This is a genomic window from Pseudomonas sp. 22085, assembly GCF_052045815.1.
GTDB lineage: Bacteria > Pseudomonadota > Gammaproteobacteria > Pseudomonadales > Pseudomonadaceae > Aquipseudomonas > Aquipseudomonas glycinae.
In genome coordinates this window covers 57672-103345 of sequence record NZ_JBQEQA010000024.1, presented here as the reverse complement: position 1 = coordinate 103345, position 45674 = coordinate 57672, and the positions used below count along the sequence as shown (strand labels likewise).

Sequence of the window (45674 nt, the reverse complement as noted above, 5' to 3'; positions counted from 1 at the left end):
GATCAGGCCTTGTTTTTCGCCGGTAACCGACATGTACGCTGGTGTTGCCATGGGAGGTGCTCCTTGCGGATAAAGTTAGGGTGCCCGGGAGGCGAAATCGCCCGGTGGGTACCTGACTGTTATCAAAGAGCGTGCCAGTTTTTCAGAAGCCTTGTAGATCAGGGATATGGCACGGAGAGAGCTGTTTCTTGGGCGAAAAACCCTGCATTTCAGGCAAAAAGTGCGCAAGAAGTTGCGCAGTACTGCGCAACTTCTTGCGCACTTGGCTGCAGGCGTTGTGGCGTGTGGGCTGCAGCGATTTTAAAGGCAAAATATTATGACCATGTGCGCAACTTCTTGCGCACTTTCAAAAAGGATCACTCAACACATCAATGACTGATTTTTTTCATAGCACGAAGTCAGAACAGCATTTTTAGATGGACAAACATTAGAAGCACACCTTTGCACAAACCATAACAAACCGTAAGCCAATGGCTATTCTCAACACTCCTCCAATTCAACGCCAAAATCATCACTTGAGACTTGGGCAATTTCATTAAGCCGCTGGCGCAATGCAGCGGTCAGCTGCCGCTCCACTTCCCATGGATCCGACAAGGCAGCGAGTTGCGGTGCCAATTGAGGCGACATACTCATCAGCGAATGATTGAGCGAACGTGCCGTTTCAAAAGCGGCCTTCTGCACGAAGCTGATCTCGACCAATTCACCCTGCGCCTTGCGAAACTCTATCTCAGCCATTTGCGCCAGGTAGTGCTCTCGATGCGCTCGTGCTTTCTGAAAGTCCGGAATCTGCCCTTGCGCAGGGTCAACGGGCGGCGGCGCAGCCATTTTGGTCGGCTCGGATTGAGCTGCGACGTGGCTGTACACATCACGCTGAAGCCGATCCTGTTGGTGGCGAGCAGCGACGGCAGCCTTGCTCGGATCAGCGGTATCGCGGATCAATGCTTCGGTGGCCAGCACATCGACCTGCTTGCCATTGGGCGACAGCACCAACCGGCCATTCTCTTTCAGCCAGGTGATGTAGCTCGGTGATCGGCCGATGTGCGCAGCGAAGGCGCTCTTTGACAGGTACGTGACTGCGTTCATAAGCCCTCCTTTTCAGCGGCTTTTCAATGAATCCTTTCAAGATTTCAGTGGATTGAAATTTCAGTAAGCTGGCGGGCCTCCCACTAACAAGATCCCGCGGGTTTCCGACCCCGTGTCCTTCGAAAGTCCTCAGGGTCCCCGGCGACTTTTCGGTGGCCAGGGCTGCAGATCCGCTTCGCTCGACTAGCATCAGTGGACGATCCGTCAGAGGGAAAGATGTCATGGAAATGATTGCCGTGCGTTCCAGTGCGATGACCGCCGTTGGCTACGACCCAGCAACAAGACGAATGAGGATCCGCTTTGAACAGGGTCACTCTTACGATTTCTGCGGCGTCCCATCAGCCATCCACAATGGCTTGATGGCCGCGGTGTCCAAAGGCGCCTATTACAACCAGCACATCCGTGATCGTTATCAGTGCTGAGCCCCGTCTTCTACTTGGAAAGACGGACATCCCTGCAAAGGTTTCAGCTAGAGAGAATCCGCGAGTTCGCTAACCCGTGTAGGGGGCGGCCCTCGGGGAGGACCCGTGAAATCTGCGCCCTACCCGGCCTGCCCGGCTCATGCCTTCGGTTCCGCCTCGCTCAGGTCCAGGCGCTTGGCCACCCAGCGTTCGTACAAGCCGATGGCGACGTCCGCGCCGGCCATCGCGGTCAGGCAACCCAGGGCGCCCGCTGTCCAGATCGACAGGCCCGCACCGAACAGCAACATCATCGCTGACACGCCGCAGACGATGCAGGCACCGGACCGGAGTGCGAGGCGCCGCAGTAATGCCCAACCCCGCGCGCCATCCTTGTCAGCGCGCCACATCTCGCCCGACACACCGCCAACCAGGGACAGGGCAATCACCAACCAGATCGGCATCTCTGCCAGTGCCTGTTGCTCGTTCGTCATTGCCCTGCCCCTTAAACAAAAAGACCCGGCGCTATGGCCGGGTCGGGTGGTGGGTGGCCTGCCGCGCTTTGCGGTCGCACCCATCGAAGATGGCCCCTTTTTACAGCTCGATTCTGGTGGCAGCAAGACCGTTTTAATGCCATCCGGTGAATGTGTGGCTTACGTCTGGTGAACGGCTGGCGAATGTCGGTGAATATCTCAACCCGGCTGGCTTTTGCTTCTGTTGTTTTAGCAGCGTCCCATACGTCCCACTTCTCTAAAACAAGGTGGGACGTCTGAAAGCCCCGCAGATTGGGGCGTTGCCCCACCGTCCTACTTTTCTTTCTCTTTTCTCGTGTATAGAGAGAAATTTAAAAAGCACGCGTGCGCGTGAACGCGCGTACCTGTGCCCGCTACGCATACACGGGTGGGAGGCAAAAAAAGGTGGGACGGTGGGACAACCCAACAACGACGGGGCCTGCGCCCGTCCCATGACTGCAAAAGCAGTAGGACGGACGCAGGTCGGTGGGACGGCGTGAGCCAGAGGGATGCCCACGATCAAGCCGCTTCCCCCAGGAGGAAGTGCTCGACCACGATGTGGGCGTCATGCAGGCGCTGGTAGTAAACGTTGCGTGTGCAGCCACTGCGCGTCAGACGTGCCGCCAAGGGCGCATCAGGCTGGAAGTAATGCACCTGCACCACGGTCATCAGCTCGGGGTCGAGGCGTTTCTTGACGATGCGCTCAATGTCCAAAGACGCCTCGAGCGGCACCCTGCTCCCGCGTCTACCGCGCACAAGCTGGCCACCGCTCTCCATCATCATGGCGACCATGTTGCCGCCCGAGTAACCGGCAGCCACCTCATCACTGTGCAGTTCCTGCGCCCATTGTTTGAGGGCCATATCGATTGCCTTAATCATCGAAGCACGGCTCCTCGAACTCGTCCCGCTGCAGCGCAGATGCCCTGCCCCAGTGCTCGGGTTTCTTGTATGCCCATGGCCGCTGACCGCTCTTGTTCAACGCCCCCAGACGGAAGCGTCGCCAGCCGAGCCGGTGCAGGATTGCGCCGACGCGCATCTGCTCAGGCTTGCCCCAATGCCCTGGGTCGAGCTTGAGCGCCTGACTCATCACTTCACTGCCGGTGGTGGTCTCGCCGATCTGCGACTCTTCGAGCCAGGTCAGAATGGGCGTCTCCCATTCGTCCACCACAAAGCGTTCGTCCTGCTCCTCGCTGAACATCGGCGCTTCCTCTCGCGTGACCCACCAAAGGTCGCCGGCCTCGAAGCAGAACACCGCTTCGGCCCACAGCTGGTCGCGGATCTCGCGCAGCAACGGCACGTCGACCTTGGTACAGGCCACCGGCCAATAGCGTCGGTTGCCGGTGGCGTCCTTGAGGTATTCGTCCTGGTTAGTCGTGCCGACGAAAACACACTGGCGTGGCACGTCCAGCGTTCTGCGGCCATAGCTTTCGCGGTAGGTGTCGGTCGAGGCCGAGAAGAACTGCTTGGCCTTGGTGCTCTCTGCCTTGTTGAAGCTGTCCAGTTCGCCGAGCTCGACAATCCACTTGCCACGAATTGCCTGGAAGCCGTCCTTGTCGCCGAGGGCAAACGGCGTGTCCATGAACCACTCACCGCCGAGCACACTCATGGCGGTCGACTTACCGGCGCCCTGAACGCCTTCGAGGATCATCACCGAGTCTGCCTTGCAGCCGGGTTTCATCACCCGTGCCACGGCCGAGATCAGCCAGCGTTTGCCGACCTTGGAGGTGTAGTCGGTTTCTTTCACCCCCATGACATCCGTCAGCCAACGCTCCAGGCGCGGCACGCGATCCCACTCGAGTTTTTTCAGGTACTCGCGCACCGGGTGAAACGCGTGGTCGTGAGCCACGACGCTGACCGCCTCGATGACGTGCGAGGACTTCACGCGCAGGTTGTACTGCTGCGCGAGCCACTTCATCACGCGCACGTCATCGATGTCGGCCCACTCACCGGTGCCACCGCCATAGGGCGCTGCACGCAGCTTGACGATCTTCGAGCTGAACGCGCAGTAGCTGATCACCCCGGCCCAGCGTTCGTCGTGAGCGAGGATCAATTCGACGTTCTGCATGTGCGCGATCAAGGCGCCGCTTTCACTGCGGGCCAGTTGATCTTTCCAGCCACCGGCGGCCGGCGGGCGGACTACGGCCAGCACCTGACGGCGAACCGCGTCGAGGCCTTCAGCAACGTGCAGGTCGTTGAAGTCGGTCCACTTGTCATGACGCTCGACAGAGAAGATCGGCGCAACGACCTGGGCACCGACGATCAACGCAGCATTGCTCGCCTTCTCTTCGCCCGGATTCCAGGCGTCGCCGTTGGGTTTGGTGGTCTTCCAGTCGTCATCGCGGCAGATGATCAGCGGGCAGCCGGCAAAGCGCTCACGCATGACCTTGCACACGGCCAACAGGTTGCCCGCATCGAAGGCCACGGCCACAGCGAGCGACGTTGCCATGTGCAGGCTGGCGCCGGTGGCGTAACCCTCACAAACCAGCACCGGTTCGCCCGGTACCGGATGCGGACCGAGCAGGTGGAACGTGCCCTCCTTCGCCATGCCGTAAGGCCAGTAGGATTTGTCGCGACCGGTGTCTTCCTGTTTGTTCGGGAAGATCACCTGCAGGCCCATGATCTGATCACGGGCGTTCTTCATTGGGACCAACACGGCACCGGTGCGCGGCGCGTATCGCACGTTGATGCCAACAATCTGCTTGCGGTCCAGTTAATCGCTGCGCCCTGTGGTCGGCATGCGCTCGAACAACCCCTGCGCCCTTTTCGCGGCCCGCCGCGCAGCGTTGTTCGCGATTTCCGCGGCGCGGCGCTTGGCTTCTTCCTGGCGAGCACGCATCACTTCGCGTTCTTCCGGCGACATGCGCCCGGCCTTGACCTTGATCTTCTGCGTCTCGCCCGAACGCCAGTCACCGAAAGCGCCGAAGATCAGGGTGTCGCCCTTCTCCGTGCGCTGCTCGTGGACCACGTACCAGCCGTTCTTTTCCTTGCCCTTGTCCTGCGCTGTCTTGCAGCGGGTCAGCTTGCCGAACACCAGCGGCTGCGCTGGCTCCAGACCGTAATCGGCGAATTGGCCCAATACCTCATCGAGCATGCTGAATCCCCCGCTCAGAGAGAGACTGACAGCTGATGCACTGCGAGCAACCCGGCTGGGCCAGGCGGCGTGCTTCCGGAATCGGATCGTCACAGGCTTCACAGAACAGCAAAGAATGGGCAGCGCTTTCGGCTTTGGCAGCGCTGCGCGCGGCCATGGCCTGATCGATGCGTTCCTGCACCAGATCGTTGGCAAAATCGGCGATGTCAGCCACGGTCAGCACCTCGCGTCGTCTGGTTGACGTAGGTGGCGCGGTTGAACAAACCCAGCAGCCCTTGAATACCGCGGAACACCTGCAGGCGAATCGCCGCGAGTTCCTGATCAGTCACCACACCGTCGCCGATGCTCTTGGCCCAGGTCTCGGCCAGATCGGCGACCTGGCGGAAGTATTCGGCGATGCCCGTCGTGAGCGTTTCGGGCATGTCGTGGGTGTAGGTGTCGGCCAGCTCCTGCCAGACCGTGTCACCGACCAGCGCATGCACCGCATCGAGAATGCGGCGATCCTTGGTCAGTTCGAGGATCTCGCCGAACTCCTGAATGTTGATGGAGTGGCTCGGATGGGTTGGCGACAGTTTGTGTTGCAGCGTGGTCGGGTTACGACCGGTCGTGGCAGCGATGGCAGCAGCGCCGCCCGGGTAATCGCGAGCGGCGTGGTACAGCGCTAAATCGAGCGGCAGGATTTCCCGCTGCGCCCGTTCCAGAGAACTGAGAGCGATTCGGCTCATGGCATTAATCCTAAAAGTTGCCAGTGCCGCGCGACAGAAGTTGGTGATACATTTGCCGCGTGGTCTGGAGAGGCCCAAAGCCGGCTAGGTTCGCAAGACCAACACCGGCACCGTGCCGGGGCGAACAATCCGTTGTTCACCCCTGGCGCAACAGCTGCCAGCTCTGTGGTAAGAACGGCAGCAACACCAAGGCTTCCGAGCCTTGGAAACGCGATGAAAGTCGGCGGCATGTGGTGTGCTCGCCTTCCGACATCGCGACCCGATAGCATTGTGGTGATGCTGTCGGGAGAAAACAGGCGACCTTTGGGTCGCCTTTTTTCTAGTTTTTTTGGCTGTTGATGAAGTTGATCGGAGCGGGAAAGACTTCTGGTAGATCCGGCCTTAGCTCATGTGCGGATAACGCTCCTCGACAAGCTTTTACAATCAACGGCACCTGCTTAACGGGGACACCTCGGCGCATCCAGTTGAACAGTCGCTGAGGACTAACTCCGATAATTCGAGCGAAAGCCGTAGGAGAGCCAGCAGTGCAACCTATCGCTCTCTCAAGAGCGGAAACGGGTACAGGCCCCACTTGGGGTGAATTGAACGAGCTCATAGATTTACCTCGACACACCAAACACGAAACAAACAATACGTTTGTTATCGGAATACTGCAAGCGGGGTAACATACTGTTTATGAAAACACGGCTGATATCCAACAACGCTGAGCGCTTTGTGAAAGCGCTGGAGCTGACCAACACAGGTGGTACAGAGCTGGCTCGCGTACTCGGGTTAGAAAACGACCAAAATATTACGAACTGGAAAAAACGAGGGGTACCGGCCAATAAAATAAGCGCAGTAGCACTTGCGCTCGGGCTGAGGAGAGAGTGGCTCGAATACGGTGATCTGCCGATGTTTACGGATGATGCCGAGATCGTTTACGGGGTCACGGATGATGGAGAGCCCTATGAAATGACCTCCATTGTTCCATGGAACTCTGATCACTCAATTGAAAAAGATGATCTAGTGTTCTTGCTGACAGACCAGAGCGGAGCGCCTATAGAATCGAGCCAGGTTGACATACACAGCGCTCACAAACGTCATGTCACGCTTGACGTAGCAACTCTTAGAGAATGCGGGGTCAACGCGAATAATGCTGTGTTCATGCTGAACGTTGGGAATAGTAATCAACCCCTTCTTCCTCATGGCGCAGTGCTCGGCATTGACAAAGCTTTTACACGAATTGTCGATAGTGAATTGTATGCACTGACGCACAACGGCACCTTGAGGGTGAGGTTCTTACAGCGGTTATCCAGCGGAGCAATCAGGCAAAAATGCTTCAATCGTGAAGAGTATCCCGACAAAGAATACTCAATGGATCAGGTTCTCGAACAACGGATTGTCATCCTCGGACGCGTGTTTTGGTGGTCAGTAAGCAGACCTTTAGGCTCAGCCTAATCTCAAGAAACCAAACAAACCGTGTTGACCAAGCAGCAAACATATTGTTTACTCGCCTCACTCTTTACCACAGAGCGAGGCAATACCTATGCGCACCACCGCTACCTTACATGTCCATCCGACATGCGTAAGCAATCGCAACCTGATCGAACAACTACAGCTCACAACAGGCTGTCTGGTCGTCATTCATAACAGCAAACCTAAGCTTGTTGCCAAGTCCTGCCAGCCCTCTCCTATCGATCCGAACGGTGGAGGGCACGCGGCATGATCAAGTACAAGATCGACAATCGCACCCTGCAGTTGCTCAATGCCCAGGTCAATCTGACCGAGACCTTCAACCACATCCTGCGCACAGCACCGAAGCGTGATGGCCTGGCGTTTCGCCTCAAGGCTGAGCGCGGCACAGTGGAAAGCACTTTTGTCGTCGAACTGGGCAGCGAACGCCACACGCTGACCCTGCACAACGACAAGAAGATGCACCTCAAACTCGCCGACTTCATCGAAGAGATTGCCAACGGTCCGTTCGACGCGAGCAACTCCAGCGACCTGGTACATCGCCCGCATGCCGATCGTCAATACGGCCGTTTTGATGTCCAGGACAAGCAGCGCGTGTTCGAACTGGTGCACACCGGCGGTGTGCTGAGCCTCGACATGGGTTTCGAGCTTCCCCTGCATGTGGCGCTGCATCGCACCCATTCACGCCGGGGCGTCACCGCCATCTTGAGCATCGGCAACAAGAGCCCACATACGCGTTGCTTCACCCTGTACGACCCCGATGCCGAGATCTACGCAAAGCTCATTGAGTCCATCAACCACCTTGCTGCAGCCGCCACTCCTGCTGCGCATGCTGCTTGAGGAGCCGTTTATGGAACGCACCCTCGCCCAAGCAGCCACTCAACTCGGCCTCACTCGCCCCAAACTGATCGCTCTCATGCGGGAAAAAGGTCTGCTCAAGGGAAACCTGCCGGCGAACCCGAAGCGAGACAAAGCGTACCTGCGGGTCAAGGACAGTCCTTGGTATGACGAGAAACACGGAATGCAGTACAGCCAGTCGACTCGGGTGAAGCAGGCCGGTATCCGTTGGCTGGCCGAGCAGTTGGACATTGATCTTCCTGCCATCCCGGCAGATCGCCGTGACGTGGCCTAGGGAGTACGCCCGCCAGATCATTGCCATGCGCACACGTGAGGAGCGCAACGCCGCGCTCCTCGAAGTGCCCGAACATCTGCGCGAGCTGACCAGACGCCACTGCCTGAACGCCTGGAACCACCTGGCACGACAACAACGCAAGGAGGCTCGACAAGGCCATGAGTAACGCTGCACAGAACCCGCTCCGCCTGCATCCGGCGCCCGAATCGGCCACCGTCGAACTGCTCTATCGCATCTTCGGTGACGTCCTGATCCCGCTGGAAAAAGTCCGCGAGCAGTACTTTCGCAATCTCAACGAGCAGTCGTTCGTGACGGAGATCAACAGCGGCCGGATCCAGCTTCCGATCACCACGCTGGACACCAGCCGCAAGGCGCTGAAGTACGCGCACATCCGCCACGTCGCCTCGCTGATCGACATCCGCGCCTACAAAGCGGATGAAGACATGCAGCGACAGCAGGACGGCCAACACCCTGTTGCCCCCACACCACTGACGGCCGTCACCACCGGCCAACGACAATCCCAGGAGCACACCACATGATGACCCCAATACAAATCGGTGCACTCGTCACCCTGATAGTTCTGGCCGCCCTTCTGCTCTGGGGCGGTTACATCATGGGCCGCAGCGATGGCCTGGAGACAGGCCTGCGCGAGGGTGAAGACATCCAGCGCGCCGCAAGCGCCAAAACCATCCGCGAGCTCCAGGCATCCCTGCAGTTCATCCGGGCCGATCACACGCGCTTGGCACACTCCTGCAAACGATTTGAAGCAGGTCCACTCTTCGGCCCGGCCGAGCACCAGGCGCTGGTCGATATCGGCGAGCTGCTGCGGATCGCCGCTGAGACCTTCAGCGCCTTTCGTACCGGCAAGAAGCTTGAGCGTGACGCCCGCTCACTGCGCGAACAGGTGCTTGCGATGGCTGCGCAGCTGCAACCAGGAATTCAGGACAACAAGGTCGGACAACCGCTCTCCGGCGCCGCGCAAGTCACTGTGGAGGCTGCGTGAATGAGTTGGCTCTTTTCGCAGGCGCTGGTGGCGGAATACTCGGCGGACACCTCCTCGGCTGGCGCACCGTCTGCGCCGTTGAGCGTGATGCCTACGCCGCACAGGTTCTGGCGCAACGACAAGCCGATGGACTGCTCCCGCCTTTCCCGATTTGGTCAGACGTGTGCAGTTTTGACGGACGACCATGGAGAGGCCTTGTTGACGTGGTTTCGGGAGGATTTCCTTGTCAGGACATCTCGGTTGCAGGCAACGGCCTTGGTATCGCCGGCGCCCGCTCCGGACTGTGGCAGCAAATGGCACGAATTACCGATGAGGTACGACCGCGCTACGTCGAACTGGAGAACTCACCATTGCTTGTGGGAAGAGGACTTGCCGTGGTGCTCGGTGACCTTGCCGAAATCGGGTATGACGCGCGATGGGGTGTTATTGGAGCGACTGACCTCGGCGCCCCTCATCAGCGGGACAGGATCTGGCTCATCGCAGAAGACACCCGTCAGACGATGGCCAACACCGGTGGCGAGCATGGCAAAGGGATCCTCCCCTGCCGCACTAACTCGCCGATCGGGAGCCGACCGCTCGAACGATCGCCTGGATCACGCCGTGATGGCACTGGATGGTGGTCATCTGAACCCGGAATGGGCCGAGTGGCTGATGGGTTGGCCCATCGGGTGGACCGACTTAAGGCCATTGGCAACGGACAAGTTCCAGTCGTGGCAGCAACAGCATTCGAACACTTGTCAGGATTTGAAAATGGGTGAAGGCGCATGAAAACCTTATTTCTGCTAATGGCTCAATACAACGGGCAAACAATCATTTCAATTAATCAAGTTTGTAAAGACTATTTCACACACCTAACAACCGATATGTTTCAGCGCAAAGTAATGGCTGGTCAAATTCGAATACCTATCACGAGACTCGAATCCAGCCAGAAAAGTGCTAAAGGAATTCACATAACAGATTTAGCAGCGTATTTAGACTTGCAGCGGGAGGCCGCGGTAAAGGAATGCAACCAGCTCAACGGAATTCGCCGAGCCAGCTAATTCACTGCTTACCCCAGGCGCCCAGCTTCACGGGCGCTTGAATGATCCTCTCTAACCATGGCCATTCGGCATAGTGGTCACCCTTCCCGCGAAGATGGGTATACCTACGCAACGAGTTCCAGTCACGGTGCCCGGACACGCTGGCCACCCGCGGGATATCCCAATCCATCTCAAACAACCGACTAACTCCGTCGTGTCTCAGATCGTGGAAGTGAAGATCTTCAATCTCCAGAAACTTGCACGCCTTCGCCCAGGCTGTAGAGATCGACGAAGAGTTGTAGGGGAAAATTTCCGCACGCTCTTTTGGCATGCTTTGCAGAATTCTCCAGGCTTCGTCGGGTAGGTGGCACCAAACATCATTGCCAATTTTCTGCCCAGGGTTTTTCATATCTCTCACCAGCACCCGCTGATTCGACTCATCGACGTCGTCCCACACAATTCGGCTTATCTCATCCTGCCGACGCGTGGAAAAAATCGCGAAGCCAATCACCTTCAGCATGTTGATCGAACTAGGTCGACGCTGCTGCATACTGACGAAGTGCTCCAAAAGTTTATCTAGCTCGTCTTTGGCTGGACGGCGATCGCGCTCCCGGCTCTTCATGTTGTAGCCGAGCTTCCTTAACACCTTCCGAGCGTCCGGCATCGCGTGAGGGTCCACCTCATACCCCCAAGCGGGACGCGCAATCGAAAGGACAGCCCCAAGGTGCGCCAAATCGTTACCAGCCGTTTGCGGCTGGACGCCGCCGCCCTCTTTACTCATTCGCCAGAGTGCAAAATCCACCAAGCGCTGACTGTTGATAGCCGAATCAACGTTCTGGCCAAACTCCGTCGCCGCGATAGAATTTAGAGTGGCTTCCTTGGTTTTACCCAACGGCCGGACTTTCTCCATTTCATCCAGGTACTGCTTGATCATGTCCTGTACGGTGACGCCCTTGCGGTTCGCCCGCTCGATCGCACCAGGCTGATCTAGCTCTGCCTCACGTCGCCGCACCCACGCTTGTGCCGCCTGTTTCCGGGCGAAGGTCTGGCTCTCTTGGTAGACTTGCGCTCCATCGCGAAACAGGCGTATCTGTGCCGTGTAACTGACTGAGCCATCGGTGCGTTTTCGTGCTCTGATCGTTGCCATAGTCGACTGGTACAATTCCGAAAGTGATTGGTACATTGTACCAGCGACATCGAAAAAACGCCTGAAAACGCCTAAAAACACGCTATAAATACGTTGAGCCAAATGGTACCAAATACCCACTCCAGCCCAGTAAACTCAAGCCCTGCGCTGTCTCGGCGGTTCTCCGTTGCGCCCATGATGGATTGGACTGACCGCCATTGCCGGTACTTCCTACGCATCCTGTCGAAAAACGCTCTGCTCTACACCGAAATGGTCACCACTGGCGCGCTGCTCAACGGCGATCACGAGCGTTTCCTCCGCCACAACGAAGCCGAGCATCCGCTGGCGTTGCAGTTGGGCGGTAGTGTTCCGCTGGACCTAGCCGCTTGCGCGCGTATGGCGCAGGAGCACGGTTACGACGAGGTGAATCTGAACGTTGGCTGCCCGAGTGATCGGGTGCAGAACAATATGATCGGGGCGTGCCTGATGGGGCATCCGCAGTTGGTGGCGGATTGTGTGAAGGCGATGCGTGATGCGGTGTCGATTCCGGTGACGGTGAAGCATCGGATCGGGATCAATGGGCGGGACAGTTATGAAGAGCTGTGTGATTTCGTCGGCACGGTGCGGGATGCCGGGTGCACCAGTTTTACGGTGCATGCGCGGATTGCGATTCTGGAGGGGTTGTCGCCGAAGGAGAACCGTGACATTCCGCCGTTGCGTTATGACGTGGCGGCGCGGTTGAAGGCGGATTTTCCGGAGCTGGAGTTCATTCTGAACGGCGGGATCAAGACGATGGAGGCCTGCCATGAGCATTTGCAGACCTTTGACGGGGTGATGCTGGGTCGCGAGGCGTATCACAATCCTTATCTGCTGGCCGAGGTGGATCAGCAGTTGTTCGGCAGTACCGCACCGGTAATCAGCCGGGCCGAGGCGCTGGCGCAGTTGCGGCCTTATATAGCCGAGCATTTGCTGGCCGGCGGCGCGATGCATCACATCACCCGGCATGTGCTGGGCCTGGGCACCGGTTTCCCGGGGGCGCGCAAGTTTCGTCAGTTGTTGTCGGTGGATATCCACAAGGCCAAGGATCCGCTGGCGTTGCTGGATCAGGCGGCGGAGTTGCTGGCCGGGCGTTGATCGACGCTTGGAGCGTGTGGGCAACGAATGAGCGTTGCCCGGTGTTTTGCTGTACTGACAGGATGTCTTTTGGTTATGCCCACGTTCAGCTGTGTTTTATTCAAGCGTTTCACCCTCCTCGCTTTACTCTCGACTCTCTCTGCAAGCGCCTATGCATCCTGTGATTTTGCGAAGGGGTGCGGCAACGGGGAAAATGGCCCTTTTCAATCTACCCAGATGTCTGGTTTTCTGGTTTTCACGACGACGATGGTCACAGTCGACGGGATGTCGGACATTTCCGGACTGAAAAAACGTGTGTATTCGGTAGAGGAAATTGAAGCGGCACGTTATTTCCTCGCCAGTGACGGCGTGCTGCAAGCCGCGTATTTCACCTCGGCGTTGCAGCGGTTTCGTCAGGATTCGCCCGACTCTGAATTGAATGACCTCGCCGTCGCTGCGCTGCTCAGCAGTCAGTAATCAGCTTGCCGCCGCAGCCGTCCAGTTGACCCAACCAAATTGCCAGGTGGCGAGGATCAGCAAGCCGAAGCCGATCCGATACCAGGCGAAAGTGGCGTAGCTGTGGTTTGCAATGAACTTCAGCAGGCCGCGCACGGCGATCATCGCGAAGATGAACGCTACGACGAAGCCCAGGGCGAAGACCGGCAGGTCGCTGCTCTGGAACAGTTCGCGGTACTTGTAGCCGGAATACACCGCAGCACCGACCATGGTCGGCATTGCCAGGAAGAACGAGAACTCCGTGGCGGCCTTGCGTGACAGGCCGAACAACAAACCGCCGATGATGGTGGAACCGGAGCGCGACGTGCCCGGAATCATCGCCAGGCACTGTACGCAACCGATCTTCAGCGCGTCGGCCCACTTCATGTCGTCCACATGGTCGACACTCACTACATGATCGCGCTGCTCGGCCCACAACATCACGATGCCGCCCACCACCAATGCAACCGCTACGGTGATCGGATTGAACAGGTATTCATGAATCGTGTCGGCGAATAACACGCCAAGTATGACCGCCGGGAAAAAGGCGATCAGCAGATTACGGGTAAAACGCTGGGCATTACTCTGGGTCGGCAGGCCTTTGAGGATCTCGAAGATCTTCGGGCGAAACTCCCAGACCACGGCCAGAATGGCGCCCAGTTGAATGATGATATTGAACGCCATGGCGCGTTCGCCGCCGAACTCTAGCAAGTCGGCAACAATAATCTGGTGGCCCGTACTGGAAATGGGCAGGAACTCGGTCAGGCCTTCTACCGCCCCAAGAATCAGCACCTTGAACAAGGTCAGTAAATCCATTAATCCTCCGTCAGAGCGCTCTTTGCGGGCGCCCTGTTAAATGCATTCAGGCATTGAGTATCTGAAGTAAAACAATTGGCAGATGCGCACCCATTGCCCGACTCGGGGACGGAGAATATGTCTTATCAAAAGCCACACTCAAGGCATGTTAATAAACGTCCGCATGTGAACTTGTCGACGTTATAGCCAAAACACAGGCCTCACCATAAAATGTGACCCACCTCACACTGCTCTGATACGTATGCAGTTGAGTGATGGCCAAGGGACATTAAAACAGGTCGCGATAATTACAAAATAGTGGCACCATTCCATATTGCCACCATCTAACGACCTCAATTCCGTTAGTTCACAGCCCCGAAAAAATCAACTAAAAGCTTGAAAAGCTTAATTATTGTTAGAAAACTCGGGAGCCACGTCTAAAATCCGCGCAAATGTTACCAATTGTCAGTCACAGATGAGAACCGGTGCTTTAACATCCCGATGTCAGCACCTTTTCGAGTCAATGCATGATGCTCACAGGTAACTTAGCGACTAGAAGTCCGCGCCGCACAAGCGACGAACCAGGTGTTCTCACTCTGGGTCGTACCCGTGGCGTGGCTGAACACTTTAGCGCGCTAATCACGAAGCATGTGCAGACTGATCTGGCCATTGAAACTGGCTCTTACGCTAGTTCATATCAGCCAAATGAATATCACGGTTTGTATCGAGCCATATTCATTGTCATCGACAGCCCTCAGGCTCTTGAAGACAACCTGGCACTGGTGGAAAACCTGCGCAGCGACAACTTGAAGCCGATCATTTGTGCCGTAATCACCGGCCGCGGCGCTTTCAACAAGATCAAGTACTTCCTGGCCGGTGCCGACTTCTGTATCAAACTCAATACCTTGTCCGATGAAAGCGCCGAACTGCTGGGCGAGTTCTTCAACAGTGAAGAATGGCAACGCGATATCAGCCTGGTGCTGGATCCCACCCGCATCTGCCTCTCGGACACCAGCAAGAAACTCGATATCTCCTTTGCCGAAATGAAGATCCTGCAAGCCTTTGCGCAGACCGGCAATCACATTCTCAGCCATGATGAAATCGCCGGCATCATGGGGCTCAACACCCATTTCTACGACCCTCGGGCGCTGGAAAAATCCATCAGCCGCTTGCGTGGGAAAATCAAGGACGTGTACGGTACGAACGCCATACAGAGCATTCGCGGGTATGGCTATCGTCTGATGAGGGGGTTGATCTCAACTCCTTGATTCAGGGAAAACACTCTTTTGCAGCATACGAGGGAACGTCTGATGCAACGCTTCAAATATCCGCTTTCTCATAGTTTTAACCGCGTCACATATCTAATAAAAAGCTGTCAATTGCATGAGCGCTGCAACACTTAAACATAACAATAAACCATTACTCTAACGCAGACCGAGTGGAACTTATCGAGGCCATCTTTGGGCCCAGACCCTGCCTGATCGATTAATTCCGAGGAAAACATTGCTCGCCTGCCATTATTTTTTCGCCAAATTTGGTGTGTACTTTAGGAGAGAGACATGGAAACCAGCACGACCCTCCCAAGAAAATACTTTGTTGTCGTGACTAACAGCTCAGCGTCGCAGCGCGAACTCGAGAGCATTCTCTCCAGTGAGCGTTTCAATTCGTTTGGCACGTCTCAGGCACAAATGTTTATTGAAGGTGTTGCTTCGCCCTCTTCCACTCCGATGCTGATGGAGTTCACTTACCCACGCGGCACAAGGAAGCATGTCGCACCCAGCATTGAACATGATACCCAGCGCATATTGGCCACCCTCGAATCGGAATGGCTGGCAGCACAATCGGCGCATTCATTCCACAATTCCACGGCCATGTCCGAAAATCCCACTGACACTTCCCGAACGATCGAATCCGACTCGCCCTGCACTGAAGCCTGGCATCTGGACAATGATCAGGGTGCATTGACGAAAGAGGGTGTCGAGATCAGTCTCACCGGGCTCGAAACCGCACTGGTGCGCAAGATGCTGCACCATGAAGATCGTGTTGTCAGTCGCGACGATCTGATCCTCAGCATCGGCCGCGAGCCGGAGCAATACCGGGGACTGGAAATGTGCCTGAGCCGTCTTCAAGACAAATTCAAGAACGCCAGCAACGGTGAACGATTGTTTCGTGCCGTACGCAACCGCGGATATTGCCTGATCCAGGAAGTTGTTGCCTAAACAACATCCCTCACTACAAGACAAACAGATACAAGTGCGATTACAAAAATAAAAAAGCACTCTGTTTGGTTTCACCCCTCCCTGGTTATACCCGCCTCCTGACCCCACCTACGATAGCAAACACAATATTGATTATTCACCCCCTGCCTTTCGACCTTTTCTAACGTTTGAATATTGGAAATTTAAATAAGTTGGCACTGTGCCATCTTGTTAAAACTCGTCAGACAGCATCCCCGGCAATAACTTAGTCTATTGACTGACGACAGTTCCGCATTCCGGCGTTGTTACCTCAGGACACTGGCTCAAACAACAATAACAAGTCTGCTTAACAACTCGGTTTTCTACTGTCGAAACCTGAATGGACGTCTTTTGGGGATATCGTATGGATCTTTCTCTTCGTATCAATCGAAACACCGGCCTCAAGGGACTGACCTTTTGGGGCCAATGGGCGCTGGCACAGAGTTTCATTGTTTCCCTGTTGTTCATACTGGCCGAACAGCACACGGGCACCGTCGAGTTCTACTATCGGATGTGCACGATCCTGGCGGTACTGGCCTCGGTGCCGGCTTATACCTTCAGCGGCGCGTATCGAAAGCGAGACAATTACCTGACCGGGCTGGGTCGACTGTTCATGGGCTGGTTCATGACCATGGCCGGGCTGGCGTTCATCGCCTTCATCTGCAAGGCCGATGCGCTGTTCTCCCGCCAGGTCATCCTTGAGTGGGCGGTGTACGGTTTCCTCGGTCAGGCGCTGCTGTACGCACCGCTGCATGCGTTCTCGAAGTTCTACCAGCGGTCGCGCAAAAGCGAACACAAGACCCTGATCGTCGGCACCGGCGAACTGGCACTGGGCCTGGCGAAGAAATTGAGCCAGCACGAAAACCTGCCGCTGGTCGGCCTGGTCAGCAACGGCGATACCCCGTCGCTGGAAGCGGACGCCCCGCGCGTTGTCGGCGCTCAGGACGAACTGCTCGAGCTGATCCAGACCCACGACATCCGCCGCTTGTACATCACCCTGCCGCTGTCGGAAGCCGCCAAGATCGAAGCCATGTATGTGGACTTGCTGGATGCCAACGTTGACGTGGTCTGGGTGCCGGACCTGAACAGCCTGACGCTGCTCAACCACTCGGTGAAGGTCGTGGATGGCCTGCCGGCGATCTACCTCAATGAAAGCCCGCTGACCAGCCGCCCGACCGCAGCGCTGAGCAAGAGCCTTGTTGAAAAAGCCGTCGCCCTGTTGGCGATCATCCTGTTGAGCCCGGTGCTGCTGGCCGTGGCGTTGGCGGTGAAGCTCACCTCGCCGGGTCCGGTGTTTTTCAAGCAGGATCGCCACGGCTGGAACGGCAAGGTGATCAAGGTCTGGAAATTCCGCTCGATGCGCGTGCACGATGACCGTGAGGTCAAACAGGCCAGCCGCAACGATTCGCGCATCACGCCAGTCGGTCGCTTCATCCGTCGCACTTCGCTGGACGAGCTGCCGCAACTGTTCAACGTGCTGCAAGGGCACATGGCGCTGGTCGGCCCACGTCCGCACGCCGTGGCGCACAACAACTACTACTCGGGCAAGATCCTCGCCTACATGGCCCGTCACCGAATCAAACCGGGCATCACTGGCCTGGCGCAGATCAGCGGTTGCCGGGGCGAGACAGACACCCTCGACAAGATGGAAAAGCGCGTCGAGATCGACCTGAAGTACATCAACAACTGGTCGCTGTGGCTGGATGTGAAGATCCTGGTGAAGACGCCGTTTACCCTGCTGTCGAAGGATATTTACTGAGACGCAGGGCTTGAGAAGGCAACACCGCAAGGGGACGAAAGTCCCCTTTTTTGTGGGCGGGATTTGGGGGTTGGCGGAGGGCTCTGCGGCCGAGGAAAGTCTGATGATTTGATGTCGGCTGAGCGGACGCCTTCGCGGGCAAGCCCGCTCCCACAGGTTTTTAGGTGATGCCGTAATCTTCGCCACTCCTCGAAACTTGTGGGAGCGGGCTTGGTCCGGGCGGCGATCCGACGAAGGCGCCGGATCATTCAACATCAGGTTTGAACCTGGAACACACCGACTCCCACAGCAATCACGGCTGCATCAAGATCCCCCTTCACCACAAACCAAAACGGGAGCCCACAGGCTCCCGCTTTAACTCCCCGCTCCCCCGAACCTACTCGGTAATCTTCCCGAAGTTGCGGTAGAACATGTCCCCTTCACGGCTGTCCGTCATCGAATGCAGCTGGAAGCTGCGGTTGAGCCGCGCGCCACCGTCACGGGTCAGCGGCGCCCACACCAGGTTGGCGCGGCGCATGGTCGACATGCTCATCATTTCGTCGAACGGAATCGACAGGTACAGCCCCTTGTCGAAACTACCCTCGCCATACTCGGCGCTGCCGGCAGTGGTGATCGTCGCCCAGGCGCCAAAGCGTACGCCGTTGAAGAACTCGCGAGAGATATCCACCGTGCCGCCAAAGTCGCCCGCCAGGTAACGCCCGACACTGACCGCGGCCAGCGTGTCGAACGGCAGATCGGTGTAGCCGGTGATGTGACCGGTCCAGACCGAGTAATCCTGCAGGCCGAAACCCTGGTCGAACTCACGCTGACGCACGTAGTTCAGGTCCGCACCGATCGACCAGCGCTTGCCGGTAGGGCGAAACAGCACCTCGCCCCCGACCCCGGCGAACATCGATTCCAGATAACCGCCGTAGACCATGCCGTACAAATCCTTGTCCAATTGCTCGGCGTGGCTGACCTGGAACAGCGGCATGGTGGTGTCCGACGTGGTCAGGTACTGACGCAAGTCGGTGCGCACGCGCGGCAGGCCACTGGGCGCATCGTAGGTGAATTTGTCGAAGTTGTTGATCAGGTTCTGACTCAGCAGACCGTTCCACCAGGTGTTGCGGTTGAAGCGGTATTCGGCGTCCAGATCGGCCGTGAACTGATAGAGCAAGCCATCGGGGCCGCCGACGTTCTGTTTGAAGCCCAGGCCGACGCCGTAATTGAAGTGCTGCGGCGCCTCGGTGTAGAGGGTTTTCTCGTTTCGCGGCATCGCCGGGTTGATCTCGGTGGTGCGGTGCAGCGACTCCAGCGGCTCTTCGTTGTTGATCACTTCGCGGAAGGTCTGCCGGGGCACACTGGTTTCTTCCAGCGGCAGGTCGTAGCGCTTGTTGACCACGGTGAACCAGTCGATGTCGTCGTTGACGCTGTTGTCGAGGATCCGGCTCGCGCGGCCGACAGCCTTCGGCGAATGGAAATAGCGCTGCTGCTCGCCGTACACGATCAGTTCGGAATCGCGCTGGGTGATGCGCTCGACCTTGTAGCCGGCGTTCTGCTGCAAGCGGCGCGACACGTCGGCCCAATTGACCTCCTCCATCGTCGTGCTCGGCGCCTTCGCCGGCAGCGGTTCGGCCGGTGGGTCGAAGGTCTTGGCCGGGGCCTTGCGGCTGACGAAATTGGTGTGGAACGTGATGCCGAACATCGCCGTGTTGCCGCGCTCCCAGGCCGCACTCACATCGACGGAATCTGTCACCTTGAACACCGCGCCGAGGTTGATCGGCGAGTCCTGCTTGATGATGTTGTCCTTGGGCTCGTGCTTGTAGTCGTTGCCTTCGTATTCGAGTTTCAGGCTGAGGCGGTCCCAGGGCGTCTGGTAACTCACGCCGCCGAAAAACGACGGTTTGCCGCGAAAGTACGAGCCGGCGTTGACGTCACCGGTGCCTTCCAGGTCAGGGCGAGTGTTGAAGCGGTCACTGATCGAACCCAACGGGTTGTCGACATCGCCGCGATTACCGATGTAACCCCAGGCGATGCCGGCACTGAAATCAAAGTTGTCATAACGCTTGTTGGCCACGAAGAATTCACTGGCAAACAAACCGGTACCGCCGATGTCTCGAAAGCCCAGCGCCACTTCCGGCGCCCAGTGGCTTTCCTGCCACAGCCGGACCTTGGCGTCGACCGCCTTGTCCTTATAGCTCTGGCTGCCGCTCAGCGCTTCGGAACCGTACGGACGGTTGGTGATGGCGGTGTAGCGAAACGAACCTTCCAGCCAGTCGAGCGGCTGCAACGAAACGCTGTATCGGCTGTAAGGTTCGGTGCGGTTGGCGTTGACGCTCAACTCACCGGCGGGCGACATGCGCGCGGTCGGGGTCTGCAACAGACCGACGCCGCCGAAGTCATTCTGGGTAATGCGTGGCTCGGCATGCACCAGGCCACACGGCAATAACAGCACAGCTGCAAAACGCAAATTCAACGAACCACCTCAGCCAACTGCGTGGCAATCAATTCGGCCAACTGCTGATTCAGTTCAGGGACAGGCGGATCCAGATCGTCGTTTTTCACCGGCACCAGAATCTTGCTGCCGGCCACGGGCATCTGCCCGCTCTCGCGGTTCCAGTGGGCGATGCCGACCCGCCGCGATTCGCCGTTGGGCTGGATCAGCCACAGATAATCGGCATCGGCGTCCGCCGTCAGCAATGTGCAGCCCTGCAGGTATTCGCGGGCCTCCTGCAACGGCTGATAAGGCAAACGGCACGGCTCGGCGACCGCGCCCAGCACTTCGACTTCGTCGACCCGTTTCGGGTAGATCAGTTGATCGCCATCGTCGAGACGGATGTTGCGGGCGAAGCCGACTTCCACCGCCACCGGATCGAGATCGGCGATCTGCCGCCCGGTCACCGGCATCTGCCGGACCTGCTCGGCCAGTCGTTGTGCCAGCGCCGCACGACTCGGCTTGTCGAACAGCATCGCCATGCGCTGCAGCACATCCAGATCGAATAGCACGCCGACCTTGAGCCGCGTCTGTTCTTCCAGCAGCGACTGACGCAACAGGACGCCCGCCAGCCAGTAGCCTTCGGCATTCGGCACGGCTTCGCCTATCACATCGCGCAAACGTCCGCCCGCCGGCAATTCGATCGGGCCCGGGTTGGCGACATCACCGCTGACGATGACTGCTGCCTCGCTGATCCCAGTGAGTAACATCAAGCACGCCGAGAGCGCTCTGAGCCGCTTCACGGCAGATGCCTGCGGTCAGGGGTCAGTTGCACGATCCTGACCCGCAACTGAGAGGTCAGTTGCTGTTCACTCTGCACAATGAAACCGTCCACCGGATCGACCCAGTAACGGTTGGTCGCGCGCAGGCCGATGGCCGGCGCGTCAATCTGCTCGTCGACACGCAGCACGGAGTATTCCTTGTCGAGAATGTCGAGGGTTTCCAGGGACTTTCGGGAGAAGCGGCTGTTGACGATGATCCCGACTTCCTGGCCCTTGTAGAGGTCGATCCAGCGGCGGCTGGTGTAGCCGTCGGTGATGCGATGCAGGCCCTGTTTGAATGGCGAGTCATCGGACAGGCGCGTGCCGTCCAGATCGCCGTCCACGCCGAGGCCCACAGTGCGCATGGCCAGGCCGTCGCGCATCAGCAGCACCTGCTTGCCGGAGGCGACCCAGAACTGCAGGTCCTCGCGCTCGCGCACCAGCGCCAACACCCCGGAACCGGACGGCGTGGTCAGTTTGAGCTGGGGATACTTGACCCCCGCGACCTGCTCCGCCGACACGTCCAGTTCATCCGGCCCGATGACGGCGGACTTGAGGTTGTTCAACGAAGCGCTCATCAGCGGATTGCAGCCACTGAGCAACACGGCCGCCATCAGGCACACGCCCACTTTCAACGTTTTCACAGTCGGCGGCCTTATTTGCTGTTGTTACTGTATTCGCTCCAGTTCTTCGCAGCGGAAGCCCCCGTCCCGACAATCGATGCCGATGGCACCAACTGGCTGATCAGGCGATTCCAGCGAGTCACGTTGGCAGGCCCGACGTAGACCACGTCCTGGGGCCGGACTTCGAAGTGCGAGGCGAGCGCCATGGCGGTCGGCGATTCGGCTTCCAGCTGATAGATTTTCGCCGGCTCGACGTCGAGGTTTTCCACCCCGCGAATCACGTACACAGCGTTGCCGTTGGAGGTGGTCTGGCTCAAGCCGCCGACCGAGCCGAGTACGTCGGACAGGTTCATGGTGGCAGTCTTGAAGCTCAGCGCACGGGGCTGGTTGACCTCGCCCATCACGTAGATGCGCTTGTTGTCGTTGTACGGCAGATACAGCTGATCGCCCCCCTTGAGGTAGACGTTCTGCAATTCGGAATCCTGCTGATTGAGCGCATCGAGATTGAGCGGATAGACCCGCCCGTTGCGCGTCAGCATCAGCCCGGACAAGTCGGCATTGTTGGTATCGACACCGGCCGACCCTAGGGCTTCGACCACGCTCAGCGGGTTGGTCGAAATCGCCTGGGGGCCGGCCTTGGCCACGGCGCCCGAGACCACGACTTTCTGACTGGCGAAACGCAGCACCGCGACATCCACTTGTGGCTCGGCAATGAACGCCGAGAGGCGTTGCTCGATGTCCGAGCGCAGTTGCTGGATGGTTTTGCCGGCGGCCTGGACTTCCTTGATGTACGGGTAGTACAAGGTGCCGTCGGAACGCACCAGACGACCGTTGGCGTCGATCTGCTGCTGCGCACCCGAAGGGGCGGTCAGCTCGGGATGATCCCAGACCGTGATGTACAGGACATCGTTGCTGCCGATGCGGTATTCGGCCGGGGTCGCCAACAACTCCGCCGGCACCGACTCACGCTTGTAGGTGGCGCGGTTCATGGCGATGAGCTTGGGGGTGATCGGAATGAGCTCGACCCGGCTGCTTTCGCTGGCGCCCTGGCGCGTGATGCTACTGGTGCTCAGGTACTGGCCGGGGGAGAACATGCAACCTTGCAAAGCGATACTTGCCAACAATAAAAGAGAAAAACGACGGGTCATAATGGCACTACGCTATTCAAGGGCGAATCCAAAAACAAAGTCACCCGACTTTCGTCGGGCGACCCTGTACTGCACCAACAGATACTTCAGTTAGTTGTGCGTGCCGGTTGTACCCGTGGTACCGGTGGTACCCGTTGTACCGCCGTTGGCACTTCCACCACTGTTGGACGCCGCTACAGCACTGGCGACCATGGCAGTACTGGCAGCAGGCGCTGTAGAAGCCGCGACACTGCCAGATACATTGGTCACTGCTGTAAGCGGCGCTTCAGCTGCGGAGGCCCAGTTGCTCAACATCGTCAACAGGGCGATCGCCATCACTTTCTTCATATCAACTCCTTTCTAACATCGCACCTGAACATCGGGTGTTGGTTAGAGGTGGTAGAGTTCAAGTCGCAAAAAGCGCGAACAAGATCCGTTGTTCTTTCACAGTCTTACCCAACTGATAAAAGTCGAACGGCAGGTTTATATCTACGGACTTGCAAAAGGCATTGCCAGTCTAATTTCCCGACGATATCTAACAACCTGACTGAAACTAACATTGCACTAAAACGCCATCATCCCTGGTAACCCCGGGGATGATTCGATTGCCAGCGCCAGGTGTCGGTGACCATGTCCTGCAAGTTGCGCGTGGCTTTCCAGCCGAGTTCCTTCGCCGCCTTCGAAGCGTCGGCCCAGCTCTCGGCAATATCCCCGGAACGCCGTGGCATTACCCGGTAAGGCACCGGCTGCCCGCAGGCCTGCTCGAAGGCCCGCAGCACCTGCAACACGCTGTAGCCGTCGCCGGTGCCGAGGTTCCAGGTATGAATGCCAGTGCGGTCGGCGATGGTTTGCAGGGCTTTCAAGTGCCCGTCCGCCAGGTCGACGACGTGGATGTAATCACGCACGCCGGTGCCGTCGACCGTCGGGTAATCGTCGCCGAAGATCGACAACTCCTTGAGGCTGCCGACCGCCACCTGGCTGATGTAAGGCACCAGATTGTTCGGAATGCCGTTGGGGTCTTCGCCCATCTGGCCGCTGTGATGCGCGCCGATCGGGTTGAAGTAGCGCAGCAGCGCGATGCTCCAGCGCGGTTCGGACTGGCACAGGTCGCGCAGCACGTTCTCGACGATCAGCTTGGACTGGCCGTAGGGATTGGTCGGAGTGCCGGTCGGGAAATCCTCGCGGATCGGCATCTGCGCCGGCTCGCCGTAGACCGTGGCGGACGAGCTGAACACCAGCCGGAACACCCCCGCCGCTGCCATCGCCTGGCACAGCGTGATGCTGCCGCTGACGTTGGTTTCGTAGTATTCGAGCGGCTTGCGCACGCTCTCGCCCACGGCCTTGAGCCCGGCGAAGTGCAGCACGGCATCGATGGCGTGCTGCTGGAAAATCCGGTCCAGCAGGGCCCGGTCACAGACATCCCCGCGAATCATCAGCGCACTTTTGCCGCAAATGGCTTCCACCGCGTGCAAGGCGGCGTCGCTGCTGTTGCAAAGATTATCCAGAACTACAACTTCATAACCTGCTTCAAGTAGTGCAAGTGTGGTGTGCGAGCCGATATAGCCGGCGCCACCCGTTACCAGAATCTTCATAGCGCGGTCCATAAGTGGGAAAAGTGCCAACTCGCGTGTCAAGCGCTGTTTGTTTAATGTGTGTGTTGATTCACACAAACAGCGCGACAACAACCAGAAACAAAAACAGTTCAATCACTGGCTATAAATATTTTTACAAGCCAAACTGTATTGCCTGGTACTTATTAGCACTCCCGCGCATTCATCACTATCAACGGATGCCGACTAAAAATAACCAATAACTGTCAAACCGACATCTCATAACATTGTCGTGTTTTACACTCATTGCTATTTGCCACTCATCTCCCGAGTCAGGTATTAAAGTACAGCTTCAATAACTTGCAACCTTTCGTTATTGCAATAAACGATGGCAGTGCGCCATGAATGACCAGGAAACTTTTATGATCCGTAAATGTTTGTTCCCCGCTGCCGGTTATGGCACGCGTTTCTTGCCGGCCACCAAAGCCATGCCCAAGGAAATGCTGCCGATCGTCAACAAGCCGTTGATCGAATACGCCGTTGAAGAAGCACGGGACGCCGGCCTGCAACACATGGCCATCGTCACCGGCCGGGGCAAGCGCGCACTGGAAGACCACTTCGACATCAGCTACGAACTCGAACACCAGATTCGTGGCACCGAGAAAGAGAAGTTCCTGGCCGGCACTCGTGAGCTGATCGACACCTGCACCTTCTCCTACACCCGTCAGGTGGAAATGAAAGGCCTGGGCCACGCGATTCTCAGCGGCCGCCCGTTGATCGGCGACGAGCCCTTCGCCGTGGTGCTGGCGGACGACCTGTGCCTGAACCTCGAAGGCGACGGCGTACTGACGCAGATGATCGAGCTCTACAAGAAATTCCGCTGCTCGATCGTCGCCATCCAGGAAGTCCCGCGCGACCAGACCCACAAGTACGGCGTGATCGCCGGCGAGGCGATTTCCGAGGGCATCTACCGGGTCAACCACATGGTGGAAAAACCGGCCCCGCAGGACGCACCGTCGAACCTGGCGATCATCGGCCGCTACATCCTCACGCCGGACATCTTCGACCTGATCGCCGACACCGAGCCGGGCAAGGGCGGCGAAATCCAGATCACCGACGCCCTGATGAAACAGGCGCAGAACGGTTGCGTGCTGGCCTACAAATTCAAGGGGCTGCGCTTCGACTGCGGCGACGCCGAGGGTTACCTGCAGGCGACCAACTTCTGCTACGAAAACGTTTACCTGAAGGGCCGCTGAGCGGCCCCACTGATTCATCGCCGCACGCACAGCCAACGAGGCAACCATGAACATTGCACAACATTCCGCAGAGATTGAACGTGAGGTGGACAACCTCGGGGTGATGAGCTGGTTATCCCGCCATCAGCCATTGCCCAGCGCCAATGGCCCGTGGCTGGGCACCCTGTTGCTGGTCGACCGCCTCGGCGTGTTTCCCTCGTCCGGGGACATACGCCGACCGATGCGCGATCCCTATCCTCTGCTCGCCCACCTGAAACGGATTTACGGCGAGCAGGCGCTGGAGGTCGATGACCGCGACGGCCTGAAGATGATCTTCAGCGACTGGCGTTTCCGCGTGCGGATCTGCTGCAACGACCCGGCGATCATCGTCAATGTGGAAACCCGTTGCGTGACGCAGTTGATGCCGCAGAAAACCGCAGAACTGCTGAGCCATCTGGATCTGTTCGACAACTGACGGCTACTTCGAAGTCTCGCCACAGCTGTCCTGTGGCGAGACTTTTTGCTGTCCGCCCACGACCCAACGATAGAAGTAATCGGCAATCACCCGCCCGCCCGTGGCCGGCAGCGGATGAATCTTGTCCGGCCCGATCATGGCCGCCGCGTAGCGTTTGACGTCGGTGCCGAACGCGCATTGCAGATTGGCGTAACCCAGACGCTGCTCACGGGCCCAGGGCTCGATGACCTGCGCATAAGCCGACATCGGATAGGCGCTGGAGCGGGTGGTGTCCTGACGCAGGATCAGGTTGATGCTTGCCGCCGGTTGAATCTCGCGGAGCATGCCGACCAGCCCCTCAACATTGTGCAGATACTGCTCAGGCTTCACGCCAAAACCCTGATCGTTGCCACCGAGCATGATCAGGTAAATATCTGCGGGGATCTTCGACACCACGGCTTTCCACTGCGCCTGCCAGCGCGCATCGTCGTGATAGAAATCAGCGGATGCCGCGCCGGACGCCGCCAGTTTCGAGACCCGAACCCCGTCCTGATCGTTGCTCAACCACAGGCCGAACAAGGTCGGCGCGCCTTTCACCACTTCCAGCCTGAACGCCCATTCGGTCGCGGCCGACGTACCGGGCAGCGGGACTTCCTGTACGCCCTCGCCCGCGAGTTTCAACGGCTGCCAGTCGGCGGAGGGTGACCAGCGATAACGCAACTCACTGGACTCACCGTTGCCGAGGTAGAGCAGTTTCGCCTGAGTGACCGCGGTATTGATGGCGGGCGTCGGGCTGGCCTCGACTTGCAGCCAGGCACCGGGCCGGCCGGTCACCGTGCGGCTGTCGGGGCTGGCCTGGCCGAGGCCGGAGACTTGCCAGCCGCCGCCGAAGTATTTTTCGCTGCTGCGGGTGTACTTGAAATGCGTGCCGCCGAGCGCTGCGCCGTGGTTGAAACCGACATACCCCGGCCCGGCAAACCCGACCTCTCCGGCCACGCGCTGCACCAGTTTGTTCAGGTAGAAATCCTGCCCCGCGCTGTAGCTGTCGCCGATCACCGAGATCGACAACACCTTGCCGGCCTTGCCTTCGCGCCACTGGCCAAACCGCTCGCGAGCGTCGCCGACCTGCACCACCGACGCCGCTACCGGCGGCACCTCATCAACAGCCAGCATGAATCGCTTCCTTCATCGGGTCTGCGCCACCGGAGCGATGGTTGCCGCCGGTTTCTTTTTCGTCGCCGCACGTTCGCCGAGAAACAGCACGGAAGTGAAGTTGAACCGACTGAAAATCATCGACAACACCACAGGCCCGAGCAAACCACACGTCAAACCGCAGAACACCAGCACGCTTTCGTCTTTCACACCCAGGCGGCCGAGGATCGAACGCGACGTGGCGGCGAACAATACGTGAAACAGGAAAATCGCGTAGGAGTAACCGCCAAGCCAGGTCAGCGCCTTCGAGCGCATGTCACTCGACAGCAACGCGATGCACGACACGCAGCCCACCGTCAGGCCGATCAGGCTGCGGCGGTCGACGATCAGCTCGCGGTCCACCGCCGCCACGTACAGCAGCGTCAGCGAGATCAGCACAAACACCAGCGGGCCGATCACCTTGAACGTCTGCTTCAGCTCGCTGACCTTCTCCTGCCCGATCATGCCCGCCACGAAAAACGGCAACAGATAAATCGCCCCATTGATACCGAACGCATCCACCGGAAACGCTGGCAACAGAAACACCGCCGCCGCGAACGCGAACAGCAGATACAGGCGCGTCGCTGTGCGCAGCAGCCCACGCCATTCCAGCAGGCCGACGAACATGAAGATGATGAACACCGCCTGCAGGAACCAGAAGTGGTTGATCGGCACATAGAACGACAACAGCGCATCCATCACGCTGACGTCCTTGTTCACCCCCGGCCCCACCGCCTGCAACACCGAGAACGGCACACCCACGCAAAACAGCGGCACGATCAGGCGTCGCACCTTGCCGCTGAAGAACGCGGAAAAGTCATTGCCGCGAATCTTGTAGAGGGAATAGATGTAGCCGGAGATGAAGGTGAACAGCGGCATGCGCACGTACACCATCGAATCGGCGATCACCCGGAACGGCGAGCCGATGTCGATTTTCAAACCACCGCCCAACGGCCCGATCACGTGATAGAGCACCAGCAACAGGCACGCCAGGCCACGCAGGGTTTCGATCTCCAGGGACTTTTTCTTGCTCGACATAAAGCACCCGCCTCAATTCAGAATTCTTGATTCAACCTTCACCGGTTTGTTCGCCCGCAACATCAACCCCAGGCCCACGAACAGCACCGGCACCACCATCGAAAAGTGCCGGGCGAACGAGCCGAAGTCCGGCTCGAACAAGCCTTGAACCAGCAGAAACGCCAGCGGAATCGCGATCAGTTCCTTGGGTTTGGTCTGGATCGGTGCGCCCTTGTAATCGGTCGAGGTGATGACTTTGAACAGCAGCAGCGCGGTCATGATCATCAACGCGACGAAGATCACCTGACCCGGCCCGGACAGCAGAATCAGCTCAACGGGGAACGACAAGCGGAAGAAAATGATCATTGAGTCCAAGGCCTGCGAGACGAAGTCGCTGCCGCTGAGCCACGAGACGATCAGCGATTTGGAACCCTCCTCGCCCGCCGTGCGCAGTTCGTTGTTGCTGGCGCGAATCGATGAAACCGGAAAGCCCAGCGCCAGCTGAATCGCCATCGCAACCGCGAGATAGAACAGGAACAGCATCAGGAAGAAGGTGGTGCGCGAGACGTATTTCTTCATCACGCAGACGCCGACCCAGGACAGCGAAAACAGAATCCAGTAAGGCCGGATCAGCACGCCGTAGATCACCGCCGAGAGGAAAAATCCGCCGCGATATTTGCGCGTCAATGAGCTGAACAGAATGCTCAGCACCGCCACCGACACGATGATTTCCTTGGTCAGGTTTTCCAGGAAAAACGAACGCACGATGCCCCACAGGCACAGGGTTCCGAAGATGGTCAGCGGCATGCGCCGGAACACCACCACGGGAATCGCCGTGAGGAAAAAGTTGCAGAACATCCCGTAGGCCCAGGCGTTGGTCAGGTTGATCCCGGTGGGCCGCAGCAGGAACGCCGAACACTCGTAGGACGAGCGATCCGGCGAGAACGGGTTCCAGAAATTACAGTTGTCGGCCCGGGCATAGGACGACCACAGGGTCATCGCGTCCGGGCCCGGATCGCGCGGCACCAGCAGCGGCATGGCCACCGACAGAAACAGTCCGGTGAACAGGATCAGGAACGACAGCGAGGAATCGAGACGGCGGCCGCGAAACTCGATACACGGCAGTTTCAGGCCCATGACACGACAGCCTTTTTCGCCCGCGTGGCACGAGTCAGCAGCGCAATCACGCCGAGCTGCACGATGATCGCAAACACGTTGCCCCAGGCCGCGCCGTAGATCGAATAATGCTTGATCAGCAGGTAACTGACCGGCACTGAAACCAACAGACAAATGGCCGCACTGGCGAGGGACACCCGACTGTTTTTCGAGGCGATCAAGCCGCCCCAGACGATGTCGCCAATGGCACGCAGGGCGAAGGAGAAAATCAGCACGCCGAGAATGCCGTTGTCCGGACGCGGAACGCTGGTGGCGACGTAATCGAGCACCACGTTGAAGAACAGATAAATGCCCACCGCGACCGCCGCCGACACCGCCAGCGACCGCGCGACCCATTTGTTCACGAACAACTGCCGGACCGTGAACGGTTGCTGATCGGCCTGATAACGCTTGGCAAGCAGCGGAATGCCGACCACCGCCACCACCGCGTAAGACAACGCCTGCAAGGTGTTGGCCGCCGACCACGCGTACACGTATTTACCGAGGCTGGCGTAGGGTTCGAGGTCGATGATCAGAAAGCGCTCGGCGTACTGACTCAGCGCGATCAGGCCGGTGCCGAGGTAAAACGGCAACCCGGCTTTCCACACGGCCGCCGTCGCCAGGGTTCCCTCTTCGCGCCCGCGATGAACATTCACCACGATCAGGTAACCGGCGACGATCACCAGCACGTTGGCGATGACCCACAGCCACAGCACGCTGGCGATTGCGGACACCCAGCCGAGTGCCATGCCGCCCACGGCCAGCAGCGCCCAGAGCCCGGTCTTGATGAAAAACAGCAGCGCACCCGCCGTGGCTTTCTGCGCGGAAAACACGAACGAGTTGATCTCGAACGACAGGTGTTCGGTGAGCAGCACCAGCGTCACACAGGCGATCAGTGCGGTGGTCGCCTCCACCGACTGGAATAGTGAATAAATCACCACCGTCAGCACCGACAGCGCCAGGCCCACGGCCAGGTACAGCAGCAGCACTTTGTCCACCACACGGCGCGAACTGCCGCCGACGCTGATCAGCCGATTGATCTCGGAACTGAAACCGACGCTGTAGAACTTCGACGCGATCAACGACGCCGCAACCACCACGCCGTAGAAACCCAGCGCCTCGTAACCGAGGTAATGGGTGATGGCGAGCACCAGCAAGAACTTCGCGCCCAGTGCTCCGCCCCGCAGCAACAGCCGGAATATCATCGAATGACGCCCTTGATGATGTCGTCCATGGCCACGGTTTTCGCCTCGATCTCGCGGCAGGTGTCGGTCAGGCGTTTGCCGAAATTCGACAGCGCGTCCGGCGCGTAAACCGTGTCGATGATGGTGTCGACATTGATGTCGCCACCGTTGATGACCCAGTCCTCGACGCCCATGTCCTGATAGGCGCCGAAGCCTTTGCGTTCGTAGCTGATGTGGTACGCCGGCACGCCCGAGAGCAGCGATTCGATCGCGCCGTGCAGGCGTACGGAAATCACCAGGTCCGGTTGGTATTTGGCCAGCGTTGCCTTCAACGGCAGCAAGTCTTCGGTGATGCCCAGCTCGCGGTAAAACGCGCCGTCATCGTTACCGCGCACGGCGCTCTGTACGGCGCAGACCACTTTGCTTTTGTTCTTCAAGCGCTGCAGCAGCACCTTCAGGTTTGCCACATAAGCCAGCTTCTTTTCCTTGCTCCACGCTGGCGGCTTGCGCAGCACCACGCACACCGTGGCCGGCGTCGAGGCGCAGCGGGTGAACTTGGGTTGCTGAAGGATCTTGCCGGCCAAGGCCTGCACCGCGAGGTCCGGCGCGCGGTAGACGTTTTCACAGGCATCGAACAGCGCCGAGGAACGGTTATCGCGCACGAACACCGCATCGGCGCTGGCGTAGTGGCCGACGATCTTGTCGCTGTCGCCGTGGAACGGCCCGATGCTTTGCGGCAGGTACACCGACGGCACTTTGCTGAGGATCGCGGTTTCCAGCTGCTTGGCGTGGCCGAGTTTCAGCTTGATGTGCTCGAAGGCACTTTTCGAGCGCATGTAGCCGCCGCCGACGCCGACGATCAGATCGGTTTTCTTCAACAGATCCGCCAGCCCCGCGTAGGACTGATTGAGGAACACCGCTTCTTTGACCCGGCCCAGGCCCTTGGCCGCCATCACCGGCGCGTTGAAACGCGGGTGCGGCAGGTACTTGAAAGAGTCCGGATCGGACGCCACGACACTGATCGCGGCGTCTTCGCCAAAGTTGCGCTGCACCAGCGCGATAGCCAGATCGACCAGCAGACCATCGCCGGAATTGGAGGCACTGTAGCCATGCAAAATCGTTACGTTCATGAGCGGAGTTCTACTTAATAAGAGGGAGCGGAATACACGTCGTAGGTCTGGCGGATCATCAACGCAGCGCTGAAACGCTCGCGGACGATGCGCCGACCTTCGATGCCGAGGGCCGACAACGCAGGCTTCTGGATTTTCTTCAGGCGCTCGGCCAACGCCTGGTGGTCACCGGCAGGGAACACGTAACCGGACACACCATGGGTCACCAGTTCGGGCAACGACGTGCAGTCGCTGGCGATCACCGGCAGGCCCAGCGCCATGCCTTCCAGCGGCACCATGGCAAAGCCTTCCCAGCGGCTCGGGACGATCAGCGCATCGGCTTTCCGATACAGCGCGTGTACCTCGGTTGGCGTCACCCAGGGCAGGTATTCCACCCCGTCCAGCGGCGGACATTCGACGACGTCCTCGTTCACCGCGCTGCCCACCACCGTCAGTCTCAGGTCGCTGCGCTGTGCTTCGCTGTAGGCCTTGAGCAATACGTCGAAGCCTTTCTGGTAGTCGAGGCGACCGACGAACAGCAGATGAATCGGTGCCGGGTCAACGACTTTGCGTTCTTCATCCTTGTGGTCGATGCCGTTGTAGATCAACGTCATGCGCTGGCGCTCGATGCCAAACTTCGCGGCCTTGTCCAGCTCGAACTGGCTGACACAGATGATCTTGTCCGTAACCTTCTGCAGCACCCGCTCGATCCCCGCGTAGACTTTCTGCTTGATCGGCGAGCTTTCCATCAGGAACGAAAACGCATGGGGGCAGTAGACGATTTTCGGCTTGCGCCATGGCCGCAGGAGCACGCATACGCAACGGCCGATTACCCCGGAAAAGGTGCTGTGCAAATGCACCACATCCGGTTTTTCCTTGAGCAGGACCCGCGCCAGTTGCCAGGCGAAACGCAGCAGCGACGGCACATTCCGCCCGCTTCGGGCGAAGGTGCGGATCTGCTGTGGATCGATGCCGTGCAGCTCTTTCTTCTGGTCGAGCGGGACCAGATACACCAGCTCATAGCGACCGTCTTCGGGAGCCGCCGAAATCGTGCGGATGACTGTCGCCACCCCGCCTTTGATCGTTTCCGCCACGTGCAGTATTTTTTTCACAACCCACCCACTTTCATGCCTGTAAGGACCGTCGCTGAGATTCAGGACTGGTCGGACGCGTATTCGTAGTTGTAATAGCTGCCGTTGCCGTAATAGCTGGCCGCGCGCTTCTCGACGCCGTTGAACACCGCGCCCTTCAACTCGATACCGTTCTGGGCGAAACGACGAATCGTCATTTCGATTTCCTTGGCCGGGTTCACCCCGAACCGCGCGACGATCAGACTGATGCCGGCTTCGCGACCGACAATCGCCGCATCGGTCACCGCCAGCAGCGGTGGCGTGTCGATGATCACCACGTCATAGCGCTCGCTGAGTTGCGCCAGCAGTTCGCGGAAATTGGCGTGCATCAACAATTCGGAAGGATTGGGCGGAACCTGGCCACGGCTGATGAAGTGCAGGTTGTCGACTTCGACCTTGTTGATCGCCTGCTCGAGGGTGCAGCGCTTGACCAGCAGATCGGACAAACCGTTGGTGATCGGCGTGTTCAGCGTTTTGTGCAGATGCCCCTTGCGCATGTCGGCGTCGATCAGCACCACGCGCTGCCCGCTCTGCGCCATGACCGCCGCGAGGTTGGAAGAGACGAAGGTCTTGCCGACCTGCGGGCTTGGGCCGGAAATCATGATGCGGTTGTTGGTCGAATCCAGCGCCGCGAAGTGCAGGCAGGTGCGCAGGCTGCGGATCGATTCGATGGACAGGTCCGTCGGGTTGCGCAGGGCCAGCAGATACGCCGGCGTGTCCGCCGCGACTTTGGCCCGGACTTTTTTGCTGTCCTCTTCCTGTTGCAGGGCGCTGTAGGGAATCGACGCGTAGACCGGCAAGCCGAGCTGCTCGATGGCTTCTGGCCCTTCCAGGCCCTTGCTCAGGGATTTGCGCAACAGCACCAGCGCCACGCCGACGAAGGCGCCGAGGAAAGTGGCGATCAACACGATCAGGGCTTTTTTCGGTTTGACCGGGCTGGTCAGGTCGACGTCCGCCGTATCCACCAGGCGCACGTTACCCACGGCACCGGCGCGAATGATGTCCAGCTCCTGGGATTTGTTCAGCAACTGGGTGTAGATCTGCGAAGCGACTTCGACATCGCGGGTCAGGTTGAGCAGTTCCTGCTGCGTGGCCGGCAGGTCCTGAACCTTGCCTTCCAGCGAGCGCTGTTGTTGGGTCAGTTCACCGATCTGGGTCATCAGCGCGCGATAGGCCGGGTGCTGCTTGGTGAACTTGCGGTCCATCTCCGCCTGCTGCAGTTTCAGCTCGGAAATCCGCGTTTCGAGCGCCACGGACTGACCGAGGACTGATTGGGTTTCCAGCGAGATGTTCACGGTCTTGCCGTGGGTCTGATAGGCGTTGAGCGCGTCGCTGGCCTTGGCCAGATCACGCTTGACCTGCGGCAACTGGCTTTGCAGGAAGGCCAGGCTCTGCGCCGCTTCGGCGGAGGTGCGGCGCACGTTCTGATCGACGTACAGCGCGGCGATCTTGTTGAGGATCTTCACCGCTTCGGCGGCGTCGCTGCTGGCCAAAGCCAGACGGATGATGCCGGACTCCTTGCCTTGCTCGGAGATGTCCAGCGCGTCCTGATAACCCTGAATGGTCACGATTCGGGGGTAGCGCACCACTTCGAAACGGGTCCCGGGGTTGGCCAACAGCTGCGTGATCTGCCCTTCTACGCCGTCCTGGGCGAAGGCTTCGCCTGCCACGCCGTCGACCAGCAAGTTGTCGTTGTCGTCCAACAGCTGAAAGCGATGCTGCTCGCCGGCAATCAGGGTGAGCTTCTTGCCCAGCAATTCCTTGGGCAGATTGAGCTTGGCAAACTCCAGGCGTTCACCGCCCCAGGCGTAGCTGCTCAGGCCGAAACGCGGCGGCGCGACGCTGAGTTCGGTCTCACCGCGATAACGCCGGGAAAGAAAGCCGCCGATCAGCGGAAAGGTGTTGGGGGTGACGTCGATGTCCAGGCGCAGGTCGTCGACTGTCTTGCCGATCACCGCGCGGGATTTGATGATGCCGATTTCGGTCACCGACGGCGATTGCCCGCCGAGCATGCTGTTGAGGTCGGAAAAACCGAGCATGTCGTTCTTTTTCGGTTCGACCTGCACCAGCGCGTTGGCCAGATACACCGGCGTGGCCAAAATCGCATAGGCCACACCGGTCATCATGAACGCGCCGGTGAACGCACCGATCAACCACTTCTGATCGATCAGGCTGCCGAAGATGCCGAGAAGATCAATACTGTCTTGATCATTTTCACGGGTGCCGATTACTGACGGTAACTGCATAAGTCTTTCTTACCATTCACTGAACTGAAGAATATTCATCAACGCGCCAGGCGTTGCGCCCATGAGCTAACAGCATCTTCAATCAATGCATGGGCATGAATAAAAGCGGCTTGCCCCTGACGATACGGGTCCTGTATTTCTCGTTCGCTCTGCCACTTGCCCAGCAGAAACACTTTGCCCCTGGCGTGAGAGGCAATCTTCAGTACTTGATTAACATGTTGTTTTTCCATCACCAGAATCAGGTCTGATTCATTGACGATGTCCGCTGTCAGTTGCCGCGCCTTGAACCCTTCGGCACTGTGGCCGCGCTCTTCCAGCACCTGGCGCGCGGTCGACTCCATGCCTTCGCCGACCCGCGCAGACAGGCCCGCGGAGGTCACGCTGATCGCCGAGGGGGTCAGCGCGTTGCGCAACAGAAGTTCCGCTGTCGGACTTCGGCAGATATTGCCTACGCAAACGACAAGAATCTTTTTGAACAAGGTTTACTTTCCCGTGTAATGTCAATCGGCCAACACGCCTTGCAAATTCGAGTGAACCCGCAAGACCTTCCTTCACTCGGAAATAGATTCACCCTTAATACCGATGCATTAAGTACCACGGCCTCTAAAAGTCTCCCAACCAGAATTACCGGACTAAAAATAACTGTGATTTTCAGGCGAAAGTTTTCCGACAAAAAATAACATTCGTGCACTTAGTATCCTGATCGCCCTCGAAACCTGTGTAACGAGATAACCCTTCGCTAGATGTCATTCTCATCAGGAGAGCCGACATGAAATCAGCACATCTCAAACATCTGGGTGCCGCCACCCTGTTGATGCTCAGTGCTAACGCACAGGTTCACGCCAGTACGCTGTTCCCATCATTGCCCACCCGAACCATCGGCGTGCAGGTCAAGATCCAGAACTTCACCCCGACCGACGCCGAGCAGATCAAAGCGGCCGGATTCAGCTTTGTGCGCTTCGGCGTCTGGAGCGACAGCCTCGGCGCCAAGGCCTATCAGAAACAGATCAGCGATGCGTTTGCGGCGGCTCGCTCCGCCGGGTTGCCGGTCTTGATGACCGTGCGCGCCACCAAGCCGTTGAGCGGCGACCTGGCGACCGCCGGCGAGGCCTTCGCCAACGCGGTAACCGGGCTTGAGCAAAGCTGGAGCGCGCAACTGGTAGGGATCGAAATCTGGAATGAGCCGGACCTCGACACTTACTGGCCCACTGGGGACTTCAAAAACACCTTCGTGCCGTTCATGACGGCCATGTGCAAGACGCTGCAAGGCAAGCCGCAATCGACGCCCCTGGTGGGATTCGGTTTCGCCCGTCCACCGACGGCCGGCTCCGCCTCGACCGTGGCACTCAACAGCATTCTCGGCACGTATCCCGAGTGCCTGGACGCCATTTCCTATCACCCCTACGGCATGACCGCGACGCAGATCAGCAACGCGCAGACCTTCATCCAGCAAAACTTCCGTCTGCCGGGGGTCATCAGTGAATGGGGCGTCTCGGCGCTCGCTTCAAACGGTGGGCCGGAAGGGCAAGCCAGTAAAATCTCCGCGTTCATCGCCGATGTTAAAAAACTCAACATTCCGCTGACGTCGATTTATGAATGGAAGAACAGCGAATCGGGCAGCAACGACCGGGAGAAGAATTTCGGCCTGCTGACCTCCGACGGCCAGCCGAAACCGGCACAGGCGGCGGTCTCGACTCATTTGAACGCCGATTGAGCGGTACAGCGGGTCGGTTGCTTTGAACCTGTGGTCCTTTTTGGCATCGTATTGATCGATAACGCGCCCCGCCTTTCAAACAGCCGTTTTCAGGTTGTTGCCACCGGGGCGCTCGATACGCCGACATGCCCTTGAGTGGCTGTCGGCGCTCGGGTAATGTCACCAGACCCATAGGACAGAGCACGCTCATGACTTCCAAGCTGGAACAACTCAAACAGTTCACCACCGTCGTGGCCGACACCGGCGACTTCGAAGCGATTGCCCGGGTCAAACCGGTCGACGCCACCACCAACCCTTCCCTGCTGCTCAAGGCAGCGGCCATTCCGGCCTACGCCGAACTGCTGAACGCCAGCGTGCGCGACTGCAAGGGCGATGTCGGCCTGGCCAGCGACCGTTTCGGCGTCGCGGTCGGTCAGGAAATCCTTAAAGTGATCCCGGGCCGCATTTCCACTGAAGTGGATGCGCGCCTGTCGTTCGACCAGGACGCGGTGCTCAAGCGCGCCCATCGCCTGATCGAGCTGTATGACAAGGCCGGCGTTGGCCGTGACCGCGTGCTGATCAAGATCGCCTCGACCTGGGAAGGCATCCGCGCCGCCGAGATCCTGGAAAAGGAAGGCATCCAGACCAACCTGACCCTGCTGTTCTCCTTCGCTCAGGCCGCTGCCTGCGCCGATGCCGGCGTGTTCCTGATCTCGCCGTTCGTGGGTCGCATCTACGACTGGTACAAGAAGGCCAACGGCAACGACTACACCGGTGCCGACGATCCGGGCGTACAGTCCGTGACGCGCATCTACAACTACTACAAGGCCAATGACTACAAGACCGTGGTCATGGGTGCGAGCTTCCGCAACCTCAGTCAGATCGAGCAACTGGCCGGCTGCGACCGCCTGACCATCAGCCCGGACCTGATCGAGAAACTGGCGGCCGACACCGGCAAGCTGGAACGCAAACTTGCTCCGGGCCATGCCGGCGAAGCGCGCCTGAGCCTCAACGAAGCGCAATTCCGCTGGTTGTCCAACGAAGACGCGATGGCTACCGAGAAACTGGCCGAAGGCATTCGTCAGTTTGCCCGCGACCAGGAAAAACTCGAGGCGCTGCTGCAAGCCAAGCTGTAATCAGCCGAGCGCAAACGCAAAAAGGGCGAACCCTCACAGGTTCGCCCTTTTTTGTGCCTGGCGGATTGATCGATCAATGCCGCTCGAGGGCATTCACCAGGTCATGGAAGGCTTCGCGGTTGGAGTCGTTCAGGCCCATGAGGATCTTGTGCGCTTCAAGCACCTTGATCCGCACCACCTCTTCCGACTGATCCTGATCCGGCAGATCATCAAGGCATTCCGGGCACGGCACGGGATGATTGACGATATTGAACACCTGCTCGAAACCCATCGACTGCAACAGACGGGTGATGTCCTCGTGGGTGGTGACCACGGTCGGCAGCAGGCCGACCTTCTGCCGCGACAGGATCGACAGCTTGGCCAACAGGCCCAGGGTGGTGCTGTCGATGCTGCGGGTTTCGGTCAAATCGATCACGATCGCGTTGAAATTCAGCGCGGTGAAGATTTTTTCAATAGTCGCATCCAACGCCGAACACAGGGTCAGGCGAACTTCACCGACGAACTTCAGGACGAAGGTGCCGTCCTGTTCGGCGAACTGGATTCTACCGGTACTCATCAAAGATTCCTGCTCAACACCAACAGGGCGATATCATCCGGCATCTCCCCTAGCGTGGCCAATCCAAAAACCTGCCGCAGACCATCCAGGCTGCCGCCCGCCGACTTCACCTTTTGCGGCAAAGCGGCTTCTTTCTCTTTGAGTGTGGGCTCTGGCAAAAGATCCAGAATGCCATCAGACATCAGCGTGAGGCTGAACGTCGGTGGCAGCTCGAGCACGTGGTCTTCGTAGGTGGCTTCGTTGAAAAGCCCCACCGGCAGACCGCGCCCTTCGAGGTAGCGAACACTGTCAGGCGTGTACAACACAGGCAACGGCAGATGGCCGCCGATGCTATAGGTCAACAAACCGGTCTCCTCGTCGATGACTCCACCGACCATTGTGACGTGTTTACCCAGCTTACAACTGATCAGCCCCCGGTTGATATGACCGAGGACTTCCGAAGGCTTGAATTCCGGCAGCGTGCCGTTGCGCTTGGATTCGAACAGCAAGCGCGTGGTCATGAACTTCAACAGTACGGTGACGAACGCCGAAGAAGCACCGTGACCGGAAACGTCCGCCAGGTAGAACGCCACCCGGCGCTCGTCGACACGGAAATAGTCGACAAAATCACCCGACAGGTACAGCGACGGGATGATCTGGTGCGCGAACCTGAACTCGTCGATGGCCCACGGACTTTCCGGCAGCATGTTCATCTGCACCTGGCGACCGGCGTTCTGGTCCTCCTGGAGCAGGTTCAGGCTGGCTTCGAGTTCGCGGTTGGCCTTTTCCAGTTTCTCGCGGTAGCGCTGGTTTTCCAGCAGCAGGCGCGCACGATCCAGGGCCCGGCGCACGGAATGCTCGAGCACGGCCAGATCTTCGAGAGGCTTGATCAGGTAATCCGCCGCGCCCAGGCGCAGGGCCTCGACCGCGTCGTTCATCACGCCGGCGCCCGAGACCACGATCACCGGAGTCTGCGGTGACCGCTCAGTGACCTGACGGATGAGTTCGAGACCGCCCATCTGCGGCATGCGCAGATCGCAGATGACCAAGTCGGGCGTGTCTTGCTCGAATACCTGAAGACCCTGCTGGCCATTACTGGCCTGCAAGACGCTGAAACCACTGTCTTCCAAATAGGCCGCGAGGCTCGCGCGCACTACTTCGTCATCATCGATTATCAGCAGCGTGGCACTGGTTTTTGGCATGTGGGCAAACGGCGCCAGAATTAGGTTGGCGTAGCAGGCGGGGCAACGGCCCGGCACAGACTACTGGATTCGCTTTCTAGCCTCTCTGCTGCACCGCTTCGGAGCGTTCGTCCCGCACACGGTTGCACCAGAGGTGCCCTTCTAAGGCGCAGACGGTACTCCCATCCTTCGAGCGTTTCAAGCATGCGCCGATGGTCGCTTGGAGACTTTGTTTGTCAAATCACTCGCAGTTATAAGAACGGCTTCAACCGTAACCCAATCATTGGACGCACCCACAAAAAAGGCGACCTTGCGGTCGCCCTTTCATATCGATCAATCGAGATCAGAAATCGTCTTCGACCTGCCCGTCCTTGACCTTGAACTCGCGGTTCTGCAGGTAGGCGTTGCGGATGAAGGTGTACTTGTCGCCGCTGATAAGCTTCTCGCTCGACAGCAGGCTGGCGCGGGTGTCAACGATGTTCAGGCCGAAAATCGAGTTACGCACCGGCACATCGTTGATGTAGCGGTACGGGCCGGTGAAGCTGTCGACGTACTTGGACGGCGCGTCGCGCAGGGTGCTCGGGCCCATCAGCGGCAGCATCACGTAAGGACCGCTGCCGACGCCCCAGTAGCCGAGGGTCTGGCCGAAGTCTTCGTCGCTGCGGTTCAGGCCCATTTTGGTGCCGACGTCGAAGAATCCGAGCAGGCCGAAGGTGGTGTTGAAGATCAGGCGCGCGGTGTCGACGCCGGCCGCAGCCGGTTTGGCCTGAAGAATGTTGTTCGCCAGGTTGGTGACATCACCGACGTTGCGGAACATGTTGTGGATGCCGTCTTCCAGGAATTGCGGAGTAACAAATTCGTAGCCCTGCGCCAGAGGCTTCAGCGCATAGGTGTCGACGAAATCGTTGAACTGGAAGATCGGACGGTTGACGCTTTCCCAAGGGTCTTCTTCCGTTGCGGCCTGAGCGGCGAACGGCACCAGCATCACGCTGGCACATACACAAAGCTGAGCAAGAGGATGGCTCCAGCGCATAGAAAACTCCTTGGATAGTACGGACGCAGCACGTGGGCCGCGGCGATTAGTGCGTCAGTATAAGACGGAAACGGCGCTTTAGGCAGTTCCCCCGGTGAAACCCTCTGTAGGACGCTTCGTCACTGGCCTGTCATGCAACTGTCACCGATGTTGCCTAGCCTGATCGCTATTTCAGGGACGTTTTCCATGCCTCAAGCCGAAGCCTTGCCCCTCGCGGCACCGACGCTGACCGCCGTGCTGTTCGGACTCAGCGGCTGTCTGGTGGACTTCGGCGCTCGCGCCCGTCATCACACCAGCGTCGGCCCGGAACACGCCGACGTCACACCCGGCGCCCTGGACAGCCTGCGCAGCCTGCAGCGCCAGCAAATTCCCTGCGCCTGGCTGGATGAGTTGTCTGCAAGCTTCACTCAAGTGCTGTCATCCACACTGCCTGACTGGATCAAACCGTCGCAACATTCGGCAACAATCAATCCATGGCCGGCGCCAAACGCCTGCTGGCAAGCGCTGATGGGCTTGAATGTCGGTCGCCTCGACGGTTGCGTATTGGTCAGCGGCGAACCGCGCCTGCTGCAATCGGGCCTGAATGCCGGGTTGTGGACCATTGGCCTGGCGTCCTGCGGCTCGCTGTGCGGCCTGGCGCCGAGCGAATGGCAGGCCCTGAGCCAGAAGGAACGCGAACAACGGCGCGGCAAGGCGACGGTGCAACTGTTCGGCCTGGGTGTGCACTCGGTAATCGATCATCTGGGCGAACTCGACACTTGTCTGGCGGACATCAACCTGCGCCGCCTCAAAGGCGAAAAGCCCTGACCGGGATCATGCAGGTTGGCCAAGAGTGGATTAGTCTTAAGGAGAGCCATAGACCTTTGGCGCACGGCTGCGGTCTATGCCAGTGCCTCTCGATAAAAGGAAACAACCATGCCCGCTCAAGAACTGCAGAAACAGCTCAATGCCCTGCGCGAGCAACTGGATCAAAATCCTCCGCTGACTGAAGCCGAGCGCGCTGATCTACATGCCCTGATGGAACAGATCGAACTGGAACTTGAACTGGAAACCAAAACCAAGGACTCCAACATTGCCGATGGCGTGAACCTGGCCGTTGAGCGCTTTGAAGTTGATCACCCCACCATCGCCGGCACACTGCGCAACATCATGAATTCCCTGGTCAGCATGGGCATCTGAGACCCCGCGAATGCAAAAAAGCCCTGCCATCACTGGCAGGGCTTTTTCATGTCCGCGAGGCGGGTTACTGACGAACCAGACGGTGGTTCGGCAGTTGCACGCTTTCAGTGCTGCGGTACGGGTTGATGTCCAGCCCGCCCCGGCGCACATAACGCGCAAACACCGTGAGTTTTTCCGGCTTCAGCAGGCGCTGCAGGTCGAGGAAGATCCGCTCCACGCACTGCTCGTGGAAGTCCGAGTGCTGACGGAAGCTGACGATGTACTCCAGCAAACTGGCGTGATCCAGCGCCGCGCCACGGTATTCCACCACCACGCTGCCCCAGTCCGGCTGACTGGTCACCGGGCAGTTGGATTTGAGCAGATGGCTGTGCACGCTCTCCTCCACCACCCGCGAATCGTCGCAGCGCAGCAGCTCAGGACGCGGGTGTTCGTAGTTGCTGACGCTGATATCCAGATCGTCGATGCACACGCCCGGCAGCGCCACGACGCCTTCGGCTTCGACGTCTTTCAGGCTGCGAACCCGCACGCCCACCGGTTTGCCGGCAGCAGCGGACAAATCCTTGACCAGCGTCGCCTCCAGGCTCGCGGTGTCGGCGAACGGCGTCTGGTTCAGCGAGTTCAAGTACAGCTTGAACGACTTGGATTCGATGATGTTCGGCGAATCCGCCGGAATGCTGAATTCACCGATCGCCACCACCGGTTTACCCGACGGCAGCAGCCACGACAGTTCGAAGCAGTTCCAGACATCCACGCCTTTATACGGCAGGGTCTCGGCGGTCAGGCCCAATTCGGCCCATTTCGCGGTGCGCGGGATCGGGAACAGCAGGGACGGCGTGTACGTGGCGATGTATTCGCTGGATTTGCCCAGCGGCGAATGTTCGGCTGCGGGATGCATGGCGGAAACCTGACTGAAGAATCAGCGGATTCTACCAGTCTTTGCTTCCGCCTTTGAGTGCTTACTGACTGACAGTCAGTTTGCCGACCATTCCGGCCTGGTAATGCCCGGGAATATTGCAGGCAAACTCCAGGTTCACCGCTTTGCTGAAGGTCCAGGTCAACTCGGCGGTCTTGCCCGGTTCCACCAGCACGCTGTTGGGGTCGTCATGCTTCATGCCATGCCCCATCGAGCCGTGATCCATGCCCGCCATGTCGTGGGACATTTCCTTCATGCCGGTCGGCGTCAGCATGCCGCTTTGCTGCATCTGCAACATTTCCTGCTGATGTTTTGCATGCATCGTTGCGTCGCCGAGGTTGAATTCGTGCAACAACTGGCCTTTATTCACCAGCACAAAACGAACGGTCTCACCGGCCTTGATCTCGATCGCCTTCGGATCGAAGCTCATGTCGCCCATCACCACTTCAATGCTGCGGGTGGCCTTGGCCGCCGGGGCCGGCTGGCCGAAGTCATAGGTGTGCGCCGGCGACGCCCACAGCGGCGAACTCAGCGCCAGCAGACACGCGACAAGGGCCAGACGGTTGCGCAAAAACATAGTCGTACTCCAATAAATCAAGGTTCAGCCTGTGGGAAACTCTAGCCCGCCTGCGCTGGCAGCGAACTGACAGAGAGATTACAACTTTGTCAGTTTGGCGCTCACCGCGTGAGCCCACGGTATAACGTCCTCGTTCCCGCTACCCGAGTCGCCCATGAAACTGCTGATCGTCGAAGACCAACCCAAAACCGGCCAGTACCTGCGCCAGGGCCTGACCGAGGCCGGTTTCAACACCGAACTGGTGGCCGACGGCACCACCGGCCAGCAATTGGCGTTGAGTGGCGACTATGCGCTGCTGATCCTCGATGTGATGCTGCCCGGACGCAATGGCTGGCAGATCCTGCAAGCGTTGCGCAGCGCCGGCCTGGAAACGCCGATCCTGTTTTTGACCGCCAAGGACACCGTGGAAGATCGGGTGCACGGCCTCGAACTGGGCGCCGACGACTACCTGGTCAAACCGTTCGCTTTCTCCGAACTGCTGGCGCGGGTGCGCAGCCTGTTACGCCGCGGCAGTTCCACGCCCCAGGAAACCAGCCTGCGCCTGGCCGATCTGAGCCTGGATCTGATCCGCCGCCGGGTCGAACGCAACGGTCAACGTATCGACCTCACCGCCAAGGAGTTCGCCCTGCTGGAAATGCTCCTGCGCCGCCAGGGCGAAGTGTTGCCTAAATCGCTGATCGCCTCGCAGGTCTGGGACATGAACTTCGACAGTGACACCAATGTGATCGAAGTGGCGATTCGCCGACTGCGCCTGAAGATCGATGACGACTTCCCCAACAAACTGATTCACACCGTGCGCGGCATGGGCTACGTCCTTGAAGAGCGTGCCGACTGATGCGCCGATTGTCCTTGAGCGGTCGGCTGGCGCTGCTGTTCGCCGGCTGCACCGCAGTGGTTTCGCTGGTCGCCGGGGTGGTGTTCAATCGGGCCAGCGAAGGCCACTTCGTCGAACTCGACCAGCAATTGCTCGAAGGAAAACTGCTCAGCGTGCGTCAGACTCTGCGCAGCGGTAGCGACGCCGCGCACATCACCGATGAATTGAGCCAACAGGGCGATGTTTCGTTGCGTATCAGCAGCTCTGAGGGGCAGCGCTGGTTCGGCCGCTCGTTGCATGCCCCGGTGAACCTGCCGCAACAGCCCGGCCTGGCCACCATCAGCGACAACGGCACCGACTATCGCCTGCTCAACGCTGCGCTTGAACCGGGAAAACCCGATTCCCCGCAATTGACCTTGCTGCTGGACATCACCCACCACCAGCACTTCCTGCAACGCATGCAGCATCTGATCTGGCTGACCGTCGGCCTCTCGGCGCTGGCTACCGCGCTGCTCGGTGCCTGGGCCGCCCGCAGCGGTCTTCGCCCGCTACGACGAATGAGTGCGGTCGCCCGTGGGATTTCGGCGCAATCGCTGAATGCCCGACTGCCGGAAGCCCGAATGCCCGCAGAACTCGCGGAATTGGCCCACAGCTTCAACGCCATGCTCGGACGTCTCGATGACTCCTTTCAGCGGCTGTCAGCGTTTTCTGCTGACATCGCCCATGAACTGCGCACCCCATTGTCGAACCTGCTGACCCACACTCAGGTCACTCTCACCCGCCCTCGTCCCCTCGAAGACTATCGCGAGGCACTGCACAGCAACCTGGAAGAGCTGCAATGGATGGCGCAGTTGGTAAACGACATGCTTTATCTGGCCAAGGCTGACCACGGCTTGCTGATGCCCAAGCGTGAACCGCTGGAGCTGGCGGAAGAAGCCGATGCGTTGCTGGAGTTTTTTGCGCCGCTGGCCGAAGACGCCAAGGTCAGCCTGAGCCGTGACGGTGCGGGGCGGTTCGAGGGGGATCGCGCGATGTTGCGTCGGGCGCTGTCGAATCTGCTGGATAACGCGTTGCGCTTTACCCCTGCTAACGGCGAAGTGCGCGTGCAGGTGGCCGAGCAGGCGAAATCCTTGAGCGTGACCGTGGAGAACAGTGGTGAAGGAATTTCTGCGCAGTTGTTGCCGCGTTTGTTCGACCGCTTCTACCGGGCGGATCCGGCGCGCCAGGAAGGCAGCAGCGAGCATGCGGGATTGGGGCTGGCGATTACTCAGTCGATCATCCGGGCCCATGGCGGGCAGATTCATTGCGAATCGGCTCAGGGCTGGACGCGGTTTGTGATTGAGTTGCCTCAAAGCTGATCGTTCCCACGCTCTGCGTGGGAATGCAGCCCGGGGGGCTCTGCGCCCTAAAGAGCCGAA

At 58.9% G+C, this 45674-nt stretch carries 49 protein-coding genes and 2 pseudogenes; 23 read left to right on the top strand and 28 right to left on the bottom strand.

Annotation, left to right across the window (positions count from 1 at the left end; genetic code table 11):
- Nucleotides 1–480: 480 nt before the first annotated feature.
- Complete coding sequence (locus ACTJK7_RS25080) at nucleotides 481–1083, bottom strand: terminase small subunit (RefSeq protein ID WP_440780730.1); 603 nt, start codon at nucleotides 1081–1083, stop codon at nucleotides 481–483.
- A 221-nt stretch (nucleotides 1084–1304) separates the two neighbouring features.
- On the opposite strand from ACTJK7_RS25080, the gene ACTJK7_RS25075 reads away from it, so the two are divergent.
- Entirely contained in the window at nucleotides 1305–1505 is a 201-nt protein-coding gene (locus tag ACTJK7_RS25075) for a KTSC domain-containing protein (protein WP_056785498.1), read from the top strand.
- Between the two features lie 137 nt (nucleotides 1506–1642).
- Here the strand turns inward: ACTJK7_RS25075 and ACTJK7_RS25070 are convergent, their stop codons facing one another.
- From ACTJK7_RS25070 to ACTJK7_RS25045, 6 genes and pseudogenes are all read right to left on the bottom strand, one after another.
- A complete protein-coding gene (locus tag ACTJK7_RS25070; protein WP_008080174.1) occupies nucleotides 1643–1975 on the bottom strand; it encodes a phage holin family protein in 333 nt (110 codons plus the stop codon).
- 537 nt (nucleotides 1976–2512) lie between these two features.
- The gene (locus ACTJK7_RS25065; protein ID WP_134023329.1) at nucleotides 2513–2872 is read right to left on the bottom strand and encodes a PA0613 family protein; all 360 of its coding nucleotides are present in this window, start codon (nucleotides 2870–2872) and stop codon (nucleotides 2513–2515) included.
- Nucleotides 2865–5084 (bottom strand): annotated as a pseudogene (locus ACTJK7_RS25060) (VapE domain-containing protein). Before ACTJK7_RS25060 ends, ACTJK7_RS25065 begins: the two are co-directional and overlap by 8 nt.
- Entirely contained in the window at nucleotides 5074–5298 is a 225-nt protein-coding gene (locus ACTJK7_RS25055; RefSeq protein WP_008080171.1) for a TraR/DksA family transcriptional regulator, read from the bottom strand. The pseudogene ACTJK7_RS25060 and the gene ACTJK7_RS25055 overlap by 11 nt, the downstream one beginning before the upstream one ends.
- The gene (locus ACTJK7_RS25050) at nucleotides 5291–5809 is read right to left on the bottom strand and encodes a phage regulatory CII family protein (RefSeq protein WP_440780728.1); all 519 of its coding nucleotides are present in this window, start codon (nucleotides 5807–5809) and stop codon (nucleotides 5291–5293) included. The genes ACTJK7_RS25055 and ACTJK7_RS25050 overlap by 8 nt, the downstream gene beginning before the upstream one ends.
- A gap of 319 nt (nucleotides 5810–6128) precedes the next feature.
- Nucleotides 6129–6404: a YdaS family helix-turn-helix protein gene (locus tag ACTJK7_RS25045; RefSeq protein ID WP_373870917.1), complete on the bottom strand. Its 276-nt coding sequence runs from the start codon at nucleotides 6402–6404 to the stop codon at nucleotides 6129–6131.
- An 80-nt stretch (nucleotides 6405–6484) separates the two neighbouring features.
- On the opposite strand from ACTJK7_RS25045, the gene ACTJK7_RS25040 reads away from it, so the two are divergent.
- The 9 genes and pseudogenes from ACTJK7_RS25040 to ACTJK7_RS25000 all read left to right on the top strand — a co-directional run bounded on the left by ACTJK7_RS25040 (nucleotide 6485) and on the right by ACTJK7_RS25000 (nucleotide 10436).
- Entirely contained in the window at nucleotides 6485–7246 is a 762-nt protein-coding gene (locus ACTJK7_RS25040; RefSeq protein WP_093099965.1) for a LexA family transcriptional regulator, read from the top strand.
- 264 nt (nucleotides 7247–7510) lie between these two features.
- Entirely contained in the window at nucleotides 7511–8101 is a 591-nt protein-coding gene (locus ACTJK7_RS25035; protein ID WP_440780727.1) for a hypothetical protein, read from the top strand.
- A gap of 10 nt (nucleotides 8102–8111) precedes the next feature.
- Entirely contained in the window at nucleotides 8112–8393 is a 282-nt protein-coding gene (locus ACTJK7_RS25030) for a phage antirepressor KilAC domain-containing protein (protein ID WP_236191883.1), read from the top strand.
- A gap of 25 nt (nucleotides 8394–8418) precedes the next feature.
- Nucleotides 8419–8559, top strand: coding sequence for a hypothetical protein (locus tag ACTJK7_RS25025; protein WP_440780725.1), 141 nt, complete (start codon nucleotides 8419–8421; stop codon nucleotides 8557–8559).
- A complete protein-coding gene (locus ACTJK7_RS25020; protein ID WP_093099956.1) occupies nucleotides 8552–8932 on the top strand; it encodes a pyocin activator PrtN family protein in 381 nt (126 codons plus the stop codon). The genes ACTJK7_RS25025 and ACTJK7_RS25020 overlap by 8 nt, the downstream gene beginning before the upstream one ends.
- On the top strand, nucleotides 8929–9396 hold the full coding sequence (locus ACTJK7_RS25015) for a hypothetical protein (RefSeq protein WP_440780724.1): 468 nt from the start codon (nucleotides 8929–8931) through the stop codon (nucleotides 9394–9396). The genes ACTJK7_RS25020 and ACTJK7_RS25015 overlap by 4 nt, the downstream gene beginning before the upstream one ends.
- Nucleotides 9393–9836: pseudogene (locus ACTJK7_RS25010) on the top strand (DNA cytosine methyltransferase); the annotation flags it as partial. The gene ACTJK7_RS25015 and the pseudogene ACTJK7_RS25010, both read left to right, overlap by 4 nt.
- An 82-nt stretch (nucleotides 9837–9918) precedes the next feature.
- Complete coding sequence (locus ACTJK7_RS25005) at nucleotides 9919–10164, top strand: hypothetical protein (protein WP_440780732.1); 246 nt, start codon at nucleotides 9919–9921, stop codon at nucleotides 10162–10164.
- On the top strand, nucleotides 10161–10436 hold the full coding sequence (locus tag ACTJK7_RS25000; RefSeq protein ID WP_093099948.1) for a pyocin activator PrtN family protein: 276 nt from the start codon (nucleotides 10161–10163) through the stop codon (nucleotides 10434–10436). The genes ACTJK7_RS25005 and ACTJK7_RS25000 overlap by 4 nt, the downstream gene beginning before the upstream one ends.
- A 1-nt stretch (nucleotide 10437) precedes the next feature.
- Here the strand turns inward: ACTJK7_RS25000 and ACTJK7_RS24995 are convergent, their stop codons facing one another.
- Nucleotides 10438–11562 carry a site-specific integrase gene (locus ACTJK7_RS24995; RefSeq protein ID WP_440780723.1) on the bottom strand — a complete coding sequence of 375 codons (1125 nt, stop codon included), beginning with the start codon at nucleotides 11560–11562 and terminating at the stop codon, nucleotides 10438–10440.
- A gap of 102 nt (nucleotides 11563–11664) precedes the next feature.
- On the opposite strand from ACTJK7_RS24995, the gene dusA reads away from it, so the two are divergent.
- Entirely contained in the window at nucleotides 11665–12675 is a 1011-nt protein-coding gene (gene dusA / locus ACTJK7_RS24990; protein ID WP_440780722.1) for a tRNA dihydrouridine(20/20a) synthase DusA, read from the top strand.
- A gap of 75 nt (nucleotides 12676–12750) precedes the next feature.
- Nucleotides 12751–13131, top strand: coding sequence for a DUF2388 domain-containing protein (locus ACTJK7_RS24985; RefSeq protein WP_064381046.1), 381 nt, complete (start codon nucleotides 12751–12753; stop codon nucleotides 13129–13131).
- Here ACTJK7_RS24985 and ACTJK7_RS24980 read toward each other — a convergent pair whose 3' ends face one another.
- A complete protein-coding gene (locus ACTJK7_RS24980) occupies nucleotides 13132–13965 on the bottom strand; it encodes an undecaprenyl-diphosphate phosphatase (RefSeq protein WP_440780721.1) in 834 nt (277 codons plus the stop codon). It lies immediately after the preceding gene.
- Nucleotides 13966–14471: 506 nt separating this feature from the next.
- On the opposite strand from ACTJK7_RS24980, the gene ACTJK7_RS24975 reads away from it, so the two are divergent.
- The 3 genes from ACTJK7_RS24975 (at nucleotide 14472) to ACTJK7_RS24965 (ending at nucleotide 17940) form a co-directional block, all read left to right on the top strand.
- Nucleotides 14472–15212, top strand: coding sequence for a winged helix-turn-helix domain-containing protein (locus ACTJK7_RS24975; RefSeq protein ID WP_064381050.1), 741 nt, complete (start codon nucleotides 14472–14474; stop codon nucleotides 15210–15212).
- A gap of 291 nt (nucleotides 15213–15503) precedes the next feature.
- Complete coding sequence (locus tag ACTJK7_RS24970; RefSeq protein ID WP_064381052.1) at nucleotides 15504–16163, top strand: winged helix-turn-helix domain-containing protein; 660 nt, start codon at nucleotides 15504–15506, stop codon at nucleotides 16161–16163.
- Nucleotides 16164–16545: 382 nt separating this feature from the next.
- Nucleotides 16546–17940, top strand: coding sequence for an undecaprenyl-phosphate glucose phosphotransferase (locus ACTJK7_RS24965; RefSeq protein WP_011335155.1), 1395 nt, complete (start codon nucleotides 16546–16548; stop codon nucleotides 17938–17940).
- A gap of 376 nt (nucleotides 17941–18316) precedes the next feature.
- Here ACTJK7_RS24965 and ACTJK7_RS24960 read toward each other — a convergent pair whose 3' ends face one another.
- The 6 genes from ACTJK7_RS24960 to galE all read right to left on the bottom strand — a co-directional run bounded on the left by ACTJK7_RS24960 (nucleotide 18317) and on the right by galE (nucleotide 24516).
- Nucleotides 18317–20395, bottom strand: a complete 2079-nt coding sequence (locus ACTJK7_RS24960; protein ID WP_085613142.1) for a YjbH domain-containing protein — start codon at nucleotides 20393–20395, stop codon at nucleotides 18317–18319.
- Complete coding sequence (locus ACTJK7_RS24955) at nucleotides 20392–21123, bottom strand: capsule biosynthesis GfcC family protein (protein WP_064381057.1); 732 nt, start codon at nucleotides 21121–21123, stop codon at nucleotides 20392–20394. The genes ACTJK7_RS24960 and ACTJK7_RS24955 overlap by 4 nt, the downstream gene beginning before the upstream one ends.
- A 29-nt stretch (nucleotides 21124–21152) precedes the next feature.
- Nucleotides 21153–21818, bottom strand: coding sequence for a YjbF family lipoprotein (locus tag ACTJK7_RS24950; protein ID WP_084776947.1), 666 nt, complete (start codon nucleotides 21816–21818; stop codon nucleotides 21153–21155).
- 11 nt (nucleotides 21819–21829) lie between these two features.
- Nucleotides 21830–22945 carry a polysaccharide biosynthesis/export family protein gene (locus ACTJK7_RS24945; protein WP_176243895.1) on the bottom strand — a complete coding sequence of 372 codons (1116 nt, stop codon included), beginning with the start codon at nucleotides 22943–22945 and terminating at the stop codon, nucleotides 21830–21832.
- 90 nt (nucleotides 22946–23035) lie between these two features.
- Nucleotides 23036–23272 (bottom strand): hypothetical protein, encoded by a 237-nt coding sequence (locus tag ACTJK7_RS24940; RefSeq protein WP_003226528.1) that lies wholly within the window; start codon nucleotides 23270–23272, stop codon nucleotides 23036–23038.
- A gap of 227 nt (nucleotides 23273–23499) precedes the next feature.
- Entirely contained in the window at nucleotides 23500–24516 is a 1017-nt protein-coding gene (gene galE / locus ACTJK7_RS24935; RefSeq protein WP_039772766.1) for a UDP-glucose 4-epimerase GalE, read from the bottom strand.
- A gap of 380 nt (nucleotides 24517–24896) precedes the next feature.
- Between galE and galU the strand changes: the two genes are divergently transcribed.
- Both galU and ACTJK7_RS24925 read left to right on the top strand, forming a co-directional pair.
- Nucleotides 24897–25730, top strand: a complete 834-nt coding sequence (galU, locus tag ACTJK7_RS24930; RefSeq protein WP_011335161.1) for a UTP--glucose-1-phosphate uridylyltransferase GalU — start codon at nucleotides 24897–24899, stop codon at nucleotides 25728–25730.
- Between the two features lie 46 nt (nucleotides 25731–25776).
- Nucleotides 25777–26184, top strand: a complete 408-nt coding sequence (locus ACTJK7_RS24925; protein ID WP_039772767.1) for a mannose-1-phosphate guanylyltransferase — start codon at nucleotides 25777–25779, stop codon at nucleotides 26182–26184.
- 3 nt (nucleotides 26185–26187) lie between these two features.
- Here ACTJK7_RS24925 and ACTJK7_RS24920 read toward each other — a convergent pair whose 3' ends face one another.
- From ACTJK7_RS24920 to ACTJK7_RS24885, 8 genes are read right to left on the bottom strand one after another with little or no spacing between them, the layout of a single operon-like run.
- On the bottom strand, nucleotides 26188–27336 hold the full coding sequence (locus ACTJK7_RS24920) for a GDSL-type esterase/lipase family protein (RefSeq protein ID WP_440780720.1): 1149 nt from the start codon (nucleotides 27334–27336) through the stop codon (nucleotides 26188–26190).
- Between the two features lie 12 nt (nucleotides 27337–27348).
- On the bottom strand, nucleotides 27349–28392 hold the full coding sequence (locus tag ACTJK7_RS24915; RefSeq protein WP_236197077.1) for an acyltransferase family protein: 1044 nt from the start codon (nucleotides 28390–28392) through the stop codon (nucleotides 27349–27351).
- 12 nt (nucleotides 28393–28404) lie between these two features.
- Nucleotides 28405–29508, bottom strand: coding sequence for a hypothetical protein (locus tag ACTJK7_RS24910; RefSeq protein WP_011335164.1), 1104 nt, complete (start codon nucleotides 29506–29508; stop codon nucleotides 28405–28407).
- Nucleotides 29499–30731 carry a polysaccharide biosynthesis C-terminal domain-containing protein gene (locus tag ACTJK7_RS24905; protein ID WP_108562842.1) on the bottom strand — a complete coding sequence of 411 codons (1233 nt, stop codon included), beginning with the start codon at nucleotides 30729–30731 and terminating at the stop codon, nucleotides 29499–29501. Before ACTJK7_RS24905 ends, ACTJK7_RS24910 begins: the two co-directional genes overlap by 10 nt.
- On the bottom strand, nucleotides 30728–31840 hold the full coding sequence (locus ACTJK7_RS24900) for a polysaccharide pyruvyl transferase family protein (protein ID WP_108562843.1): 1113 nt from the start codon (nucleotides 31838–31840) through the stop codon (nucleotides 30728–30730). The genes ACTJK7_RS24905 and ACTJK7_RS24900 overlap by 4 nt, the downstream gene beginning before the upstream one ends.
- Before the next feature lie 14 nt (nucleotides 31841–31854).
- Nucleotides 31855–32931: a glycosyltransferase gene (locus tag ACTJK7_RS24895; RefSeq protein WP_011335168.1), complete on the bottom strand. Its 1077-nt coding sequence runs from the start codon at nucleotides 32929–32931 to the stop codon at nucleotides 31855–31857.
- A 41-nt stretch (nucleotides 32932–32972) separates the two neighbouring features.
- Nucleotides 32973–35195, bottom strand: a complete 2223-nt coding sequence (locus ACTJK7_RS24890; RefSeq protein ID WP_085654373.1) for a polysaccharide biosynthesis tyrosine autokinase — start codon at nucleotides 35193–35195, stop codon at nucleotides 32973–32975.
- A gap of 38 nt (nucleotides 35196–35233) precedes the next feature.
- On the bottom strand, nucleotides 35234–35674 hold the full coding sequence (locus ACTJK7_RS24885; protein WP_011335170.1) for a low molecular weight protein-tyrosine-phosphatase: 441 nt from the start codon (nucleotides 35672–35674) through the stop codon (nucleotides 35234–35236).
- A gap of 290 nt (nucleotides 35675–35964) precedes the next feature.
- On the opposite strand from ACTJK7_RS24885, the gene ACTJK7_RS24880 reads away from it, so the two are divergent.
- Both ACTJK7_RS24880 and tal read left to right on the top strand, forming a co-directional pair.
- Nucleotides 35965–36909 carry a glycosyl hydrolase family 5 gene (locus ACTJK7_RS24880; RefSeq protein WP_085654374.1) on the top strand — a complete coding sequence of 315 codons (945 nt, stop codon included), beginning with the start codon at nucleotides 35965–35967 and terminating at the stop codon, nucleotides 36907–36909.
- A 188-nt stretch (nucleotides 36910–37097) separates the two neighbouring features.
- The gene (gene tal, locus ACTJK7_RS24875; protein WP_011335172.1) at nucleotides 37098–38024 is read left to right on the top strand and encodes a transaldolase; all 927 of its coding nucleotides are present in this window, start codon (nucleotides 37098–37100) and stop codon (nucleotides 38022–38024) included.
- A 73-nt stretch (nucleotides 38025–38097) separates the two neighbouring features.
- Here tal and rssC read toward each other — a convergent pair whose 3' ends face one another.
- The 3 genes from rssC to ACTJK7_RS24860 all read right to left on the bottom strand — a co-directional run bounded on the left by rssC (nucleotide 38098) and on the right by ACTJK7_RS24860 (nucleotide 40773).
- Complete coding sequence (rssC, locus tag ACTJK7_RS24870) at nucleotides 38098–38580, bottom strand: anti-sigma factor antagonist RssC (RefSeq protein ID WP_003226553.1); 483 nt, start codon at nucleotides 38578–38580, stop codon at nucleotides 38098–38100.
- Nucleotides 38580–39761, bottom strand: a complete 1182-nt coding sequence (gene rssB, locus ACTJK7_RS24865) for a two-component system response regulator RssB (RefSeq protein WP_041475374.1) — start codon at nucleotides 39759–39761, stop codon at nucleotides 38580–38582. Before rssB ends, rssC begins: the two co-directional genes overlap by 1 nt.
- A gap of 322 nt (nucleotides 39762–40083) precedes the next feature.
- Nucleotides 40084–40773 carry an MlaA family lipoprotein gene (locus ACTJK7_RS24860; protein ID WP_011335174.1) on the bottom strand — a complete coding sequence of 230 codons (690 nt, stop codon included), beginning with the start codon at nucleotides 40771–40773 and terminating at the stop codon, nucleotides 40084–40086.
- Nucleotides 40774–40959: 186 nt separating this feature from the next.
- On the opposite strand from ACTJK7_RS24860, the gene ACTJK7_RS24855 reads away from it, so the two are divergent.
- Both ACTJK7_RS24855 and ACTJK7_RS24850 read left to right on the top strand, forming a co-directional pair.
- Nucleotides 40960–41580: an HAD family phosphatase gene (locus ACTJK7_RS24855; RefSeq protein WP_440780719.1), complete on the top strand. Its 621-nt coding sequence runs from the start codon at nucleotides 40960–40962 to the stop codon at nucleotides 41578–41580.
- A 108-nt stretch (nucleotides 41581–41688) separates the two neighbouring features.
- A complete protein-coding gene (locus ACTJK7_RS24850; protein ID WP_039772780.1) occupies nucleotides 41689–41952 on the top strand; it encodes a DUF4404 family protein in 264 nt (87 codons plus the stop codon).
- A 64-nt stretch (nucleotides 41953–42016) separates the two neighbouring features.
- On the opposite strand, the gene queF is transcribed toward ACTJK7_RS24850, so the two are convergent.
- Both queF and copI read right to left on the bottom strand, forming a co-directional pair.
- Entirely contained in the window at nucleotides 42017–42847 is an 831-nt protein-coding gene (gene queF, locus ACTJK7_RS24845) for an NADPH-dependent 7-cyano-7-deazaguanine reductase QueF (protein ID WP_064381075.1), read from the bottom strand.
- A 61-nt stretch (nucleotides 42848–42908) separates the two neighbouring features.
- On the bottom strand, nucleotides 42909–43442 hold the full coding sequence (gene copI, locus ACTJK7_RS24840; protein ID WP_108562845.1) for a copper-resistant cuproprotein CopI: 534 nt from the start codon (nucleotides 43440–43442) through the stop codon (nucleotides 42909–42911).
- Nucleotides 43443–43596: 154 nt separating this feature from the next.
- Here copI and ACTJK7_RS24835 point away from each other — a divergent pair, with 154 nt between their 5' ends.
- Entirely contained in the window at nucleotides 43597–44277 is a 681-nt protein-coding gene (locus tag ACTJK7_RS24835) for a heavy metal response regulator transcription factor (RefSeq protein ID WP_440780718.1), read from the top strand.
- Nucleotides 44277–45614 carry a heavy metal sensor histidine kinase gene (locus tag ACTJK7_RS24830; protein WP_108562846.1) on the top strand — a complete coding sequence of 446 codons (1338 nt, stop codon included), beginning with the start codon at nucleotides 44277–44279 and terminating at the stop codon, nucleotides 45612–45614. Before ACTJK7_RS24835 ends, ACTJK7_RS24830 begins: the two co-directional genes overlap by 1 nt.
- Nucleotides 45615–45674: the final 60 nt, after the last annotated feature.

Coding starts and splice junctions, on each gene's coding strand:
- ACTJK7_RS25080 (WP_440780730.1), bottom strand. CDS start 1,083: ATGAACGCAGTCACGTACCTGTCAAAGAGCGCCTTCGCTGCGCACATC.
- ACTJK7_RS25075 (WP_056785498.1), top strand. CDS start 1,305: ATGGAAATGATTGCCGTGCGTTCCAGTGCGATGACCGCCGTTGGCTAC.
- ACTJK7_RS25070 (WP_008080174.1), bottom strand. CDS start 1,975: ATGACGAACGAGCAACAGGCACTGGCAGAGATGCCGATCTGGTTGGTG.
- ACTJK7_RS25065 (WP_134023329.1), bottom strand. CDS start 2,872: ATGATTAAGGCAATCGATATGGCCCTCAAACAATGGGCGCAGGAACTG.
- ACTJK7_RS25050 (WP_440780728.1), bottom strand. CDS start 5,809: ATGAGCCGAATCGCTCTCAGTTCTCTGGAACGGGCGCAGCGGGAAATC.
- ACTJK7_RS25045 (WP_373870917.1), bottom strand. CDS start 6,404: ATGAGCTCGTTCAATTCACCCCAAGTGGGGCCTGTACCCGTTTCCGCT.
- ACTJK7_RS25040 (WP_093099965.1), top strand. CDS start 6,485: ATGAAAACACGGCTGATATCCAACAACGCTGAGCGCTTTGTGAAAGCG.
- ACTJK7_RS25035 (WP_440780727.1), top strand. CDS start 7,511: ATGATCAAGTACAAGATCGACAATCGCACCCTGCAGTTGCTCAATGCC.
- ACTJK7_RS25030 (WP_236191883.1), top strand. CDS start 8,112: ATGGAACGCACCCTCGCCCAAGCAGCCACTCAACTCGGCCTCACTCGC.
- ACTJK7_RS25025 (WP_440780725.1), top strand. CDS start 8,419: ATGCGCACACGTGAGGAGCGCAACGCCGCGCTCCTCGAAGTGCCCGAA.
- ACTJK7_RS25020 (WP_093099956.1), top strand. CDS start 8,552: ATGAGTAACGCTGCACAGAACCCGCTCCGCCTGCATCCGGCGCCCGAA.
- ACTJK7_RS25015 (WP_440780724.1), top strand. CDS start 8,929: ATGATGACCCCAATACAAATCGGTGCACTCGTCACCCTGATAGTTCTG.
- ACTJK7_RS25005 (WP_440780732.1), top strand. CDS start 9,919: ATGGCAAAGGGATCCTCCCCTGCCGCACTAACTCGCCGATCGGGAGCC.
- ACTJK7_RS25000 (WP_093099948.1), top strand. CDS start 10,161: ATGAAAACCTTATTTCTGCTAATGGCTCAATACAACGGGCAAACAATC.
- ACTJK7_RS24995 (WP_440780723.1), bottom strand. CDS start 11,562: ATGGCAACGATCAGAGCACGAAAACGCACCGATGGCTCAGTCAGTTAC.
- dusA (WP_440780722.1), top strand. CDS start 11,665: ATGGTACCAAATACCCACTCCAGCCCAGTAAACTCAAGCCCTGCGCTG.
- ACTJK7_RS24985 (WP_064381046.1), top strand. CDS start 12,751: ATGCCCACGTTCAGCTGTGTTTTATTCAAGCGTTTCACCCTCCTCGCT.
- ACTJK7_RS24980 (WP_440780721.1), bottom strand. CDS start 13,965: ATGGATTTACTGACCTTGTTCAAGGTGCTGATTCTTGGGGCGGTAGAA.
- ACTJK7_RS24975 (WP_064381050.1), top strand. CDS start 14,472: ATGATGCTCACAGGTAACTTAGCGACTAGAAGTCCGCGCCGCACAAGC.
- ACTJK7_RS24970 (WP_064381052.1), top strand. CDS start 15,504: ATGGAAACCAGCACGACCCTCCCAAGAAAATACTTTGTTGTCGTGACT.
- ACTJK7_RS24965 (WP_011335155.1), top strand. CDS start 16,546: ATGGATCTTTCTCTTCGTATCAATCGAAACACCGGCCTCAAGGGACTG.
- ACTJK7_RS24955 (WP_064381057.1), bottom strand. CDS start 21,123: ATGTTACTCACTGGGATCAGCGAGGCAGCAGTCATCGTCAGCGGTGAT.
- ACTJK7_RS24945 (WP_176243895.1), bottom strand. CDS start 22,945: ATGACCCGTCGTTTTTCTCTTTTATTGTTGGCAAGTATCGCTTTGCAA.
- ACTJK7_RS24940 (WP_003226528.1), bottom strand. CDS start 23,272: ATGAAGAAAGTGATGGCGATCGCCCTGTTGACGATGTTGAGCAACTGG.
- galE (WP_039772766.1), bottom strand. CDS start 24,516: ATGAAGATTCTGGTAACGGGTGGCGCCGGCTATATCGGCTCGCACACC.
- galU (WP_011335161.1), top strand. CDS start 24,897: ATGATCCGTAAATGTTTGTTCCCCGCTGCCGGTTATGGCACGCGTTTC.
- ACTJK7_RS24925 (WP_039772767.1), top strand. CDS start 25,777: ATGAACATTGCACAACATTCCGCAGAGATTGAACGTGAGGTGGACAAC.
- ACTJK7_RS24920 (WP_440780720.1), bottom strand. CDS start 27,336: ATGCTGGCTGTTGATGAGGTGCCGCCGGTAGCGGCGTCGGTGGTGCAG.
- ACTJK7_RS24915 (WP_236197077.1), bottom strand. CDS start 28,392: ATGTCGAGCAAGAAAAAGTCCCTGGAGATCGAAACCCTGCGTGGCCTG.
- ACTJK7_RS24910 (WP_011335164.1), bottom strand. CDS start 29,508: ATGGGCCTGAAACTGCCGTGTATCGAGTTTCGCGGCCGCCGTCTCGAT.
- ACTJK7_RS24905 (WP_108562842.1), bottom strand. CDS start 30,731: ATGATATTCCGGCTGTTGCTGCGGGGCGGAGCACTGGGCGCGAAGTTC.
- ACTJK7_RS24900 (WP_108562843.1), bottom strand. CDS start 31,840: ATGAACGTAACGATTTTGCATGGCTACAGTGCCTCCAATTCCGGCGAT.
- ACTJK7_RS24890 (WP_085654373.1), bottom strand. CDS start 35,195: ATGCAGTTACCGTCAGTAATCGGCACCCGTGAAAATGATCAAGACAGT.
- ACTJK7_RS24880 (WP_085654374.1), top strand. CDS start 35,965: ATGAAATCAGCACATCTCAAACATCTGGGTGCCGCCACCCTGTTGATG.
- tal (WP_011335172.1), top strand. CDS start 37,098: ATGACTTCCAAGCTGGAACAACTCAAACAGTTCACCACCGTCGTGGCC.
- rssC (WP_003226553.1), bottom strand. CDS start 38,580: ATGAGTACCGGTAGAATCCAGTTCGCCGAACAGGACGGCACCTTCGTC.
- rssB (WP_041475374.1), bottom strand. CDS start 39,761: ATGCCAAAAACCAGTGCCACGCTGCTGATAATCGATGATGACGAAGTA.
- ACTJK7_RS24860 (WP_011335174.1), bottom strand. CDS start 40,773: ATGCGCTGGAGCCATCCTCTTGCTCAGCTTTGTGTATGTGCCAGCGTG.
- ACTJK7_RS24855 (WP_440780719.1), top strand. CDS start 40,960: ATGCCTCAAGCCGAAGCCTTGCCCCTCGCGGCACCGACGCTGACCGCC.
- ACTJK7_RS24850 (WP_039772780.1), top strand. CDS start 41,689: ATGCCCGCTCAAGAACTGCAGAAACAGCTCAATGCCCTGCGCGAGCAA.
- queF (WP_064381075.1), bottom strand. CDS start 42,847: ATGCATCCCGCAGCCGAACATTCGCCGCTGGGCAAATCCAGCGAATAC.
- copI (WP_108562845.1), bottom strand. CDS start 43,442: ATGTTTTTGCGCAACCGTCTGGCCCTTGTCGCGTGTCTGCTGGCGCTG.
- ACTJK7_RS24835 (WP_440780718.1), top strand. CDS start 43,597: ATGAAACTGCTGATCGTCGAAGACCAACCCAAAACCGGCCAGTACCTG.
- ACTJK7_RS24830 (WP_108562846.1), top strand. CDS start 44,277: ATGCGCCGATTGTCCTTGAGCGGTCGGCTGGCGCTGCTGTTCGCCGGC.